At 41.5% G+C, this 55,419-nt stretch carries 61 protein-coding genes and 15 tRNA genes (2 of these 76 only partly in view); 59 read left to right on the top strand and 17 right to left on the bottom strand.

Annotated elements, in window-relative coordinates; all coding sequences use genetic code 11:
• Both NRF22_RS03010 and trmB read left to right on the top strand, forming a co-directional pair.
• Positions 1-270, top strand: partial view of an ABC transporter permease gene (locus NRF22_RS03010; protein ID WP_263779185.1) — the 3' portion only. It extends 789 nt beyond the left edge of the window; the window shows 270 of its 1,059 coding nt (coding positions 790-1,059); its start codon lies off the left edge, out of view; the stop codon is at positions 268-270.
• Positions 254-919, top strand: coding sequence for a tRNA (guanosine(46)-N7)-methyltransferase TrmB (trmB, locus tag NRF22_RS03005; protein ID WP_263779184.1), 666 nt, complete (start codon positions 254-256; stop codon positions 917-919). The genes NRF22_RS03010 and trmB overlap by 17 nt, the downstream gene beginning before the upstream one ends.
• Here trmB and NRF22_RS03000 read toward each other — a convergent pair whose 3' ends face one another.
• Positions 920-1,243, bottom strand: coding sequence for an LPXTG cell wall anchor domain-containing protein (locus NRF22_RS03000; protein ID WP_263779183.1), 324 nt, complete (start codon positions 1,241-1,243; stop codon positions 920-922).
• 39 nt (positions 1,244-1,282) lie between these two features.
• Here NRF22_RS03000 and ytpR point away from each other — a divergent pair, with 39 nt between their 5' ends.
• The 5 genes from ytpR (at position 1,283) to NRF22_RS02975 (ending at position 6,255) form a co-directional block, all read left to right on the top strand.
• A complete protein-coding gene (ytpR, locus tag NRF22_RS02995; RefSeq protein WP_263779182.1) occupies positions 1,283-1,891 on the top strand; it encodes a YtpR family tRNA-binding protein in 609 nt (202 codons plus the stop codon).
• A gap of 6 nt (positions 1,892-1,897) precedes the next feature.
• Positions 1,898-3,223, top strand: coding sequence for a UDP-N-acetylmuramate--L-alanine ligase (gene murC / locus NRF22_RS02990; protein ID WP_263779180.1), 1,326 nt, complete (start codon positions 1,898-1,900; stop codon positions 3,221-3,223).
• A gap of 68 nt (positions 3,224-3,291) precedes the next feature.
• Positions 3,292-4,014 carry a Bax inhibitor-1 family protein gene (locus NRF22_RS02985; protein WP_263779178.1) on the top strand — a complete coding sequence of 241 codons (723 nt, stop codon included), beginning with the start codon at positions 3,292-3,294 and terminating at the stop codon, positions 4,012-4,014.
• Positions 4,015-4,125: 111 nt separating this feature from the next.
• Complete coding sequence (locus tag NRF22_RS02980; protein WP_263779177.1) at positions 4,126-5,640, top strand: peptide chain release factor 3; 1,515 nt, start codon at positions 4,126-4,128, stop codon at positions 5,638-5,640.
• A gap of 57 nt (positions 5,641-5,697) precedes the next feature.
• Positions 5,698-6,255: a hypothetical protein gene (locus NRF22_RS02975; protein ID WP_263779175.1), complete on the top strand. Its 558-nt coding sequence runs from the start codon at positions 5,698-5,700 to the stop codon at positions 6,253-6,255.
• Between the two features lie 38 nt (positions 6,256-6,293).
• Here the strand turns inward: NRF22_RS02975 and NRF22_RS02970 are convergent, their stop codons facing one another.
• Positions 6,294-6,770 carry a ribonuclease H family protein gene (locus NRF22_RS02970; protein ID WP_263779174.1) on the bottom strand — a complete coding sequence of 159 codons (477 nt, stop codon included), beginning with the start codon at positions 6,768-6,770 and terminating at the stop codon, positions 6,294-6,296.
• Positions 6,771-6,823: 53 nt separating this feature from the next.
• Between NRF22_RS02970 and NRF22_RS02965 the strand changes: the two genes are divergently transcribed.
• From NRF22_RS02965 to NRF22_RS02895, 15 genes are all read left to right on the top strand, one after another.
• Positions 6,824-8,050, top strand: a complete 1,227-nt coding sequence (locus NRF22_RS02965) for an FtsW/RodA/SpoVE family cell cycle protein (protein WP_263779173.1) — start codon at positions 6,824-6,826, stop codon at positions 8,048-8,050.
• Entirely contained in the window at positions 8,047-8,619 is a 573-nt protein-coding gene (gene rsmD / locus NRF22_RS02960) for a 16S rRNA (guanine(966)-N(2))-methyltransferase RsmD (RefSeq protein WP_263779172.1), read from the top strand. Before NRF22_RS02965 ends, rsmD begins: the two co-directional genes overlap by 4 nt.
• Complete coding sequence (gene coaD, locus NRF22_RS02955; RefSeq protein WP_263779171.1) at positions 8,612-9,085, top strand: pantetheine-phosphate adenylyltransferase; 474 nt, start codon at positions 8,612-8,614, stop codon at positions 9,083-9,085. The genes rsmD and coaD overlap by 8 nt, the downstream gene beginning before the upstream one ends.
• Positions 9,082-10,176 carry a SepM family pheromone-processing serine protease gene (locus NRF22_RS02950; protein WP_263779170.1) on the top strand — a complete coding sequence of 365 codons (1,095 nt, stop codon included), beginning with the start codon at positions 9,082-9,084 and terminating at the stop codon, positions 10,174-10,176. The genes coaD and NRF22_RS02950 overlap by 4 nt, the downstream gene beginning before the upstream one ends.
• A gap of 76 nt (positions 10,177-10,252) precedes the next feature.
• Positions 10,253-11,227 (top strand): competence type IV pilus ATPase ComGA, encoded by a 975-nt coding sequence (gene comGA, locus NRF22_RS02945; protein ID WP_263779169.1) that lies wholly within the window; start codon positions 10,253-10,255, stop codon positions 11,225-11,227.
• Complete coding sequence (locus tag NRF22_RS02940; RefSeq protein WP_263779168.1) at positions 11,160-12,206, top strand: type II secretion system F family protein; 1,047 nt, start codon at positions 11,160-11,162, stop codon at positions 12,204-12,206. Before comGA ends, NRF22_RS02940 begins: the two co-directional genes overlap by 68 nt.
• The gene (gene comGC, locus NRF22_RS02935) at positions 12,203-12,532 is read left to right on the top strand and encodes a competence type IV pilus major pilin ComGC (RefSeq protein ID WP_263779166.1); all 330 of its coding nucleotides are present in this window, start codon (positions 12,203-12,205) and stop codon (positions 12,530-12,532) included. The genes NRF22_RS02940 and comGC overlap by 4 nt, the downstream gene beginning before the upstream one ends.
• Positions 12,519-12,935 carry a type II secretion protein gene (locus tag NRF22_RS02930; protein WP_263779165.1) on the top strand — a complete coding sequence of 139 codons (417 nt, stop codon included), beginning with the start codon at positions 12,519-12,521 and terminating at the stop codon, positions 12,933-12,935. The genes comGC and NRF22_RS02930 overlap by 14 nt, the downstream gene beginning before the upstream one ends.
• A complete protein-coding gene (locus tag NRF22_RS02925) occupies positions 12,928-13,110 on the top strand; it encodes a hypothetical protein (protein ID WP_263779164.1) in 183 nt (60 codons plus the stop codon). Before NRF22_RS02930 ends, NRF22_RS02925 begins: the two co-directional genes overlap by 8 nt.
• A complete protein-coding gene (locus NRF22_RS02920) occupies positions 13,100-13,534 on the top strand; it encodes a competence type IV pilus minor pilin ComGF (RefSeq protein ID WP_263779163.1) in 435 nt (144 codons plus the stop codon). Before NRF22_RS02925 ends, NRF22_RS02920 begins: the two co-directional genes overlap by 11 nt.
• A 169-nt stretch (positions 13,535-13,703) precedes the next feature.
• A complete protein-coding gene (locus tag NRF22_RS02915; RefSeq protein ID WP_263779161.1) occupies positions 13,704-14,501 on the top strand; it encodes a DNA methyltransferase in 798 nt (265 codons plus the stop codon).
• Positions 14,502-14,507: 6 nt separating this feature from the next.
• Positions 14,508-15,701, top strand: coding sequence for an acetate/propionate family kinase (locus NRF22_RS02910; RefSeq protein WP_263779160.1), 1,194 nt, complete (start codon positions 14,508-14,510; stop codon positions 15,699-15,701).
• Positions 15,702-15,831: 130 nt separating this feature from the next.
• Positions 15,832-18,528: a bifunctional acetaldehyde-CoA/alcohol dehydrogenase gene (gene adhE / locus NRF22_RS02905; RefSeq protein WP_263779159.1), complete on the top strand. Its 2,697-nt coding sequence runs from the start codon at positions 15,832-15,834 to the stop codon at positions 18,526-18,528.
• 139 nt (positions 18,529-18,667) lie between these two features.
• Entirely contained in the window at positions 18,668-19,462 is a 795-nt protein-coding gene (locus NRF22_RS02900; RefSeq protein ID WP_263779158.1) for a glycoside hydrolase family 73 protein, read from the top strand.
• A 12-nt stretch (positions 19,463-19,474) separates the two neighbouring features.
• Positions 19,475-19,855 (top strand): VOC family protein, encoded by a 381-nt coding sequence (locus NRF22_RS02895; RefSeq protein ID WP_263779157.1) that lies wholly within the window; start codon positions 19,475-19,477, stop codon positions 19,853-19,855.
• A gap of 42 nt (positions 19,856-19,897) precedes the next feature.
• Here the strand turns inward: NRF22_RS02895 and greA are convergent, their stop codons facing one another.
• Entirely contained in the window at positions 19,898-20,386 is a 489-nt protein-coding gene (gene greA / locus NRF22_RS02890) for a transcription elongation factor GreA (protein WP_263779156.1), read from the bottom strand.
• Between the two features lie 79 nt (positions 20,387-20,465).
• Positions 20,466-23,087, bottom strand: a complete 2,622-nt coding sequence (locus tag NRF22_RS02885) for a YfhO family protein (protein WP_263779155.1) — start codon at positions 23,085-23,087, stop codon at positions 20,466-20,468.
• A 59-nt stretch (positions 23,088-23,146) separates the two neighbouring features.
• On the opposite strand from NRF22_RS02885, the gene NRF22_RS02880 reads away from it, so the two are divergent.
• Together NRF22_RS02880 and NRF22_RS02875 are read left to right on the top strand one after the other, a co-directional pair.
• A complete protein-coding gene (locus tag NRF22_RS02880) occupies positions 23,147-25,204 on the top strand; it encodes a penicillin-binding protein 2 (RefSeq protein ID WP_263779154.1) in 2,058 nt (685 codons plus the stop codon).
• Entirely contained in the window at positions 25,204-26,166 is a 963-nt protein-coding gene (locus tag NRF22_RS02875) for an ADP-ribosylglycohydrolase family protein (protein ID WP_263779152.1), read from the top strand. Before NRF22_RS02880 ends, NRF22_RS02875 begins: the two co-directional genes overlap by 1 nt.
• 33 nt (positions 26,167-26,199) lie before the next feature.
• Here NRF22_RS02875 and rnjA read toward each other — a convergent pair whose 3' ends face one another.
• Positions 26,200-27,915: a ribonuclease J1 gene (gene rnjA / locus NRF22_RS02870; protein WP_263779151.1), complete on the bottom strand. Its 1,716-nt coding sequence runs from the start codon at positions 27,913-27,915 to the stop codon at positions 26,200-26,202.
• A gap of 114 nt (positions 27,916-28,029) precedes the next feature.
• On the opposite strand from rnjA, the gene NRF22_RS02865 reads away from it, so the two are divergent.
• The 9 genes from NRF22_RS02865 to recN are packed head-to-tail and all read left to right on the top strand — an operon-like array spanning position 28,030 to position 34,927.
• Positions 28,030-28,626, top strand: coding sequence for a TIGR00730 family Rossman fold protein (locus tag NRF22_RS02865; protein WP_007746134.1), 597 nt, complete (start codon positions 28,030-28,032; stop codon positions 28,624-28,626).
• A gap of 42 nt (positions 28,627-28,668) precedes the next feature.
• The gene (gene efp / locus NRF22_RS02860) at positions 28,669-29,232 is read left to right on the top strand and encodes an elongation factor P (protein WP_263779150.1); all 564 of its coding nucleotides are present in this window, start codon (positions 28,669-28,671) and stop codon (positions 29,230-29,232) included.
• A gap of 1 nt (position 29,233) precedes the next feature.
• Positions 29,234-29,770, top strand: coding sequence for an Asp23/Gls24 family envelope stress response protein (locus NRF22_RS02855; RefSeq protein ID WP_263779149.1), 537 nt, complete (start codon positions 29,234-29,236; stop codon positions 29,768-29,770).
• Positions 29,771-29,774: 4 nt separating this feature from the next.
• Complete coding sequence (gene nusB, locus NRF22_RS02850) at positions 29,775-30,167, top strand: transcription antitermination factor NusB (protein WP_007746138.1); 393 nt, start codon at positions 29,775-29,777, stop codon at positions 30,165-30,167.
• A 6-nt stretch (positions 30,168-30,173) separates the two neighbouring features.
• Positions 30,174-31,391 (top strand): exodeoxyribonuclease VII large subunit, encoded by a 1,218-nt coding sequence (gene xseA, locus NRF22_RS02845; RefSeq protein WP_263779147.1) that lies wholly within the window; start codon positions 30,174-30,176, stop codon positions 31,389-31,391.
• Positions 31,375-31,605 (top strand): exodeoxyribonuclease VII small subunit, encoded by a 231-nt coding sequence (xseB, locus tag NRF22_RS02840; protein ID WP_007746140.1) that lies wholly within the window; start codon positions 31,375-31,377, stop codon positions 31,603-31,605. The genes xseA and xseB overlap by 17 nt, the downstream gene beginning before the upstream one ends.
• On the top strand, positions 31,595-32,422 hold the full coding sequence (locus tag NRF22_RS02835) for a polyprenyl synthetase family protein (RefSeq protein WP_263779146.1): 828 nt from the start codon (positions 31,595-31,597) through the stop codon (positions 32,420-32,422). Before xseB ends, NRF22_RS02835 begins: the two co-directional genes overlap by 11 nt.
• Entirely contained in the window at positions 32,419-33,249 is an 831-nt protein-coding gene (locus NRF22_RS02830; RefSeq protein ID WP_263779144.1) for a TlyA family RNA methyltransferase, read from the top strand. Before NRF22_RS02835 ends, NRF22_RS02830 begins: the two co-directional genes overlap by 4 nt.
• Before the next feature lie 22 nt (positions 33,250-33,271).
• Positions 33,272-34,927, top strand: a complete 1,656-nt coding sequence (recN, locus tag NRF22_RS02825; RefSeq protein ID WP_263779143.1) for a DNA repair protein RecN — start codon at positions 33,272-33,274, stop codon at positions 34,925-34,927.
• 24 nt (positions 34,928-34,951) lie between these two features.
• On the opposite strand, the gene NRF22_RS02820 is transcribed toward recN, so the two are convergent.
• Positions 34,952-35,272 (bottom strand): hypothetical protein, encoded by a 321-nt coding sequence (locus NRF22_RS02820; protein WP_007746144.1) that lies wholly within the window; start codon positions 35,270-35,272, stop codon positions 34,952-34,954.
• A 178-nt stretch (positions 35,273-35,450) separates the two neighbouring features.
• On the opposite strand from NRF22_RS02820, the gene gmk reads away from it, so the two are divergent.
• Both gmk and rpoZ read left to right on the top strand, forming a co-directional pair.
• Positions 35,451-36,062 carry a guanylate kinase gene (gene gmk / locus NRF22_RS02815; protein WP_028291752.1) on the top strand — a complete coding sequence of 204 codons (612 nt, stop codon included), beginning with the start codon at positions 35,451-35,453 and terminating at the stop codon, positions 36,060-36,062.
• Between the two features lies 1 nt (position 36,063).
• Positions 36,064-36,387, top strand: coding sequence for a DNA-directed RNA polymerase subunit omega (rpoZ, locus tag NRF22_RS02810; protein ID WP_007746146.1), 324 nt, complete (start codon positions 36,064-36,066; stop codon positions 36,385-36,387).
• On the opposite strand, the gene NRF22_RS02805 is transcribed toward rpoZ, so the two are convergent.
• On the bottom strand, positions 36,384-37,037 hold the full coding sequence (locus NRF22_RS02805; RefSeq protein ID WP_263779142.1) for a VTT domain-containing protein: 654 nt from the start codon (positions 37,035-37,037) through the stop codon (positions 36,384-36,386). The genes rpoZ and NRF22_RS02805 overlap by 4 nt on opposite strands.
• A 61-nt stretch (positions 37,038-37,098) precedes the next feature.
• On the opposite strand from NRF22_RS02805, the gene NRF22_RS02800 reads away from it, so the two are divergent.
• From NRF22_RS02800 to NRF22_RS02715, 18 genes are all read left to right on the top strand, one after another.
• Positions 37,099-37,494 carry a CvfD/Ygs/GSP13 family RNA-binding post-transcriptional regulator gene (locus NRF22_RS02800; protein WP_263779141.1) on the top strand — a complete coding sequence of 132 codons (396 nt, stop codon included), beginning with the start codon at positions 37,099-37,101 and terminating at the stop codon, positions 37,492-37,494.
• 89 nt (positions 37,495-37,583) lie between these two features.
• A tRNA-Val gene (locus NRF22_RS02795) sits at positions 37,584-37,656 on the top strand.
• A gap of 34 nt (positions 37,657-37,690) precedes the next feature.
• Positions 37,691-37,763: transfer RNA gene (locus NRF22_RS02790), tRNA-Thr, on the top strand.
• A 22-nt stretch (positions 37,764-37,785) separates the two neighbouring features.
• Positions 37,786-37,857 (top strand) — tRNA-Gly (locus tag NRF22_RS02785).
• Between the two features lie 21 nt (positions 37,858-37,878).
• Positions 37,879-37,962: transfer RNA gene (locus NRF22_RS02780), tRNA-Leu, on the top strand.
• Positions 37,963-38,035: 73 nt separating this feature from the next.
• Positions 38,036-38,109 (top strand) — tRNA-Arg (locus tag NRF22_RS02775).
• A 64-nt stretch (positions 38,110-38,173) separates the two neighbouring features.
• Positions 38,174-38,247: transfer RNA gene (locus NRF22_RS02770), tRNA-Pro, on the top strand.
• Between the two features lie 21 nt (positions 38,248-38,268).
• Positions 38,269-38,342: transfer RNA gene (locus NRF22_RS02765), tRNA-Met, on the top strand.
• Between the two features lie 13 nt (positions 38,343-38,355).
• Positions 38,356-38,429 (top strand) — tRNA-Ile (locus tag NRF22_RS02760).
• A gap of 18 nt (positions 38,430-38,447) precedes the next feature.
• Positions 38,448-38,537: transfer RNA gene (locus NRF22_RS02755), tRNA-Ser, on the top strand.
• A 26-nt stretch (positions 38,538-38,563) separates the two neighbouring features.
• Positions 38,564-38,637: transfer RNA gene (locus NRF22_RS02750), tRNA-Met, on the top strand.
• A 56-nt stretch (positions 38,638-38,693) separates the two neighbouring features.
• Positions 38,694-38,768, top strand: a tRNA-Asp gene (locus NRF22_RS02745).
• A 29-nt stretch (positions 38,769-38,797) separates the two neighbouring features.
• A tRNA-Phe gene (locus tag NRF22_RS02740) sits at positions 38,798-38,870 on the top strand.
• A gap of 19 nt (positions 38,871-38,889) precedes the next feature.
• Positions 38,890-38,960, top strand: a tRNA-Gly gene (locus NRF22_RS02735).
• A gap of 2 nt (positions 38,961-38,962) precedes the next feature.
• Positions 38,963-39,036 (top strand) — tRNA-Ile (locus NRF22_RS02730).
• Positions 39,037-39,104: 68 nt separating this feature from the next.
• Positions 39,105-39,194, top strand: a tRNA-Ser gene (locus NRF22_RS02725).
• A gap of 708 nt (positions 39,195-39,902) precedes the next feature.
• The gene (locus NRF22_RS02720) at positions 39,903-41,159 is read left to right on the top strand and encodes an adenine-specific methyltransferase EcoRI family protein (protein WP_263779139.1); all 1,257 of its coding nucleotides are present in this window, start codon (positions 39,903-39,905) and stop codon (positions 41,157-41,159) included.
• A gap of 1 nt (position 41,160) precedes the next feature.
• Positions 41,161-42,330, top strand: coding sequence for an HNH endonuclease family protein (locus tag NRF22_RS02715; RefSeq protein ID WP_263779137.1), 1,170 nt, complete (start codon positions 41,161-41,163; stop codon positions 42,328-42,330).
• Between the two features lie 466 nt (positions 42,331-42,796).
• Here NRF22_RS02715 and NRF22_RS02710 read toward each other — a convergent pair whose 3' ends face one another.
• From NRF22_RS02710 to NRF22_RS02690, 5 genes are all read right to left on the bottom strand, one after another.
• Positions 42,797-44,020 carry an Abi family protein gene (locus NRF22_RS02710; protein ID WP_263779136.1) on the bottom strand — a complete coding sequence of 408 codons (1,224 nt, stop codon included), beginning with the start codon at positions 44,018-44,020 and terminating at the stop codon, positions 42,797-42,799.
• Positions 44,021-46,115: 2,095 nt separating this feature from the next.
• Positions 46,116-46,358, bottom strand: a complete 243-nt coding sequence (locus tag NRF22_RS02705; protein ID WP_263779135.1) for a hypothetical protein — start codon at positions 46,356-46,358, stop codon at positions 46,116-46,118.
• A 12-nt stretch (positions 46,359-46,370) separates the two neighbouring features.
• A complete protein-coding gene (locus tag NRF22_RS02700) occupies positions 46,371-46,622 on the bottom strand; it encodes a hypothetical protein (RefSeq protein ID WP_263779134.1) in 252 nt (83 codons plus the stop codon).
• A 4-nt stretch (positions 46,623-46,626) separates the two neighbouring features.
• Positions 46,627-47,271, bottom strand: coding sequence for a hypothetical protein (locus NRF22_RS02695; protein ID WP_263779132.1), 645 nt, complete (start codon positions 47,269-47,271; stop codon positions 46,627-46,629).
• A 42-nt stretch (positions 47,272-47,313) separates the two neighbouring features.
• The gene (locus NRF22_RS02690; RefSeq protein ID WP_263779131.1) at positions 47,314-47,637 is read right to left on the bottom strand and encodes a hypothetical protein; all 324 of its coding nucleotides are present in this window, start codon (positions 47,635-47,637) and stop codon (positions 47,314-47,316) included.
• Between the two features lie 172 nt (positions 47,638-47,809).
• Between NRF22_RS02690 and NRF22_RS02685 the strand changes: the two genes are divergently transcribed.
• The gene (locus NRF22_RS02685; RefSeq protein ID WP_263779130.1) at positions 47,810-47,953 is read left to right on the top strand and encodes a hypothetical protein; all 144 of its coding nucleotides are present in this window, start codon (positions 47,810-47,812) and stop codon (positions 47,951-47,953) included.
• 212 nt (positions 47,954-48,165) lie between these two features.
• Here NRF22_RS02685 and NRF22_RS02680 read toward each other — a convergent pair whose 3' ends face one another.
• The 5 genes from NRF22_RS02680 to NRF22_RS02660 all read right to left on the bottom strand — a co-directional run bounded on the left by NRF22_RS02680 (position 48,166) and on the right by NRF22_RS02660 (position 50,570).
• Positions 48,166-48,429, bottom strand: coding sequence for a hypothetical protein (locus NRF22_RS02680; RefSeq protein WP_263779128.1), 264 nt, complete (start codon positions 48,427-48,429; stop codon positions 48,166-48,168).
• A 95-nt stretch (positions 48,430-48,524) separates the two neighbouring features.
• Positions 48,525-49,070 (bottom strand): hypothetical protein, encoded by a 546-nt coding sequence (locus tag NRF22_RS02675; RefSeq protein WP_263779127.1) that lies wholly within the window; start codon positions 49,068-49,070, stop codon positions 48,525-48,527.
• Positions 49,063-49,962, bottom strand: coding sequence for a hypothetical protein (locus NRF22_RS02670; protein WP_263779126.1), 900 nt, complete (start codon positions 49,960-49,962; stop codon positions 49,063-49,065). The genes NRF22_RS02675 and NRF22_RS02670 overlap by 8 nt, the downstream gene beginning before the upstream one ends.
• Before the next feature lie 151 nt (positions 49,963-50,113).
• Positions 50,114-50,311, bottom strand: a complete 198-nt coding sequence (locus tag NRF22_RS02665; RefSeq protein ID WP_263779125.1) for a hypothetical protein — start codon at positions 50,309-50,311, stop codon at positions 50,114-50,116.
• 73 nt (positions 50,312-50,384) lie between these two features.
• Complete coding sequence (locus NRF22_RS02660) at positions 50,385-50,570, bottom strand: hypothetical protein (RefSeq protein WP_263779124.1); 186 nt, start codon at positions 50,568-50,570, stop codon at positions 50,385-50,387.
• Positions 50,571-50,686: 116 nt separating this feature from the next.
• Here NRF22_RS02660 and NRF22_RS02655 point away from each other — a divergent pair, with 116 nt between their 5' ends.
• The 5 genes from NRF22_RS02655 to NRF22_RS02635 form a co-directional block, all read left to right on the top strand.
• The gene (locus NRF22_RS02655) at positions 50,687-51,745 is read left to right on the top strand and encodes a helix-turn-helix domain-containing protein (protein ID WP_263779123.1); all 1,059 of its coding nucleotides are present in this window, start codon (positions 50,687-50,689) and stop codon (positions 51,743-51,745) included.
• A gap of 87 nt (positions 51,746-51,832) precedes the next feature.
• Complete coding sequence (locus NRF22_RS02650) at positions 51,833-52,996, top strand: tyrosine-type recombinase/integrase (RefSeq protein WP_412178714.1); 1,164 nt, start codon at positions 51,833-51,835, stop codon at positions 52,994-52,996.
• Positions 52,997-53,287: 291 nt separating this feature from the next.
• Positions 53,288-53,806, top strand: a complete 519-nt coding sequence (locus tag NRF22_RS02645; protein ID WP_263779120.1) for a hypothetical protein — start codon at positions 53,288-53,290, stop codon at positions 53,804-53,806.
• Positions 53,807-54,169: 363 nt separating this feature from the next.
• On the top strand, positions 54,170-55,102 hold the full coding sequence (locus NRF22_RS02640; protein WP_412178710.1) for an acyltransferase: 933 nt from the start codon (positions 54,170-54,172) through the stop codon (positions 55,100-55,102).
• Positions 55,103-55,294: 192 nt separating this feature from the next.
• Positions 55,295-55,419: the 5' end (the start) of an FAD-dependent oxidoreductase gene (locus NRF22_RS02635; RefSeq protein ID WP_263779118.1), read on the top strand. Its footprint extends 1,267 nt past the window's final position; 125 of the gene's 1,392 nt are visible here — the first part of the coding sequence; its start codon is at positions 55,295-55,297; its stop codon lies off the right edge, out of view.

The following is a 55,419-nucleotide window of genomic DNA, read 5'->3' as shown; positions in this document are numbered from 1 at the left end:
TACCAGCTGAAAAGTGTTTTTCATCATTTTGACCACCATTTGATGGTCCTAAGTTATCAAACAGATCTTGAGGCTAAACTGGCCGATTTTCAGCTTCTTGCAGTCAAAATCTATTCACCGGTGGTTCTTTGTTTATCCCTGTCCTTGCTGCTGACACATCGAACAACTGCATCTGCGTATGCCATCTTTGCTTTTATCTTATTTGCATGGTTGATTATCAAGGGTTATCTGCCGCGTCTGGTAGGATTTAAATATGCGACTAAGAAGTAAAAAATGGGCCAAGCCCTTTATCAGCAGCCATCCGGAATTGGTCATCGAAAATGATCAGGCTGGGCAGTTAAGAGGGCGGTGGCAGGCACGCTTTAAAAATGATCATCCAATTTATCTGGAAATTGGATCGGGAAAAGGGCAATTTATTTTGGAAAACTCCCTGGCATATCCGAAAATCAATTTTATTGGTTTGGAACTCCAACCGACCGCTGTGGCGATTGCTGGCAAAAATGCCCTGGAAAAAGATCCAGAAATCACGAATCTCAAATTAATTTACGGTGATGGTGCCGATGTCAGCCATTATTTCGCCGATGGCGAAATCGCGGGTATTTTCCTGAATCATAGCGATCCCTGGCCAAAGGCCAAACACGAAAAAAGGCGCTTGACTGCAGCAAATTTTCTGTCCTCATATGCGCGAATTTTGCAGTCCAAGGGTACTTTGGAATTTAAAACAGACAATTTCGGCTTGTTTCAATATTCTCTAAGCAGTTTCAAGGATGCCGGCCTGAATTGGTCAGCCGAGGACATCAGCTATGATCTGCACCATGAATTAGCCAAACATCCCCATAATATCGAGAGTGAGTACGAACAAAAATTTGCTGAAATGCATCAGCCGGAGTACTGGGTCAAAGCATCCTTTCCGTCTTAATTAATCATTTGCATTTTTGACGTAAAGAATCTCGCTTGTATCAGCATTAGCGATAAAGTCGATTTTTTTTGTTTCGCCAGCATTGCTTGTAATCCAGGCGCCGCCCATATAGACAGCTTTGACATCATAATCATCACTGCCGGTCCGTTGGCCGTTTATCCAAGCATGAGAGACTGTTCCTTGTGCCGATAGCGATTGTTTAACCTGATCTAGAACCTGATCAGCATTGTTATTTTTAATTTTCTTAGCTAGGAGCCAGGAAAGTCCACCAGCGAGGGCAAATCCAATTCCGGCCGCAATTAAGTTGTTGTGATTTTTACTCATGCCAATAATTATATGGTTTTTTTGTTTTAAGATATAAATATGCTCGTTGCGGACTATAATTCGGGGACTCTGATCGTTTTTCTGGCAGCAGAAAAACCCGATTCAGTTGTCGAAACAAAAGACAATATCATACGAATTTCAAAAGAAGGGAAGACACTGGCTTACCATTTCACTGATCTGTCATTTTCTAAGCCGGGGCCTGTTACGCTAGATTCCGACACAATTAAAAAACTTAATCAAAAGTTAACTGATGCTAGATTTGAGGCAGAATTATCTCCTGATTTGCAGCCGAAGTTTGTGATTGGATTGGTTCAGTCGATTGAAAAACATCCAAACTCCGATCATTTGGCGATTGCTCAAGTGGCTATTTCCAAGGATAAAAGCATTCAAATCGTCTCTGGCAGCCCGAATCTGCGCACAGATGTTAAGACGGTTGTCTGCCTACCGGGTGCCATTCTGCCATCCGGTAAAATTATCTGGCCAGGCCAGTTGCGTTCTGTTGATTCTCAAGCTATGATGGCTGCGCCAAGAGAATTAGGTCTGAAAAACGCACCCGATCACTCAGGTATGATTATTCTGCCGGATGACTTTGGCAATGTTGGCGATCCTTTGGATTTTAATAGAGCAAATGAATTGGAGTTTGATTAGGCGATTATGACAACATATTATTTTATCGGAATTAAAGGAACTGGTATGGCCAGCCTGGCATTGATTCTGCATGACCAGGGCAATACAGTACTAGGTTCGGATATCGACAAAGAAACTTTCACGCAGTTTCCGCTCCTCAAAGCTGGGATTCGGATTACTGCTTTTGACCCGGCTCTCATTCAGGCCGATTATACCGTCGTTAAAGGCAATGCTTTTCCCGATAACCATCCACAGGTTTTAGCTGCTAAAGCACTTGGGGCGCGTTTGCTAACCTATCCAGAGGCTGTTGAAGAAGTCATTTCCCGTCACTTTTCGATTGCTGTTGCTGGTGCTCACGGCAAGACAAGCACGACCAGCCTTTTAGCACACATTCTTTCCGGCCGGCCGGAAGGTGTCAGTTATTTGATTGGGGATGGTGTTGGCAAAGGTATTGCTGACTCTAAATATTTTGTCGTCGAAGCCGATGAGTATGAACGTCACTTTCAGCCCTATACGCCGAATGTTGCGATCATCACGAATATCGATTGGGATCACCCGGATTATTACGAGAACTTAGATGATGTTGAAAAAGCTTTTTCGGAGTTTTCTGATCGTGTCAGTCAGACTATTTTTGCTTATGGCGAAGATCCTGAAATTCACCGCCTCCAGCCCAAAAGAGCCAAAATGCTTTATTACGGCCTAGAAAAAAATGATGATATCTATGCTGGCGATATCTTAGAAAAACCCGAAGGAAGCTATTTTACCGTCTTTAATCAAGGCAATGAACTTGGCCGTTTCTTTACAAGGATTGAGGGGCAGCATGGTATCTTGGATACCTTGGCTGCAATTGCGGCAGCTGACAGTTTAGGATTGACCGTCGAAGAAATCCAATCTAAAGTCGCTTCTTATACGGGTGCCAAACGCCGCTTTGCTATTAGCCAAGTTGCTGATTTGACGATTGTGGATGATTACGCGCATCATCCTAATGAGATCAAGGCAACCATTGATGCAGCACGTCAGAAATTTCCAGACAAACGGCTCGTTGCAATCTTTCAGCCGCATACTTATACACGCGTCAAAGCGTTTAAATCCGAATATATTAATGTGCTTAGAGCCGCTGATAAAGTCTACATCACACCGATTTTTGGTTCTCTTCGGGAAAAAGCAGGACAAGCAAAAAGTGAAGATATTTTAGAAAAATTGCCTAATGCCGCAACCATTCTGACTGAAGAGAATGCTTTTCATGAGTTGAGTGCTGAGCATGGCGCCGTCCTGTTGTTTATGGGGGCTGGTGATATTGAAAAGTATGAGGATGCTTTAACTCAGGGTTATCAAAAGATTCAAGAAAAATAAAAAAGGTCAGTAATAGTCAGACAAAAATTTTAAGATCCTGTTATAATTAATTTCAAAAGGAGGTTAGAATGCAAAATTTTTCTAACAATCGAGTTTTGAAAGATGTGACAGATTCGACCAGACAAGCCGGGTTGGCTGCTTTCTTTCAAAGGACTTATGCATATATGGGCGGTGCCTTGCTGATTACCTTCGGTTTGGCCTACCTTTTGGCCTATCCGCTGGCTTCACAGATAGCTAATTTTTACCAAAATAGCGGCATGCTGACTTGGATTATTCTGGCAATCGCACAATTTGCGGTTGTGATCATGATTGGGCGCAATGCCTTGAAGAATCCTGCTTTAGCACTAGCCGGTTTATTAGTTTATGCAGTTATTGAGGGCCTCTTCTTCGGTGTTATTTTTGCTGTCACCAGCCTGTCATCAATCGTATCTGCTTTTCTAGTTGCAGCTGTTGATTTTGGTGCCATGTCTTTGTATGGCTTTATCACGAAAAAGAATCTAGCTTCTTGGGCACCGATTATGTTCGGTGCACTGATTGCTTTATTTGTTGGCTTGATCATCAGCATTTTTGTTCCCGGCTTTAGTTTGATTATTTCAGTCTTGGGTATTCTTGTTTTTAGTGCCTATGCTGCTTATGACAATAATCGTTTGAAGCAGATGTATTTTCAGCTTCAAGGCCAAGGAAACGAGACCACAAATGGGTTGGCTATTGCCGGTGCATTAAATCTTTACCTTGATTTCATTAATTTGTTCTTGTTCCTGCTCAGACTTTTTGGCAATCAGAGAAACTAGTGAAATTAGTTTATCTTGAAATTCCGCTCGCAAAAGCGGAATTTTTTTGCTGTTATCAAAGAAGAATAGTTAAAGTTAATTAAGAGAACTCATAGAAAACGGAACAAATAAATGGTTAAAACAACGAATGCATACAAAAATCGTGTAACTTTTGCGATTATTTCTCATCCCGATGCCGGGAAGACCACTTTGACTGAGGAGCTGCTGCTTCATGGCGGCGTGATCAGACAAGCTGGAACAGTCAAGGGCCGCGGGTCAAACAAGATGGCTTCTTCAGATTGGATGGCTATCGAGCAGCAGCGTGGCATTTCTGTCACTTCTTCAGTACTGCAGTTTGATTATGCCGGCAAGCGAATTAATATTTTGGATACACCTGGACATGAGGATTTTTCAGAAGACACCTATCGAACATTGATGGCTGTGGACTCAGCTGTCATGGTCATCGACTCTGCCAAGGGTATTGAACCTCAGACGAGGCGGTTATTTGAAATTGTGGCAAAAAGAAAAATCCCGGTTTTCACTTTTTTTAACAAATTAGACCGTGACGGCCGCCAAGCCTTTGATTTGGTTGATGAGCTTGAAAAGACCCTAGGAATTGAAGCCTGCCCGATGAATTGGCCGGTTGGATCTGGTCAATTGTTGCAGGGCATTTACGACTTGCAAGCGGACAAATTAATTAAATACAATCATACAAAAGAGCTTGATCAATCGGTATATGATGAAGCTCAGACTGAGATTCAGTTATTAAAAGAGGCTGGAAACAAGTTGGATAAGGATAAAGTCATGCACGGCCGGCAGACTCCTGTCTTTTTTGGTTCTGCTTTAGCCAATTTTGGTGTGGAACAATTTTTAAATGAATACCTGAAATATGCGCCAGCGCCGTCAGAAAAACCAACGATCGATGGACAGGAAGTTCAACCTGATGATCCGCAATTTACGGCTTTTGTTTTTAAAATCCAGGCCAATATGAATCCGAATCACCGAGACCGAATTGCTTTTGTCCGAATTGTGTCGGGAAATTTTGTCAAGGGCATGGAAGTAACGTTAGTCAGGAACGGAAAAAAACTGAAATTGAGTAATGTGACCGAATTCCTAGCTGATGAGCGGGAAAACATTCAAAACGCCGTTCCGGGGGACATTATTGGCTTGTATGATACCGGTAATTTTCAGATTGGCGATTCTATTTTTTCGGGTAAAAAGAGAGTCGAATTCGAACCATTGCCAACATTTACACCAGACCTCTTTAATCGTGTTCTTGCTAAAGATGTCATGAAGCAAAAAACTTACCACAAAGGGATAAATCAATTAGTACAGGAAGGTACGGTTCAGCTTTTTCAATCTTGGCGGGGACAAGAATATATTTTAGGTGCCGTTGGTCAATTGCAGTTTGAAGTTTTTCAGTTTAGGATGGCCAATGAATACAATTCACAGGTCATTTTTGAACCAATTGGCAAAAAAATTGCACGCTGGATTGATCCTGAGGATTTAGATGAAAAAATGAATAGCAGCCGGTCGTTATTAATGCGCGATCGGAAGGGTGACCCGGTTATTTTGTTTGAAAATCAATTTTCATTGAATTGGTTCGCTGATAAATATCCCAACGTCAAGCTGCAGGCAAAGCTGTAACTATTTGTCACATTTATCATTTTTTGCTAAAATTTGTCTCGTTAGCAAGGAGAGAAAATGCCAGAGAAGAAAACGACGACTGCTAAAAAAGCAGCTGTTAAAACTACAGAACCAGTTAAGAAAGCTGCTGTAAAGAAGACTGCTGCTAAAAAGACAGCCGTTAAAGCCTCGTCAACTGCCAAAACAACGGTCAAAAGGGCATCGGCAGCGGCTAAAAAAGGATCTGCAAAGACATCTACAACTCTTAAGAAAACAGCCACTAAGGCCGCAGCCGTTAAAAAGCCGGTCAGCAAAGCTGCCACGGCTGTTAAACAAACAGTTGTTAAATCTGTTGCAAGCAGTAAAAAAACAGTCGTAAAAACAACAGCTGCTGCAAAAAAGGCAGTTGCGCCCAAGGCTAAAAAAGTTGTCAAAAAAACAGCAGCTGTTAAGCCCGCTATTGAAAAATCAGCTGAAAGAATTTCTGAAAAAGCTGTGCAGGCTGTTAACGAAACGGTTAAACCGGTTGTTGATCAAGCCAAGGAAGCAGCTGAAAAGGCTGTTAAAAGCGCTGAACCAGCTGTTCATGAAACGAAGTCCTGGTTTGCTAGATTGCTAGATAAATTCAGAAAGTAAGTTCCAGAGAATTGGCCTGAGGCCTTTTTTTATTGCTCTTAATGATACTGGTCCATCTCATTATTTAGCATCTCATCCACTCGGATGTTGCCAGAGGTATTTTGATGTCCTTTCACCCATTTGAGGGTTAGACGAGGTTTTAGCTTGATATACAGCGGATAAAGAGCTCGCCAGAGATTGATATTAGGCCGATCCTGTCCTTTTCTGATCCAGTTGTTCAGCCAGCCTTTTGACATCGGATCCAAAACATAATGTGAGTCGCTAATGAGAAGAATCGGTTTATCATCAAATATATGGTTGCCAAGAATTCTTTTGAAGGCCTCTAAAATTGCTGTTAATTCCATGGCATTATTGGTTGCGCCGAGCTGAAGGCCGGAGGCAGTTAATTCGTGATCCTGGTATTTGATCAGATAGGCCCAAGCGGATAAATCATTATTTTTAACATGCTGGCCTAATTTATTGCCTGTGTTGCGGTTTCCGCCATCAGTGTAAACCGTAATCTGTAAATCATTCATGATTTTATCTTGCCACAGTTTTAAAAGATAAATTCGATTGTTAGAATAAATGGGTGAATAAAATATTAAAACAAATAGATTGGCTGCTCATCGGACCTTTTTTATTTTTGAGCGTGATTGGTATTCTAGTTGTTTTCTCGGCTTCTTCTGCGTTTCCAAGTGGGGCCTTCGGTTTTTTGTTCAGGCAGTCTTTGTTCGCGCTGCTGGGTATACTGACAGTTGCCATCTTTGATTTTTTCATAAAAATAAAATGGCTGGCATCACCAAAATTGGCTTCGATAGCCTTGGGTGTGACTTTTGTTTTACTAGCATTTGCACGGTTTATTTCTTCGCGGTCAGCTGGCACGGGCGCTCATGGCTGGATTGCGCTTCCTTTCTTTAATATTCAGCCGGCGGAGATTTTTAAGATTACGGTCATTTTGTATTTGTCTTCGTTGGCTGCCCGCCGCTTGGATAAATCTGAACGACAGTTAAATAGGAATGTTCAGTCAAAGGTAGTACTACCACCCGCCGGCAAACGATATTTTGGATTTTTACCCTCCCAGATAGCTTTTGTGTTAGCTAATTTGTTTTTAGTACTCATCATGCCTGATTTGGGTAATTCTTTGATTGCGTTTTTCTTGATTCTGCTGATTGTTTTTGCTTCCGGCGTTCATTTAAAATGGCTGGCACTCATGCTGCTAACGATTACAACACTTTATCTCTTCCTCCCGACTTTGCTAAATCTGCTTCCGGCCTCTTTTTTAAATGGCAATTTTCAAGCTCGCCGTTTTTTGATATTTTTAAATCCCTGGCCCTATTCGAGCAGTTACTCTATGCAGTTGATTAATTCCTTTTATGCAATTGCTCATGGCGGGCTTTTTGGGGTTGGATTGGGAAATTCAATTGAAAAAATGGGCTATCTGCCAGAAGCGAATACTGATTTTATCATGTCTATTTTTACCGAAGAATTGGGTGCACTGGCATTGTTTCTTGTGGTTGCTGTTCTGATGCTGATGATTGGCAGAATGTTTTATATTGCTTTTCACATCAAAAATAATTTTGGACGTCTGATGTTATATGGTATCGGCAGTTATTTCTTTATACAGGCATTGGTCAACCTAGGTGGTATTATTGGGGCACTGCCGATGACCGGTGTGACATTTCCGTTTATATCTTATGGTGGGTCATCTTTTCTGATTAGCTCAATCTCAGTCGGAATTGCCTGCACCGTCTCTAGGGAATATAGTCGTCAGCAGGCTAGGCAGAAACAAGCAAGCAGAGCAGGAGCTGTTATATGAGAGTCGTAGCTGGAAAAAACCGCGGTATGCGTCTAAAAATGGTTGCCTCTAAATTGACAAGGCCGACAACCGATAAAGTCAAAGAGGCGCTTTTTTCGATTATCACACCATATATTAAAGCTGGTTTGGTATTGGATTTGTATGCCGGTTCTGGTGCTTTGGGTATTGAAGCTGTGTCTCGAGGTTATGCCAAAGCCTATTTGGTTGACCATGCTCGTCCCGCAATTGAAGTGATTAGGGCCAATGCGGCAGCAACAAAAAATCCTCAGGCATTTGAAATAATGAAACTGCCAGCCAGCCAAGCTTTGACTAAAATGGCCGAAGAGGGACTGAAATTCGATTTGCTGATATTTGACCCTCCCTATGCCAAACAGCATATTGCAAACGATGTTGTGCAATTGCAGGATGACGGGCTGCTGGCTGAGGATGCTTTGCTCGTAGCTGAGACAGATGAGCATGGCTTTCACTCGTTCAATGACAATCTTCCGACTGGTTTTACAGTTTTAGCACAGAAGAATTACGGTATGACATATCTGACGATCTTTAAGAAGGACAAAATCAATGGTTAAGGCAGTATTTCCAGGATCTTTTGATCCGCTCACATTTGGACATTTGGATGTTATCCAACGGGCGGCTAAGTTGTTTGATGAACTGATCATTGCAGTTGGCATTAATACAAATAAGGCAGCTATGTTTGCCACTGACGAAAAGATTAAATTAATCCAAGATAACGTGATGGATTTAAGCAATGTCAGGGTAGTACCCATGCCCGGACTGACTTTTGAATTTGTCAAAGAAATGTCTGCACAGGTCATTGTCCGCGGCATTCGCAGTGTCCGAGATTATGAATATGAACGCGACATTGCAGAGCTGAATCACCGCTTGGGCAATATAGAGACGGTTCTGCTGCCTTCAAAAGCCGTTTATCAAGATATCTCTTCCTCTAATTTAAAAGAAGTTGCTAAGTTTGGTGCGGACATCAGTCACTTTGTTCCCGAAAATGTCGCAGAACTGATAAAGTTAAAGACTAAATGAAGAGAAAAACATTAGTTACAATTTTATGCAGTTTTGCCGCTACCATGCTGCTCGTCATTGCTGCCGCGGCCTTTCTTTTATTGCCGACCAGTGACTATGTTGAGACGCCTGGAGAAGCTGATAACATTCGTAATTTCATGACTGTTGACGGCCAACGGGATCAGACTAAGGGTTCCTTTCGTCTTGTGTCAGTCTATTTATCACCGGCCAATCGTTTAGACTGGCTGATCAGCCGTGTGAATGATACATACTCAATTACGCCTAGAGAAGAAATTCAAGGTGGTGTCTCGAATCGCGTTTATGCAATGATTAGCGAATATCAGATGAAGACGGCTATTTTATCAGCTGAGCAGGTCGCTTTTAAAGCTGCAGGTATGGCTGATCAGCTACACACCACTTATCGTGGTATTTACGTAGCATCAATTGCAAAAAATTCCCGATTTGCAAAAAAAATTAGAATTGGCGATACGATTACTAAAATAGATGGCCGCCACTTTAATAATGCCAGCGGTTATCAAAAATATTTAGCTAATATGCCTAAGGGCAGGATGATTGAACTGACAGTTTTGCGGCAAGGTAAAATTTTGACCTACACTGGGAAAACCGTACACCTGGCAAATACTAAGGACAAGGATTATCCTAAGGGCCGTAGCGGTATCGGTATTAGTCTCGTTGATAATGTTGATGTGATGACACAGCCGGCTGTTGCAGTCAATGTCGGTCAGATTTCCGGCCCTTCAGGCGGTTTGATGTTCAGCTTGCAGCTATATTCTCAACTGACTTCAGAAAATATTAAAAAAGGCCGTAATATTTCCGGTACTGGCACGATTGATGATCAGGGCAGAGTTGGTGAAATTGGCGGTATTGACAAAAAAATTGTTGCTGCACAACGGGCGGGCTCGACAGTCTTTTTTGCACCCTATGTCAAGCCCAGCAAAGCACTGGCAAAATTAACCGGCGAACCCACAAATTGGCAGGTAGCACAGAAAGCTCAGAAAAAACACGCACCGAAAATGGTTTTGGTACCGGTTCGAAATTTTCAGGATGCTCTGAACTATTTAAAAGACGGTACCATTATCAAAACGAAGTAATATAAAAAGTCTCAAAGCCTCTCGGGGCTTTTTTTATTTTGCTCAAGAAGTTCGTATAACTACTTCGGGAGCGGAAATGCAAACATATTTTGAACACATGATACAAGCTGCTTACGAGCAAAGAGCCTCTGACATTTATTTGCTGCCGGAACAGGGACGCTACCAGATTAAGTTTCACAATGGCAGCCAGCCGATTGGCTATCGTATTATCAGCTCCCAACTAGCAGATCAACTTTTCAGCTTTTTAAAATTCAAAGCCCAGATGAATATTGCTGAAAATCGCAGGCCTCAGGTGGGCTCGATGATAATGGCGTTCGGTCAAGAAAATTTGTCGCTTCGCGTTTCCACGGTGGGAAATTTTGCCAACAAGGAGACAATGGTGATTCGTATTCTTTATGATCAATCCTTTCACGAACTATCTTGGCTCATCGACCAACAATTCGATCAGTTGGAGAAGGCAATACCGCAGCAGGGGCTTGTTGTGGTGGCTGGTCCCACCGGGTCTGGCAAGACTAGTACCATTTACCAGCTTCTAAATAAGCAGAGTGATCGAAAAATGATTTTGACCATTGAAGATCCTGTTGAGATCAGAGATGAAAAAATCGTGCAGCTGCAAGTCAATAATGAGGCAAATATGTCTTATTTGGATTTGATCAAAGTGGCTTTAAGACATCATCCAGATATTTTGCTGATTGGTGAAATTCGAGATGCTCAAACCGCCCAAGCAGCCGTACAGGCATCTTTAAGCGGTCATTTGGTTTTTTCCACTCTGCATGCCAATTCGTCTTTGGGCGTTATCAGTCGTTTATTAGAAATGAATGTCGATCCAGTCTTGTTAAAAGACGTCATGCGTTTGGCAGTTTATCAGCGTCTGCTTCCGACGCAATCTGGTCACCAGGCAGCTTTAGCAGATTGGCAGCTCTTTGCAGATGGCTGGGATCAGCCGATGGCAGCCTTTACACCAAAATGGAAGGAGAATTTAGATGATGCATATCGTCATTCCTGGATTTCAAAAGAAATCTATGAAGCCTATCTCAAGATTGCCTCGTAAACGACAAGTCGCATTTTTTAGTCTATTCGGCCAACTCATTCAGTCTGGTTATTCGATCAATCACGCAGTTCAATTTATGCAGCAAACATCTCCTGACGAGATATGGATTCAGAAATTAGCCAGCAGCTTGGAACAAGGACAAAATTTTGCTAATGCAATCGCTCCCTATTTAAGTGCATCATTAAATTTTCAGATTAGTATGGCAAACAAATACGGTCATTTAGAAGATGTGCTTTTGCAACTGGCTGATTTTTCGTCAAAGCAGCTTGATCAGGAAAATAAAATTAAACAAGTTTTACGTTATCCGATTATCCTGGTCTGTTTGTTAGCTGTCATGGCGCTTGTAGTCAAGATCTTTCTGCTGCCAATTCTATCCAGTTGGCAAACTGATCAGAGCGATAGCACCTCCCAGAACGGCTTGCTCTATTTTGAGTTAGGGGGCATATTGATGGCCTGCTTGTTTTTAGCGTTCTACTACTGCCGACGTTTTAAAAACAAACCCCGTCTTAAACGCTTGGAAAGTTTGGTCAAAATTCCTATCTTTGGGAAAACACTTGCCTTTTTGATTAATTATGAGTTCAGTATCCAACTTTCAATGCTCTTGTCGTCAGGTTTGCAGCTGGCTCAGGTAGCCGAAGAGGTCGCATTATCGCAGGATGACTCGCTAGAGGCTGATTTTGCAAAGAAAATGGTTGAAACTTTCACGAGTGGTTCTAATCTTTCAGGCTATTTTCAAAAGCTGCCATTCTTGGATCGCACGATTGCTGTTTATTTCCAGCAGGGCTCTGATTCAGAGTTGTTAAACAAAAATTTAAAAACTTATTCACAAATTACTTACCGAAAATTTTTGGCGAGTGTCGACAAAATAATCGCACTAATTCAGCCGCTGAGTTTTGCAGTGGTGGGAATTGGCATTGTTTTCCTTTATTTGTCGATGCTGATGCCGATGTACCAAACTTTAGGAGGAATGAATCAATGAAGAAATTAATTATGAAAATGAAACAAAAAAGAGGTAAAGAAAGCGGTTTCACTTTAATAGAAATGGCTGTCGTCTTGTTTATTATCGGCCTATTAATGTTGCTGGTATTGCCGAATTTGAACTCGCAAAGGCAAAAAGCGGCCGATACACAATCTGATGCAATGGTTTCGATGATTCAAACGCAGGTCAATCTTTATGAAAACGATACGGATGACACGAGTGTTAGTTATTCTGATTTAGTTTCTGGGCGTTATTTGACTGATAAGCAAGCGGCCAAGGCACAATCTTTGGGTATTACGATTAACGGTGATAATGTCACAAAGTAAATCTTTTACTTTACTGGAATCGGTGATTGTCTTGTTTATCTTCGCTGCATTAGCTCTTTGTGCCTTATCAGTACCGAAGGAATCTGAAGCAAAAATGCAGACCCGATTTTTAAAAAGCTATGACTCTTTTTTTAATCAGGCGCAGCTTTTAGCCCAACGTGAAAATCATGATGTCGATTTCATTTTCAAGCATCGGACGATCACCTTTATTAGCCAAAAAGGGCAGAAACGAGAGCTGGACATTCCCAAGGGATTGCACGCCGAGTCACGCCGCCTTGCATTGAAAGCCAATGGTTATGTCGCACCCACGAGTATCGCCTTCTTAGATGACCGTGGAAAACCGCGGTTTTCTCTCGTTTATTCATTAGGTTTTGGTAATTGTCGGGTAGCTGATCGTGATTAAAAGAAAATCTTTTGTTTTGGCAGAGGCGATGCTTGCTTTAACGATAGCTACAATGGCCATTCTCTTTATTTCTGATTTGCAGCTGCGCCAACAGACCCAGATTTCCGAATTACAAACGAAAATTAAGCAGCATCGTGAACAATTAACGGAGATTTATTATCGACATGAGCCATAAACAAACAGCCTTTACACTGGCCGAAACTATGATTGCACTAACTGTTTTTGCATTGATCCTATTTATGATTCATTTTGCATCACAATTTGTTCAAAACGAAAAAAAGACGGCGAATTTGATCAATTATCAGCGTACTTTGATGCAGCTGGAAAATCCCGATCGGCAGTATGAGTGGGATCGGCAAGGAAATCAAATTTATTTTGTCTCAGCTCGTCGTGAAGACCAAAGAGTATATTTTCGTCTGAACAAAAATGTTCTCCAATTAACAACTGATCAAGGTGGTACCATGCCAATTGTCTCCGGTGTTAGTGATTTTAAACTGCTGGAGAATCAGGGCAGACTGCATTTTGTAATTATTTTTTCTCGAAAGGAGCGCTATGAGACTGATCTTCTGCTTAAAAGGCATCTCGCGAGCAAAGACTAGCTTTGTTTTGCTTTCTACTTTAATTTTAATTGCTTTGATTAGCTCGATCATGCTTGGTATTTTTTTGATTCATGCTAACGAAATTGCCTCACTGCAAAATATTGATCATTATTATGAAAAACGACTTGAAGAACTTGTCCAATCTGAGCAAGATCCTTAAGATTGAAGTATGCAGCCAGAAAAATTGCTCGAAATTGTTCGCACATTAGATAATCACATCCCTGTTTCTGAAACTAAATTTAGTCAGATCGTTAAAAAAATGCAACCACTGGACTTCTCTGGTTACGATCAAACTGATCTGGTCAATGCCTGCAATCTGTTTTTTGCCAAACACTTTTCTGATAATCTTGCCATTGCAAATAAAATGACGCCACCCGTGATTGGTGATTTAATGGCGCTTGTGGCATCCGAACTCGGACTTTCAGGTCAATTCATTATTGATCCGCAGGCCGATTTTCCAGATTTGATTTTCCAGTTTGCCAGTCATTTTCAGCGGCCTATTTTTGCTGAATCGGCCGACGAAGGGGTATTGAGTGCATTATTGAATTTGGCACAGATTTATCGTTTTGACTTTACACCTGCTGAGTCAAATGCTAGTAAATTAATTGTCAGCCGATTATTGGGAATTGATTTTGCAAAAGAGTTGGATAGCTTAATTTATCTGTCTCAATTCCAGCCTGGACAAGCAGCGATTATTTTGGCTGACAATGTAGATCTGCAGTCAGGCGTGCTGCCATTGATGCTTAAAAGTCATCCGGAGTTGGAATTGCTGTCGATTATTAAATTGCCAAACGGGCTTTTTAAACATGCTGAAATGGCTTCAAGCCTTCTCATTCTTCGCCGAAAAGTGGATAATGAAAAGGTAGTTGCCCGGATTTTGCTTGCTCAAATTCCGGAGCTTTCAAATAAAGAAGATTTTTCCAAATTTGTTTCGCAGCTAAAGACATGGAAAAAGGAGAATTTGTGAGGTTTTATGACAAAAATTTTATCTGTTAACGCTGGTTCATCGTCATTAAAGTTCAAATTAATGGACATGCCGGAAGAAAAAGTCATCGCCGAAGGCATGATCGAGCGTATCGGTGTTGATCTTAGCCAAGATGATAATGTATCAATTAAATTCCAAGGGGACAAACATAAGTCTCGTCATGCTTTTTCAAACCATGAAGAGGCGATTAACTTTACGCTTGCTCAATTTAAAGATTTGGGTATTGTGAAGGATTTTGATGAGATTAAAGGAATTGGCCACCGTATTGTGGCCGGTGGCGAATGGTTCAACAAGTCTGTCCTTATTGATGATGAAGTCCTGAAGAAAATTGAACGTTTGGCAGCCTACGCGCCGTTGCATAACCCAGCCAATGCATTGGGAATTAAAGCTTTTTCTAAAATTATTCCTAACGCTGTCGAAGTGGCCGTTTTTGATACGGCTTTCCATCAGACGATGCCTAAGGAAAACTATTTATACGCAGTTCCATATGAGTATTACACGAAGTATGGTGTTCGCAAATACGGGGCACATGGTACTTCACATAAATATGTGGCCGAGCAGGCCGCTCAAATGCTGCACAAACCGCTTGAAAGTTTGAAGCTGATTACGATGCATCTTGGCGCCGGCGCATCAGTTACAGCGATCAAAGACGGAAAATCCTTGGACACCTCGATGGGATTCTCTCCGTTAGCTGGATTAATTATGGCGACGCGGTCAGGGGATGTCGATGTATCGCTGGTTAATTATGTGAAAGGCAAAGAAGGGCTATCTGATCAGCAGATGCTGGATATTCTGAATCATAAGTCCGGCTTGCTTGGTATTTCTACTTTATCTAGCGATATGCGCGATTTGCTCGATGTTTATGATACTAATGAACATGCTCGATTAGCTGTTAATATGTTCGTTAATCGTGTTGTTAATTATATTGCACAATACTATTTCGAGCTTCAGGGTGTTGATGCTTTGGTCTTTACAGCCGGTATTGGTGAGAATTCTGTGCCGATTCGCAAGATGATTTTGGAAAAATTGGCTTTTCTTGGTGTCAAATTGGATGAAAAAGCTAATGATCAGCATGGGGTTCAGACAGCGATTACACAACCCGATTCCTCGATTACGGCTTTTCTGATTCCAACCAACGAGGAGCTGGAAATTGCGCGTGATGTTCAAAATTTGATGAAATAAAGAAAAACGTCTTCGGGCGTTTTTTTATTATCTTTTTGCTTGACATTATATTTGTGAAGTTTTACACTAATAATGTTAATAAGTTCACAAAGTTGTTTATGAGATCGGGCTTATTACAAAAGGAGAACTGATGGCAGTTGAAACTAAAAAAATCACTAAGAAACAGCTGACTCCAGAAGAAATTCAGGCTAAAAAGGATTTGGCTGCGCAGTACATTCAAGAGCTTGTTGATAAGTCCAAACAGGCTTTACTGGAATTTTCATCTTATACACAAAAACAAGTTGACCAGATTGTCGCGGCTATGGCCTTGGCCGGCTCAGAGCATTCTTTGGAACTGGCACATTTTGCCTATAACGAGACTGGCCGTGGCATTGTCGAGGATAAGGATACAAAGAATCGTTTCGCATCCGAATCAGTTTACAATGCGATTAAAAACGATAAAACAGTTGGCGTCATTGACGAGGACCCCGTTACCGGCAAGGTCAATTTGGCCGCACCTCTTGGCATTCTTGCCGGGATTGTGCCAACAACTAATCCAACTTCAACGACTATTTTTAAGTCCTTGCTGACAGCCAAAACACGCAACACGATTATTTTTGCTTTCCATCCTCAGGCACAAAAGTCCTCGGTGGCTGCTGCAGAAATTGTTTATCAGGCAGCTCGCAAAGCAGGTGCACCTAAGAACTTTATTCAGTGGATCGAAACGCCTTCACTAGAAAATACGACAGCCTTGATGCAGAATCCTGGTATTGCCTCTATTTTAGCGACAGGGGGTCCTGCCATGGTGCACGCGGCCCTCACTTCAGGTAATCCGTCAATGGGTGTCGGTGCTGGTAATGGTGCCATCTTTATCGACCACACCGCTCGTGTCCGCCGTGCGGTTGAGGACCTGCTTTTGTCTAAGCGCTTTGATAACGGTATGATTTGTGCCACTGAGAACTCAGCTGTGATTGAAGCATCTGTTTATGATGAATTTATGGAACTAATGCAGCAAAAAGGCGCTTATCTGGTGCCGAAAAATGACTATAAAAAAGTCGCTGATTTTGTTTTCAATGATAAGCATGGTGTCAACGGCCCGGTTGCTGGTATGAGCGGCCGCTGGATTGCTGAAAAATCCGGTATCAACCTGCCAGAAGGCAAAGATGTTCTTTTGTTTGAACTCGACCAAAACAACATTGGCGAGAAACTTTCTTCAGAAAAACTGAGTCCTCTGCTTTCAATCTACAAAGTTCAGGACCGTCAAGAAGGTATTAAAGTTGTTCAGCGTTTATTGGCTTACCAAGGTGCCGGCCATAATGCGGCGATCCAAATCGGCACACAAGACGATCCTTTCGTTAAAGAATATGCGGACGCTATCAATGTCTCTCGGATTCTTGTTAATCAGCCTGATTCAATTGGTGGTGTTGGCGATATTTATACAGATGCATTGCGTCCTAGTCTGACGTTAGGAACAGGATCTTGGGGGAAGAATTCGTTGTCGCATAACTTGTCTACTTATGATTTGCTGAACATTAAAACTGTTGCACGCCGTCGTAATCGGCCGCAATGGGTACGTCTGCCAAAGGACATTTACTACGAGAGAAACGCCATCACTTATCTACAGGAATTGCCAAAAGTTGATCGTGCCTTTATCGTGACAGGACATTCGATGGTCAAGTACGGTTTTGTCGATCGCGTCTTGGAACAGTTTGCCTTGAGAAACGATCAAGTCAAGACCAGCATTTACAGTTCTGTACAGGCTGATCCCTATTTGAGCCAGGCCGTTCAGATCGCCAAGCAGATGCAGGAATTCCAGCCTGATACTGTCATCGCGCTAGGCGGAGGATCACCTTTGGATGTTGCTAAAATTTCACGTTTTCTGTATGAATATGCACAGCAATCAGGTCAGGACGATTTTCTTGATGATAATGATGCAATTAAAGACTTATTCAAGGGCCTGCAGCAGAAATTCATGGATATTCGCAAGCGAATCGTTAAATTCGAACATCAGAATCTGACACAGTTGGTTGCGATTCCAACGACTTCCGGAACTGGTTCTGAAGTGACGCCATTCTCGGTTATTACGGATGATGAAACGCATGTGAAATATCCATTAGCCGATTATGAATTAACACCGCAAGTCGCCATCGTTGATCCAGAATTGGTTATGACCGTACCAAAGCGGACGGTTGCTTTGTCTGGCCTGGATACTTTATCTCACTCGCTTGAGTCCTATGTATCAGTGATGAGTTCTGAGTTCACACGTCCTTGGGCTCTGCAGGCGATCAAATTGATTTTTGAAAACCTGGTCGATTCTTACAACTATGATCCAAAACACCCGACGAATCGCGGGACACAGGCACGCGGCAAGATGCATTATGCTTCGACGCTTGCTGGTATGTCATTTGGAAATGCCTTCTTAGGGCTGAACCATTCTTTGGCACATAAAACTGGCGGTGAGTTTGGTCTGCCACATGGCTTGGCTATCAGTATCGCAATGCCGCATGTGATTCGTTTTAATGCTGTAACCGGCAACGTTAAGCGGACACCTTTCCCACGTTATGAAGTTTACACAGCTCAGAAAGATTATGCCGATATTGCACGTCACATCGGCCTAACAGGTAAAGATGATGCTGAATTGGTTGAAAAACTGATTGCTAAGATCAAGGAATTGACTGATGCTTTGGATGTGGATATCACTTTAAGCGGTAATGGTGTTGAAAAAAAGCGCTTTGAGCAGTCATTAGATAACTTGGTGGATCTTGTTTATGATGACCAGTGCACAGCCGGTAATCCACGCCAGCCAAGCTTGACAGAAATCAGAAAATTACTGATTGACCAATTTTAAAAATTAAGAAACAGATCTGAAATAGGTCTGTTTTTTTAATTTAATAAAAAACGGTTAGAATACTGTAGGTATGCAAAATAGAAGATACAGATCCCCTAGGCGTCGTCCACGACAAAAAAGGCGTTCGCCCCTTCAATATATGTTTTTTTTCTTAATCACACTCGTTTTAATCATTATTTTCGGCTCTTATGTCTATAACAGAATTCAGGCAAGTCAGTTGCGAGAGGCTTATTCGGCGATCAATCCTAGTGACCAGAGTTATCATCTGGTCAGAATTCGTCAAGGCTCCACGGTTCAAGACATTGCCAGAGGGCTTAAAAAAGCCGGATTGGTTCGTACGGAACTCGATTTTTCCCGTTATGCTTTGACTCGCGGTGGTAATGGCCTGCAGGCAGGTGACTATTATCTGCAGCGCTCTCAAACGATGTCGCAAATATACGCACGTTTGTTAGAAGGGCCCAACACGGAAGTTTATCGTAAGTTGTTTATTGAAAAAAGGGCGCCTTATGCGCGTCAATTGCAGGGACAATATCGGGTTTTGGCATCAATTAACCTGGCGCAGACGATTCTGGAATCACAATGGGGCACCAGCACACTGGCCTCGAAATATAACAACTATTACGGGATTAAAGCGCAGGGCAGCCAGAAAAGCGTCGAAATGTCAACACGCGAATATCTAAACGGTAAATGGGTGACAGAAAAGGATCGCTTTGCCGTTTATGCTAACTGGCAGGCAGGTATGCTGGCACATGCGCAATTCATTCGTAATGGTACCAATTTGAACGCCTCACAGTTTAAAGATGTCTTAGCATCGGGTAATTATCGCGATGCTGCAGCAGCTTTGGTTAAAGATGGCTATGCCACAGATCCGGATTATGCTCAAAAAATTGTGGCGATCATCGAAAATTACAAGTTGAATCAGTATGATTCATAAAGGATAGGAAATATGAATTTTATCGATGTTAATCATATTGCGATTATTGCGACCGATCTGGCTGAAAGCAAAGATTTTTATGTTGACAAGCTTGGTTTTGAAATTGCCAGTCGGCATGACCGGCCGGAAAAACAGGATATTATTTTAAATCTCGTGAAAAATGGCCTTCGTTTGGAAATTTTCATCAAACCAAATGCACCGAAACGACCTTCATATCCTGAAGCGACCGGTCTTCGCCATTTAGCTTTCACGGTGAATCATATAGAAGATATCGTTGCCGAGCTTAAATCTCGAGGCATTGCAGTACAGGAAATTCGTCATGACAGTTTCACTGGTGAAAAAATGGTCTTCTTCACTGATCCGGATGGACTGCCGATTGAGCTGCATGAATAAAAAAGGTATGAGAACCAATTTGCTCATACCTTTTTTTCAAAATTATTTAGCTTTGCCAACACGAGTGATTTTAACGGTCATTGAATTATTGCCAGGTAAAGGTATTTCGACTGTATCGCCAGTCTTGTGATTCAATAGCGCTTTGCCCATAGGAGAATCGTTTGAGATTTTGCCGGACATCGGGTCGGATTCTGCGGACCCGACAATTGTATAACTTTCTTCTTCACCATCAGGTACTTCTTTGAATGAGACCGTCTTGCCAAGAGTTAGGATACTCTTTGAGACCGAATTGGTATCAATGACTTCGGCAAACTGAATCATCTGCTGCAACTGTATAACTCGTCCTTCAACAAAAGCCTGTTCATCTTTAGCTGATTGATATTCCGAATTCTCGGACAGATCGCCAAAAGCACGAGCTTCCTGGATCCTGCTGGTAATTGCTGGACGCTTATTTTTAATTAAATCGTCAAGTTCTGCTTGAAGTTTTGCAAGACCTTCAGCAGTCATGGGATATGTTTTTTCTTCTGCCATATCTATATCCTTTCAAAATTTACAGCAAAACCAGCGTACCACACGTTAACTCACTGTCAATAGTAAATTCAAATTCTTTTTAGTCAATGACGAAGCGCTTTCTATGTGTGAAAAACAGTGGGAAAAATAGTATTGCAATCAACGTCACCAGACTGATTAAGGCTGCGATTTTGAAGTACGGCTCTTGAAAATAAATTTCAATCCGGTGACGGCCTGGCTGGATGGAAGCCCCGAGAAAATACTCATCTATCCGGTGCGTGCGAACTAATTGGCCGTCGACTCGAATTTTCCAACCAGCGGCACTGGGGATACTTGTCATTAAAATCGGATGCTGTTTATCAGCCTCAATCCAGCCGCTCAAATGAGTCTGATTGAATTTAAGGCCTTGCATCGCTCGCCCTTGAATTTGTTTGGCCGCATTTGCCACTTGCTGATTATTCAATGCATAGAGAATCAGACTACTGATAAACAGTCTTGACTGACGAAGATGGATGCCGATAGTGACGGAAAAATTTTTATCATGATTGGCAACATTTAGGGCAACGACATCACGGCGGTTACTATATTGCGGAATTGTTTCACCATTGACTGTGATCCAAACGTTGTCATTAGCAAAGGTGGTTGGCAGTGTCAGATAGTAAGCGTCATCGTCTTGAGGCGTGAAAGTTAAATACACAGCGCCATCTTTACTTTTGTCCGTCTTCTCGACAGTCTGTCCAACGAGGTCACTGACCTTTGTCAGATTTTCTGTCCGAAAATTGAAGGGAACGTTAGCCCGCATGAAATTGTTGCTGCCAGTCAGCCCCTGCCACAAGGAAGCTGCCGTTTGCATAGGGCTCTGATTGAAAATCTGACTTTTGAGAACTGATGCAGGACTGGTAAAGGCAATTGGTAAAGCATTTTGATTTTGTACAGTCATGACTTGATCCTGGCTGCGCAGCAGACGATAGCTGGTCAGATCCGGCCGATAAGAGTTAGCCATGCGTCTTGGTGACCCGTTTTCATCGGAGCCGCCGTATACAGGCGCAATAAAGTAGCGCATATTAAAGATCGCATCGGTAATAATGGTGCCGTAGGAATATGAGGCATAGTAATCGCCAGCCACTTGCCCAAAAGCACCAAATAAGGCGGGTGTTTGTTTGTCGACTGTCGAAGCAAAATGCATGCCGCCGTTATACCCGCCGGCAAAAGCATCGCCTCTTGTGCGTGAAAAAGTCTGCCCGACTCTATAGAAAGACTGCTTTGGCAGCAAACTAGTGCCTTGCCTAATTGCTGTAACTGTGCGGCGATATTCTATATCAGTCAAATAGCTGAAGTTGTTTGTTGACATGTAAGCGTTTAAGGCCAAGCTGGTCAGTGAAACTAGCAAAGCCAGGTAAGCCCAAAAATCCTTCTCGACAAATCGCTTGATCAAATAGACAAATAAACCTGATAAGGCAAGGAAGATGAAGAGATAAATTTGATTCAGCGTTAGGTAATCGGCTTGTTTGTAAATTCTAAAAGCGAAGCCGGCAATAAAAACAATCGCGGCCAGGCTGATTATAAAACTGCTTAGGTGAGCGCGCTGCTGTCTTTCGAAGGCGATTGATCCCAGCAGCAGCACAAAGAAAATCGCGATAAAACTGTATCTATAGGGATACCAAACAGGAAACTGCATCATGTGAAACAAAATATTCAGCGGCTGCCAGACAAAACTCGTTAAATACAAAGCTGTGATTAAAAATCCAGCTATTTTGGCGCTTCTTTTTTCTCTTTGAAGAGAAAAATAGGCTGCAAAAGCGATGACAGCCATAAAGGGAATGAAAATATTTGCCTGGCCTGTTTTCATTTCATCAAAATTAAAGGACCCGGGTATTAGTTTGAAAGGCAGCAGGTAAGGCTTGGCAATCAGGCCCCAATTGATTTGCGTCAGAATATCCTGTCCTTTGCCTTGAAGAAGCTGGAAGGCTGTTGGTATCAATACGATCGCAGCAGCCAAGACTGACATAAGCAGCGAGGACATAAGAAGCAGCCAGCGCCGGAATTTGAAACGTATGTCCGCTTGGCCGCGGCTTAATTGCCAGAGAGGGAACAGCAAAAGAAAAATACCGATCATATAAGCAATGTAAAAATTATCAATAATCGCAAAAGCGAAAATTAATGTAAAGGGCAGGTATCGGCCCTTATTGAGCAATTCAATGGCCCAATAGACAATCAGCGGGAGGAGGATCATTTGATCCTGCCAGAGCAGATTAACCTGGTTGGCAACCATCCACCCGGATAGCGCGTAAGCACATGAAAAAAGTAAGGCTACCCGTTTTTCGGCGAATTTTTGTCTGACCAGTAAAAACTGCATACTCAGCCCTGCGAGCCCGAAGCGCAGAACGGTTAAGAACAGAATACCGACCGGCAAGTTCGCCTGGTTAAAAAATAAAAGCAGCAGGTTCAATGGACTGAATAAGTAATAAGCCCACTCGGAAAACATCTCGCCGCCAAAATTTTTACCAAAACTATAGAAAATCTGTTGGGGCTGATGCAGGATGGTTTCTCGCATGCCGGAAAACATATCGATGTACTGCTGGCCCAGGTCGACTGTTAAAATAGAACTATTGCCAAAAGGCGCCATCTTTCGATATGCGAAATAAAAAAGCATGATCAAAAAGGGCAGCGCAAAACTTAGCAGATAGTGATTTGAAACAAATTTTCGGATTTTTTCAGGCATTAACTATAACTTATCTTACGATGATACAATAAAATTGCGACTTATTTGGACCTTAAAAAGTGATAAACAAACCCGAATTCCAAAATTTTAATAAAAAAAACAATCGTCAGGACAACCGCTCGATTATTCCAACCAGATTAAACATTCTTTTAGGATTGAGTGCCTTTTTGCTAGCCACGCTGGTTGTCAGGCTGGCTATGCTGACACTTGTTTCTGGCAATAGCTATCTGGCAATGATTAACCGTACCGATACAACGGTTGAAACCACCGAAGCGCCCAGAGGACTGATTTATGACTCTACGGGCCAGCTTTTGGTAGGCAACCGGTCGATTCCATCCGTCAGTTTTGAAAGGCTGCCGCAGATTTCGGCGAGCGAAATTTATAAAACTGCTGGCCGTCTTTCTCAATATTTGGCTCTTGGTGCGCGTAATGTGACACAGCGCCAGCAGATTGATTATTACTTGGCTAATGCCAGGAATAATAAGCGGACAATCAAAAACTTAAAACTTTCCACACGTCGTTTGAACAAGCTCAGTAATGCACAAGTTTATCAAAGGGAAGTTAAATATTTAGTGAAACAGAATTTTTCTTTGCCGGCTAACGAACAAAATAGCGTTGCGATCTACACGAGAATGATGCAAACGACCAATTTAACTACCGGGACGATTAAATCCGATAATGTCAGTGATAAAGAAATTTCTGAGATTGGGGAACGCCTAGCTGAATTTCCCGGCATTCGGATTAATCAAGGATGGGTCAGAGACTATCCTCATCAGCAGGCTTTGAGAACTGTTTTAGGCAATCTATCAGGCTCTAACGGACTTCCAGAAACACGTGTTAATACTTTTCTCTCTCAAGGCTATTCACGCGCGGATAATGTCGGTATTTCCGGTATTGAGATGCAATATGAGCAGACTTTACGCGGCATCAGCCGGCAGACGCGTTTGACCACGAACAACCAGAACCAGATTGTCGGCAGCCGAGTCATTCAGCAAGGGCAGGCAGGGCATAATCTACAGTTGACAATTAATGCAAAATTTCAAAATGATGTCGCCAATATTATTAAAAGCAATATTTTGGGTGATCTATCCACTGGTGGGTATGGTGTGGTAATGAATCCCTATACAGGCGGTATTTATGCGATGGCTGGTTGGGATCGCAACAATCAAACAGGTGCTTTGACTCAAAACGATATGGCCGTTATTCAGGATCCGATCGTTATGGGTTCGGCTGTCAAGCCGGCCATGGTTGCCACAGCACTTCAGGCTGGTATCATTACACCACAGAGCTCGACCCAGGATGATCAGGCGATTAGATTAGCCGGCAGTAATCCGATTTTTTCTTACTTTAACCCGAGTGGCCGTAAGATTGCGCTCGATGCTCGTCAGGCATTGGAAAACTCTTCAAACACCTATATGGTGCAGTTAGCGTTAAAAATGAATGGCACACCTTATTCGCAAGGGATGCGTTTGCCTGTGAGCTCAACGATTTGGCAACGCATGCGCAACGGCTTTGGTCAATTTGGTCTGGGTAGCCGCACGGGCATTGATCTGCCAGGAGAAACGCCGGGATATCGCGGACGAATTACAGGCGCTCAGGCGACATCGTTTATCGATGAAGCTTTTGGCCAGTATGACACTTATTCAGTGATTCAAATGGCTCGATTTGCCAGCGTGGTTGCTAATGGGGGATATTTAGTTCAGCCTCGAGTGGTTTCGGCCGTACTGAGATCCGGAAGAAACGGGACAAAACCATCAGTCGCCAGCAGCATCCGCCCTAATATTCAAGGCAGTGTTCATTTGACGCCGGCACAATGGGATGTGATCAAGGGCGGCATGTGGGATGTTGCAAACGGTTCAAGTCCTTATAATACCGGTGGAAGTTTGTTACATGCGTTAACGCCGAAAGTCGCCGCCAAGACAGGAACTGCCGAAACGTTTACGAATGGCCAGCAAACTCAAAACGATACCTTAATTATGTATTCGCCTTCTGCACCATTTGCGCTTGCTCTAGCTTTCCCTGGCGACAAATTGGATAGATTTGGAAATGTACAAAGGGCTGCTGCAGGTATTTATAATGCTTTCTGGCAGGATGTGATGCCTAAACCTAAACAATAATGGCAAAAAGATTATCAACAATTGGAAGATTACTTTATGGGATTGCCATTGGTGATGCTCTGGGTAATCTCAGCAAACGAAACACTCACAATGCCATGAAGGCTGATTTCGATCTGTCTCAGGCTGATTTTGATTTTGTCTGGACACCAACGACCGGCCTTACTTTGGCGATTGCCCGAGCGATTTCGTTGGGTTACACACGTGCCAACGTGATGCATAATTTTTCCGAGTGGTGGCGCAATGGCCAATTCTCGATGACAAATACACTGCAGACTGATCGTTTTGAGACTGAGATCCAATCGATTATCGATTTTGAGTTAACACGTGATTTGGATAGCATTGGTACAACTGATCCAGCTGTGGACGATGAGAATATCCTGATCCGCGTCATGCCGATTGCGTTTTACGAAACTGCACGAATTGGTTCCAGCTTTATTAATGATGAGAAGTCTATGGCTTCGATTCATAATATGGTTTCTTTGACCAATAATTATCCAGCGGCCATGATGTCGGCGGGGATGGTTTCTTTTTTGATCTCACAGATTTTAGGAAAAGAATCATTAAATCAGGCTCTTGAAAATTCGATTGCGATTACTTATGAGTATTATTCTCAACGAAGTATTTTTCAGCCGGACCTGATTAATTTTGCACGCATGAATATGCCGGATATGGCGAATTTGAAAGCCGATGATTTGATTCATAATGGCAACGCGATTCATACCTTGGAAAATGTTTATTGGGTTCTGTTTTCAACGGATAATCTAAAGGATGCGATTCGATTGGCTGTTAAGACTTTTTCAAAACAGCGTCAGACCATTTTGGCTTTTGTTTGCGGTGTTTACGCCATGATTGATCGTGGTAATTTGGACGAACGAATGATTGAACAAATTGATCGCAAACCCATTACCAATGCAATTCTTAGGGTCGCTAATCGATCAAATCGTTTTCATATGAGAACATAAAAAAAGACCTGATCAGGTCTTTTTTTCTTATCCTTATTTTACTTGAATCAAAACAGGGATAATAATCGGCTTGCGAGCCGTTTTCTTGTAAAGATAGTGACTGAGCTCATCAATGACCGCTTGTCTGATTGATCCTTCATCTGCGTTATTTGCTAGCATGGCTTTGCGAATTGTACCAAAAGCAACACGCCGGCCGTCATTGATCAAATCACCGGATTCACGCATGTAGACAAAGCCGCGGCTCAAAAGATCCGGGCCAGAAAGAATTTCTTTGGTCTGCATATTGATTGTGGCTGTCACAATGACCAGCCCATCCTGGGATAGCTTTTGCCGCTCATGCAAAACGGCACTGCCAACGTCACCGATGCCGCCACCATCAACATAGGTGTCCTCAGCAGAGAAGTGGCCGGCTGGATGAGCATGTTCGCCATCCAATGCTAAGACATCACCGTTATCCATCACGAAAATGTGATCTTCAGGGACACCAGTGGATTGAGCCAAACCGCTATGAATTTTTAACATCCGGTATTCGCCATGGATCGGCATGAAGAATTTAGGCTTCATTAATTCGAGCATCAGCTTTTGTTCTTCTTGACCACCATGACCGGAAGTGTGGATGTTATTCAGAGCACCATAGATGACATGGGCACCGCCTTCTTCTAGTTCATTGATAACTTTATTGACGGAAGCCGTGTTGCCTGGAATTGGATTGGAAGAGAAGACAACCGTATCATTAGGCTGAAGTTTGATCTGTTTATGTGTGCCGTTTGCTATTCGTGCAAGGGCAGCCATGGGTTCACCTTGCGACCCAGTTGATAAGATCAGTGTCTCGTCAGCTGGCGTATTTTTCAAATCGCTCGGTTCTAGCAAATATTCGTCCGGAATGTTCAAATAGCCAAGCTCGCGACCATTGGTCACAGCTGTTTCCATGGAACGACCAAAAACAGCAATTTTACGACCATGTTCGACAGCGGCTTCCATCGCCATTTTCACACGGCTAACATTAGACGCGAAGGTAGCAAAAATAATGCGGCCCTTAGTGACACGGCCAAAAATGCGCTCGACTGATTTTTGGACCCAAGCCTCAGATTTGGTAAATTGAGGCTTTTCAGCGTTCGTCGAATCTGACATCAGCAGCAGAACACCATCGCGGCCGATCTTAGCCATTTTTTGAATGTCGGGGAATTGCTTAGTGACAGGTGTCAAATCGAATTTAAAATCTCCGGTCTCGACAATTGTGCCGACTGGCGTATGCACTGCTACACCAACAGTATCAGGGATTGAATGGGTCGTCTGGAAAAATTCTACTTGCATTTTCCCAAAATCGAAATGATCATCGGGATGGAACTCATGCAGCTCTGTCTTCTTCAACAGGTTATGTTCTTCTAGCTTGCCCTTAATCAGTGCCATGGCAAATGGTGGTGCATAGACAGGAACGTTTACAGCCCGCAAGAAGTAAGAAATAGCACCGATATGATCTTCATGTCCATGAGTAATCACAAGTGCTTTGACCTTTTCTATATTATCAACCAGATAGGTATAATCCGGAATCACGTAATCGACCCCTAAAAGATCGTCTTCAGGGAACATGATACCGGCATCAATCACGACGATTTCGTCTTGATATTGGATGGCGTAGGTATTTTTTCCAATTTCGCCAAGTCCGCCAAGAGCCATCACTCCGACTTCATTATTTTCAAGTTTAACTTTATGCGCAAAGCTCTCTACGCTTTGATCATTTTCTGACATATATTGCAAATTCCTTTTTATCAAAAATATTTTGTCCACGAATAGTTCATTAAAATGAACCAGTAGCTAAGATCCAGTATAGCAAAAAAATCAGGCACGGGTTAACATTAAATTATGTCGAAAATCAATCAAATTAGTTCGGTTGGCGTTTTTATGGGATCGGCCAGCGGGAACGACCCTATTTTTAAGGAAAGATCTGAAGAATTAGGACGTTATTTGGCTGAAAATGGTTATCGGCTTGTATATGGCGGCGGGCAGGAAGGGCTGATGGGTCTCGTTGCAAAAACAGTCATGGCAAATGGCGGCCAGGTCTTAGGCGTGACGCCCAAGAATCTAGCAGAGTTCTCAATACCGGCCGGTCAGATTACAGAATTGGTAGAAGTTTCCGATATGAACACGCGTAAACAACTAATGCTGCAAGAATCGGACGCTTTTATCGCTTTACCCGGCGGTTTTGGTACTATGGAAGAGATTGCGCAGACAATTAGCTGGGCAAAAATCGACTTGCATGAAAAACCTTTGGCTCTATTTGATATTGACGGCTTTTACGATACTTTTTGGGATTGGATCGAAGAGTCAGTACAGCGCGGTTTTGTTCCGCCGGTTGATATGAGATATGTTTTTCACGGAGAGTCTCTGACTGATATTTTTGACTACTTCGAAAGGTTTGAATTTCCTTCAGAATTCCAAAATCCCGAAAATTTTGTCTGAGCAATGATAAAATATTACAGTTAAGTAGAAAGTGAGAATAATATGGCTATTGATACATCAGATTTTAAGAACGGTTTAACCATTGAATATAACAAAGCAATTTGGCGCATATTGTCATTTCAGCATGTCAAGCCAGGTAAAGGTGGTGCTTTTGTTCGTTCGAAGCTGAAAAATTTACGGACTGGTGCTGTTAACGAAGTTACTTTCCGTGCCGGCGAGCGAATGGAATTGGCCGATATCACAACTCGTCCGATGCAGTATTTATATGCAAACGGCGATAGCTATGTTTTCATGGATACAGAGACCTACGATCAGCTGGAAATTCCTGGTGAGAAAATCAAAGACTCTTTGAAGTTCCTATTGGAAAATATGGAAGTTCGCGTTACCTCTTATCATGATGAAATCTTGGATGTTGAATTGCCTGTAACGGTTGAACTCACCGTGACTGATACTCAGCCTTCAATTAAGGGTGCAACTGTGAATGGCGGCGGCAAACCAGCTACAATGGAGACAGGTCTGGTTATTACCGTACCGGACTTCATTAATGCCGGCGATAAATTGGTTGTTAATACAGCTGATGGCGGTTCATACAAGGAGCGTGCTTAAAATGGCAAAAGCCCAAGAAGCAAAATATTTCGTTCTTGGCGGTAGTAAGCTCGATGGTGAGACAAAGATTTCCTCATCGACTCTAGAGACAATTGCGTCAATTGCAGCCAAAGAGGTTGATGGCGTCATTAGTTTGCAAGCACAAACTAAAGAGCGTTTTTCCGGGTTTTTCTTCACAAAAAAATATCAGCAGACAAAAGGTGTTGTCGTCAAACAAAATGAGGGCGGCGATCTTTTGTTTACTGTCTATGCTGTGTTCACATATGGCGTTAATATTCCGAAAACAGCTTTGGCAATCCAGAATGCAGTCAAATCAGCTGTTTCTGCAGCCACTGATTTGAAGATTTCGGATGTTGATGTCGTTGTTTCCAGTCTGTTACATGATAAGGATGCGAAGCCGGAAATCGATCCTAACAATCTTTTTGAAGAGGCAAAGCCTGAGCCTGTTAAGGCTGTTAAAAAGCCAGCAACACGCAAACGCGCAGTTAAAAAGACTGCAGCGGTTACTGACAAAAAAAACGAGAAAAAAGAAAACTAATATTTTGAATTTATCACGTCAACAAATTAGAGAACTTAGCTTTCAAGCAATTTTTGCTTTGGAAGTGAATTCGGAGCAGGATCGAACATTATTAAAATCGACCTTGTTTCAGCAGAACACCCGAGATGATTATTTTGATGAATTGGTTGATGGTGTTGTTGCGGTACATAAAGAACTCGAGGCCCAATATGAGCCTTTTTTAAAGGACGATTGGTCATACGACCGGATTTCAAAGACGGCCAACGTTGCACTGCAGATCGGCCTTTTTGAATTAACTCAGAGAATCGATATTCCAAATAAAGTTTCTCTGGATCAGGCAACTGAATTGGCTAAAAATTTTGGCGATGACAGCGATGGCAAATTCGTTAATGGGGTCTTGGCGCATTTTGTCTCTTAACCGCTTATGGATGATGATCAAGCACAAGAATTTTTAACCGTTGGTGCACTCAATCGATATCTAGGTGCCAAGTTCAGCCATGATCCTTATCTGAAACAGGTTTCGGTCACTGGCGAGATTTTTGGTTACAAAATTTCCGGTTTTTCGGCCTATTTCGATCTCAGAGATGAGGATGAGTCATCAATCCGTGCTTACGTCTCGCCAACTGTTTTGCGTCGTCTTTCTTTTGATTTCAAATCCGGGGATAAGGTTAATTTGACCGGCAGTGTCCGTCTCTATGAAAAACGTGCATATGCCTCGCTACTTGTGTTATCTATGCAGCCAGCTGGTCTTGGCGAGCTTTATCTGAAATTGGCTGAGATTAAAAATCGCCTGACTAAGGAAGGGCTGTTTAATAAACCGGTCAAACCGCTCTCTTTTTTTCCAAAAAAAGTTGCCGTTGTGACCTCGAAGACTGGTGCAGTTATCCATGACATACAATCCACGATCGGTCATCGAAATCCGAATCTGGCCATTCAGCTATATGAATCAGTCGTGCAGGGAGATAAGGCGGTCGCTGAGTTAATAGCTGCTGTCAAACAAGCCGACCAATCTGATGCCGATGCCATTATTATTGCTAGAGGCGGCGGCTCGATGCTGGATTTGTGGCCCTTTAATGATGAGCAATTGGCTCGGTTGGTTGCTAATCTTTCAAAGCCGGTTATTTCCTCCATTGGTCATCAGACTGATGTCACTTTGGTGGATTTAGCGGCAGACTATCGTGTGGAAACACCGACTGCCGCAGGTGTCAAAGTAACACCTGCGATTTCGGATTATCAAGCCATTCTCAATCAAATGACTGTGTCGATGTCGAACAATATCCGTCGTTCCTTTAAAAATGCCATTACACAATTCGATTATTTAGCGAATTCGGCCGCTTTAAAATCCTTTGACCAGGTTTTTATCAACCACGAACAAAAATTGCAAAATCTGAATCTGCAGATGCTTTCAGCTTTTAATAATCATTTTCAGCGGGCCAATCAGGGATTTTTGAACTTAGTTGGCAAATTAGACGCCCTCAGCCCTCTAAAGGTCTTGGATCGTGGCTTTTCTGTCACTTTCAAAGATGGCCTGGCAGTCAAAGATAGTCAGCAGCTTCAAGTTGCTGATCAGCTGAAAATCATTTTTGCCAAGGGTTCGGCGTTAGCAGAAGTAAAGGAGATCAACCATGACAGAAGCATTTGACTTTGAGAAAAATATGAAGGATCTGAAGCAGCTTGTCTCCAGCTTGGAGAATGGTGATTTGCCGATTGACCAAGCTTTAAAAAATTTTCAGCAAGGAGTCAAGATTTCGACGGATTTAAAAAAATATCTCGACGACTCGCAGAAAACAATTGATGAAAATCTCAGTCAATTGAATCTCGATTCTGAACGCAAAGGAGACCAAAATGAAGTTTGAGGTTTTTTCAGATCGCTATCTGCCAAAAATTAATCAGGAACTGAAGGCTTATTTTTCAGATCGCGATGATGACATTTTCGATATGATTTCCTATGCGCTGAACTCAGCGGGAAAACGTTTGCGGCCATTGATTACTTTGGCCGTTTATGCTGCTGCCGGCAAAGTGATTGATGATACTGCGATCAAGGCAGCTACGGCAGTCGAATTTGTGCACGCTTACTCTTTGGTACATGACGACTTGCCCGAAATGGATAATGATAGCAAGCGGCGCGGCCAGGACAGTGTTTGGAAAACTTATGGTGTCGGCAATGCCGTTTTGGTTGGTGATGGCCTTTTGACAGAAGCTTTCAAAAAGCTGGCTGATTTGCCAATACCAGACAGTTTGCGTTTGCGTTTAATCTATAGTCTGGCTTTGGCCGCTGGCCCGGATAATATGGTACGTGGCCAGCAGTATGATCTTTTTTCCAAAGAGAAAGTGCAGTCTGTCGAAGATTTAGAATTTGTGCATTTAATGAAGACGGGATCTTTGATGACTTATGCAGCAACAGCTGGCGGTATTCTTGCTGGGTTGCCGGAAAATGCACTCCGCTATCTGAATGTGTATGGTGCTAATCTGGGAATAGCCTTTCAAATTAAAGATGATTTGAAAGATATCGAACAGGATAAAGCAGAACATAAAAACAGTTTCCCTAAATTGGCTGGTGTTGATGGCAGCCAGGCAGAACTCGCCGAACATGTCAAAGCTGCACGGGAAGCGATTGAAAAGATACCAAATTTCCAGCATTCAGTTCTGACTGATTTATTGGATCAGCTATGACCGAATTTCCTATCCGCCTAGACCATTATTTAATGACGACTGGTTTATTTTCTAGCCGCACACAGGCGCAAAAAGCCATCAAAGCCGGTATTGTTGCCGATCAGCAGGGTCGTATATTTAATAAAAGCAGCTATCTTGTTGAAAACGAGACTCCTTTTCATCTAACGGCTGAATTGTCAGATTTTGCTTCCAGGGCAGCTTTAAAACTTGAAAAGGCCGTTCGCGTCTTCCATTTTCAATTAGAGGGTCAGACGGTTATTGATGTTGGTGCATCAACTGGCGGATTTACGGACGTATCGCTAAGGCAGGGTGTGACGCTTGTCTATGCAGTGGATGTTGGTCATGATCAGTTGATTGACCGTTTAAAAGAGGACCCGCGTGTTAAAAATATGCCGGGTTATAATTTCCGTTACGCCAAAAAATCGGATTTTGAGAAACAGTTTCCGACGCGTGCGGTGATTGATGTTTCCTTTATTTCCTTGAATCTGATTCTGCCGGCCTTGTTTCCGATTCTCACTGCTGAAGGGGAACTAATTGCCTTATTCAAACCGCAATTTGAAGTGGGCAAAGAGAATATCGGCAAAAAAGGGATTGTCAAACACGCACGGCCAGTCTGGGAAGCATTTGAAAATCTGGTTAAGCATGCACAGCAGCTCGGTTTTTTTTCAGCGGCCTTTACCAGTTCGCCAATCAAAGGTGGGGATGGCAACCGAGAATTTCTGCTTTATTTGAAAAAGAGTGATAAAAAAGTTGATTTTGCTTCTTTTTTGGCCAACAGCCGGAAAACTATTTTCAATAGTTATCAGAAGTCTTCATTAAAGGGCTGAAAATTTCGTACAATTCTTACAGATGCTAAATAATTTATCAATTAAAAATTTCGCCATCATTGATGATGCTCAAATTGACTTTGATAATGGATTTACGGTCATGACTGGGGAGACCGGCGCTGGCAAGTCGATCATTATTGATGCACTCAGTCTGCTGGTTGGCGAGCGTTCAGCGAGCTCGATGATTCGAAAGGGCGAAAAGAAGGCGACGATTCAAGGTGTCTTTGATTTTCCTGAGCAGGATTTAACGGCTTTTGGTATCGAAAAAGATGATCAGCTGATCATTCGGCGAGAAATTAATCGTAAAGGGCATAATCTCATTTCCGCTAACGGCGTCCTATTGACATTAAAACAGCTGACTGAGATCGGCCAAAACCTGATTAAAATTTCGGCGCAGTTTGACAATCGGCAATTGCTGGACAGCGATTTGCAGGCGGAATTGGTTGACCGTTTCGGATCGGCTGATTTTTCCGAACAACTCAAGCATTATAGAGAAAAGTATTCGGATTATGCTCAGTTAAGAAGAGAACTAAACCAACAAGACCAGAATGAACGCGACCGTCAGAGCCGTTTGGACTTTTTGACTTTTGAAGCGCAAGAACTTGGCAACTTGAAGATACAGCCCAACGAATTAGAACAGCTGCAGCAAAGAGATAAACAAATCAAGAATTTCGAAAAGATTTACGAACTGCTATCGACGGCGGTTCGTGATTTGGATGATTCCCAAGATAATTCAGCTCTAACCATGCTAGACGATGCTTTGACGAATTTGCGGTCTTTAAGCAGTATTGATAACAGCTATGCGTCATCATCGGCCGCCTTGGAATCTAATTACCTGGACTTGCAGGAACTGGCCCGTGATTTGAAAGTCCGTTTTTCAGATCTTGCTTTTGATGATCAAGAGGCCCAGCAAGTGGCTGACAGAATCAGTGAATTAAGAACGGCCGAGCGTAAATATCACCGCAGCAGCGACGATTTGGTTGACTATTTGGCCAAGATTAAAAAAGAAATCACGACCTTATCGAATTATGATCAGGACAGACAAGAAAAGCAGGCACGTTTTCAGGCCTTGCGCAAAGAAACCATTCAGCTAGCTAACCAACTACACGACATGCGCCTGCAAACAGCTGCCCGCCTAGAAAAAAAAATCCAGGAAAACTTGTCTGATTTGCTTTTAGGCGAGGCTGTTTTTCAAATTCATGTCCAAGAAACCAAGAAACTGACGGCTAACGGCTTGGATGAAGTCGATTTTTGGATCCAGACCAATCCCGGTGAAGCAAATCTGCCAGTTAATCAGATCGCTTCTGGTGGTGAAATTTCACGTATTCTGCTTGCTCTGACTAATGTCTTTTCTAATGCAATGTCTGTTGCGACGATGATTTTTGATGAAGTTGACACGGGTGTCTCCGGACGAGCTGCTGTGGCGATCGCTAAAAAGATGAAGGCGATCAGCGAACATCGCCAGGTTATTTCGATTTCGCATCTGCCGCAAGTGGCCGCCGCCGCCGATCAGCAGCTGCAGATTGAAAAATCAGTTCATCAGGGCCGGACATTAACAAACATCCAGGCTTTGGATTACCAGGGGCGTATACTCTCAATTGCTAATATGCTTTCCGGTGAAAAAATTACCGACCAGTCCAAGGCCAACGCACAACAGCTTTTAGGGCAAAAAAAATAAACCCGAAGGTTTATTTCTAAAGATCTATTCGCGAATCAATTTAAGGTGCCGGATTTGTGCAGCGTGAATTTTGGTCAGATCGTTTTTAGATTGAATCAGCAGATTGCCATTATTGGTCTGGATGAGTTTTCCGGAAAAATTCATTACACGGTCTGAATAAGCTTCACAATTAATCTGCATCTTCACCGGGCGGTCAAAACTCAGAGCCAAGTTTAAACGTTCGATGATCGTATCGGCGTCCAGTTGTTCTTTTTTTTCGATCGGCATGATTTTCTTGAGATTTTTTAACAATTTCTTGAATGATTTACCGTTAATGATCTGATTGTTTACGATTGCGTTCTGCATTTTCTGTTCCCTCAACACTATTAATATACGAACGCCTGTTCTAAATAGCAACCATGTTTGCGAACAAAAGCTGCCTCTCCGGTGTTTGTAACATGCAATATCTGATAAAAATCCTTTAAAACAGATATTTAAGAATTGGTAAATCTTCCCAAGGTTTGACAGTGTTAAACTAGTTTTCATGAACGAACGAGGAATGTTATTTTTACTTTCGGGGCCATCCGGTGTTGGCAAAGGGACAGTCCGAAAGGCTTTATTTAAAAAAAACCCGCACGAGCTGCTTTATTCGATATCTGCGACGACTCGCAAGCCGCGGCGAGGCGAAGTGGACGGCCGGGATTACTTCTTTTTGAACAAAGAACAGTTCGAAAAGATGATTAATGACGGTCAGATGCTAGAATACGCGCAATACGTCAACAGTTATTACGGCACGCCCAAGACTTGGATTGACGAGCAGCGTGATCAGGGTAATGATGTCTTTATGGAAATCGAAGTGAACGGTGCCATGCAGGTACGTGCCAAGGTTCCTGATGCGATTTTGATTTTTCTGCTGCCGCCGGATCTGATGCAGCTAAGAAATCGTCTCGAATTGCGTGGTACCGAGTCTGATGAGGTGATTAATCAGCGCCTAAAAACGGCCCGTGAAGAGATTTTAATGATGACCAACTATGATTATGCGGTCGTAAATGATAAAGTGGATAAGGCGGTAAAAAAGGTCCAGACGATCATTGACGCAGAGCGCCTGAAAGCAAACCGTCTGGCCAACAGCTATATCAAAATATTGGAGGGTTAACATGAGCTTAATGTATCCGTCGGTCGACGAATTACTCGAAAAAGTCGATTCTCGTTATAAATTAATTGCGCTTGCATCAAAGCGTGCAAAAGAGTTGGAAGAACTGCCCCGCTTAAAAGAAGAATTATTGAAATTAAAGCGTGAAGAAAAGCCAACAGATCGTGATAAAAAAATGATGCAGGATATTTCTGCAAAACTAGATACAATGGTCGGACCTACATTAGATTCCTATAAGTCGGTCAAGCCGATTGGACGTGCCTTAGAGGAAATCAATCAGGGAAACGTTCGCATTGATCCGGTTAATAAAGACGAAAGCGGAGATTAAATCTCCGCTTTTTTGCTGCTTATTTTCGTGTGCAAAAAGGCGATCACGGCTGGCAGGAGCGTGACGATGACGATGGCCAGAATAATCAGCGTAAAATGCTGATGAACAAAAGGAATATTGCCAAAGAAGAATCCCGCCCAGACAGCAATCGTTGCCCAGGAAAAGGTACCCAAGACCGAATATTTCAAGAATTTCAAATAAGAATAATCCGAGGTAGCGGCCACGAACGGCGCCAGCGTTCGGATAATCGGCATGTAACGCGCTAGGATAATCGCCAGTGCACCATGTTTCTCATAGAATTTTTCGGTATCTTTGACTTGCTGAGGCTTGATAAAACGGCTGCCGATCTTTGTTGCTAGAAAACGCTGGCCAATTGTGTGCCCGATCATGTAATTTAGGGAATCTCCGATCAGCGAAACGGCGAAAAAACCAGCCCATAGGGCCCAAACATTTAAAATGTTGTTACCAGCGGCTGAGAGGGCACCGGCGGCAAATAAGAGTGAATCACCGGGTAAAAAAGGCAGGATGACTGCGCCGGTCTCTATGAGTACGATAAAGAACATCAGCGCATAGCTCCAAATGCCGAAACTGTTGACGATGTTGGCCAAGTGAACATCAATGTGGAGGATAAAATCAATTAAAGATTGCATACCGGTTAAGTATAACAATCGTTTCCACCAGTTTTTTTGAAAACTCACTATAATGTTATGTATGGATTACAAAATTGGTCAAAAGATTCAAGGAACCATTTCCGGTATTCAGGATTATGGCGTGTTTGTCCAATTGGACAGCAAGCACCAGGGGCTGGTGCATATTTCCGAATGCAAAAGCGGTCGGATTACTGATTTGAAAGATGATTTTCACGTCGGCCAGCCTGTCGAAGCGATTATTCTCGATATTGATGATTACAGCCATAAAATCAGCCTGAGTTTTCGCCAATTAGCCATTCCAGTTACGCATGCTAATCCGAAACCTGGCGAGAACCGTAATATTTATAAACATTTCTGGACATCGACACGTGTGAAGACCGCTTTTAAGCCAATCGCAGCCACCATTGATGCCAGCAAGAGTGAAGCATTAAGCAGAATTAGGCGGGTTAAGGAATAATTTTGAGAATTTTTTTGGAATAATGTTGACGTTCGTCGAAATATTATGTATTATATTTTAGTCGCGTGCATTACGGCGATGAAATAATTGGACGCTTAGCTCAGCTGGGAGAGCACCTGCCTTACAAGCAGGGGGTCACAGGTTCGATCCCTGTAGCGTCCATTGGGGATGAGAAATCATTTCCCGAAAGTTGATCGCCGACTTAGCTCAGTTGGCAGAGCACCGCTCTTGTAAAGCGGGGGTCGGAGGTTCGAACCCTCTAGTCGGCAGAGGGTTATCCTCAATATATATGCGAACGTAGTTCAGCGGTAGAACATCACCTTGCCATGGTGGGGGTCACGGGTTCGAGTCCCGCCGTTCGCTTTGCCACCTGCCGTGGCAGTTGCCGGCGTGGCGGAATAGGCAGACGCACAGGACTTAAAATCCTGCGGTAGTGATACCGTCCCGGTTCGATCCCGGGCGCCGGCATGTTTGCTTGATAAGCAAACAGTTGATTTACCCACGTGGCAATTCTGTTGGGTAGGTTGGCAGTTTAGAACATGCACCATTAGCGCAATTGGATAGAGCGTCTGACTACGAATCAGGAGGTTGTAGGTTCGACTCCTACATGGTGCATAGGTCAAGAAATTAACCGTCTGAGCACAAGCAAGCGATTGTTTGTGTACTGGGTGGAATTACTCGGGACATAGCTCAGTTTGGTAGAGCACCTGGTTTGGGACCAGGGGGTCGCTGGTTCGAATCCAGTTGTCCCGATTGGGCGCTTGCTCAATCGATCGCGGTGTAGCTCAGCTGGCTAGAGCGTCCGGTTCATACCCGGGAGGTCGAGGGTTCGATTCCCCCCGCCGCGATTGGCCCGAATGCGGACCTTTAGCTCAGTTGGTTAGAGCAAGCGGCTCATAACCGCTCGGTCGCTGGTTCGAGTCCAGCAAGGTCCATTTGGCCAATTGTTGTTTGGAGAATTACCCAAGTCTGGCTGAAGGGAACGGTCTTGAAAACCGTCAGGTCGGGAAACCGGCGCAGAGGTTCAAATCCTCTATTCTCCATTGCCGATGGGCAAATTTAATATTATCGCGGGGTAGAGCAGTCTGGTAGCTCGTCAGGCCCATAACCTGAAGGTCGTTGGTTCAAATCCAGCCCCCGCAATAGGCCACGTTAGTGGCCACCTGATTGTTTGGCTATTACATAGTGAACTTTCAAGAGGTTCCATGGTCTAGTTGGTCTAGGACGCCTCCCTGTCACGGAGGAGATCGCGGGTTCGAACCCCGCTGGGACCGGTCGGTAGCGATATCGATGCGGTGCGATTGGCTCGGTAGCTCAGTTGGTAGAGCAAAGGATTGAAGCTCCTTGTGTCGGCGGTTCGATTCCGTCCCGCGCCATTGGAGATATATCTCCCTTGCGAATGTAGCTCAGTGGTAGAGCTCCAGCCTTCCAAGCTGGCTATGCGGGTCCGATTCCCGTCATTCGCTTTGGACTATTAGCTCAGTTGGTTAGAGCGCTGTGTTGATAACGCAGAGGTCCCAGGTCCGAGTCCTGGATGGTCCATTAGCAAACAGGCATTTTGAATGAATGTTTGTTTGCTCATTTTTATATTCATAGACTTTTAATCAGTTGGAGATTTACTCAAGAGGCTGAAGAGGCGCCCTTGCTAAGGGTGTAGGTCGGTTTATCCCGGCGCGAGGGTTCGAATCCCTCAATCTCCATGTTGCTATGTTCTGAGGGCGTATCAAGCCCGTGGCTAAGGCATTTATCAGTTTTATAGGGTTGTGGATAAGTCCCTTGGTTACTTAAAAAAGTACCCAAAAAAGTACCCACGTTTTCAAGAAAGTGAGGCAAGTAAATGACTCACAATACAATCAATCTCTTAACTAATTAGAAAGGATATAAGAATTTGACTGAAGCAATTTAGAATCCTGGTGAGTGTGGTGGATAATTTGAACACAATTCTGAATCTACACCCTGGTCATGTTGAAATTTTTTTCGTTTATGATGGCGTTATAAAAAGTCATACAGGCTTTGGGAAGATTATCAGGTAACTGAGTTCTATACCAATTAGTTGGTTTCATTTCTTCATGGAACGGCACCATGTAATGAGTTAAGAAAACTGGTAATATAAGCAATCAAGTTAGGCTAACTTGATTATTGGCAGAGGTATTTAAAAAACCAAGGTAGGTTACTCTGGCAGCGGGTAAAAAATAGTTGAAGGTTGAAAGGAATTGTTGATCTGTAAAGTGATAAATGATTAAAAATAGTGGTCGGACACTTGATTGGTGTTCAATATTATTTACCCTTAGGTAAAATTGACAATTTGTTCTGGACATTCTCGATTTGTTTCGAGGATGCCTTTTATTATATAAAATCAATCAAACTGCGGAATTTAAATAGATAGCATGTTTTATAATATTATGAGTATGGCAAATAGAAATTTAGCGGCAGCTAAACAAGCTAAGAACGATGAATTCTATACACAATGGATTGATATCGAAAAAGAGATGAATGCCTATCTTGAATATGATCAGAATGTCTTTTTAGGTAAAACTATTTTGTTGCCAGCTGATGATCCATTTGAAAGTAATTTCTTTAAGTTTTTCGCAACCCACTTTAATGACTATGGTTTAAAAAAGCTCATCGCAACAAGCTATGATCCGAGTCCAATTGTCAATACTCAACTAGCACTTTCTTTGTTTGAGGATCAAGACTCACCGTTAGAAGTACAACAAGATAAATCTAAAATAATTAGCAGCGCTTATAAAATAGAATTGACCGATGTTTCAGACTTTGATTCTAATGGCCGCGTCAATATTGAAGATGTCGAAGCCAAGTTGCTTAGTGAAAAAAAGAGAATTTCCTCTGGTCAAACTTCAAATATTTTGTCGTATCTACGTGGGGACAGCGATCCAGATGGTCAGACCCGATTCTCAGCCGGTGATTTTAGAAGTCAAGAGGTTACAGAACTTAAAGAACAGGCAGACATTGTGATTACAAATCCACCATTCTCACTGTTCAGAGTATTTTTGTCTTGGATTGATCCTTCAAAAAGGAAATTTTCAATTATTGGAAACGTAAACGCAATTACGTACAAAACTGTTTTTCCACTTATTAAAAATAATGAGGTATGGTTGGGCGAATCAATTCATTCTGGAGATAGAGAGTTTAAAGTACCCGCTTCTTATCCTTTGAATGCTGCAGGATCAAGGACAGACAGTTACGGGAACAAGTATATTCGAGTTAAAGGGGTACGTTGGTTTACAAATATCAATCATGGGCGTAGACACCAGCCTCTCTCTTTGATGACAAAAGACGATAATTTCAAATTTAGTAAGCATGATGAAGTTCACGGGAACTCATATAAGCATTACGACAATTACGATGCGATCGATGTGCCTTATACTGACGCTATTCCTAGTGACTTTAGTGGAATGATGGGCGTACCGATTACTTTCCTCGATAAGTACAATCCAGATCAATTCGAAATATTAGGCATGGCTGAAAATAAAAACCTTTATGGGCTAAAAACAAAGATATATTCACCGTTAGAAAAGAAAAACGCCTATTTTGCAAAGTTCCATCGAAATGGCCAATATGATCTCAATGCTAGTGGCGTTGTAGTTAAGAACGGCCAGTATTCAAAAGTTTATCAACGCATTTTTATTAGGAGAATAAGTTAAGATGCAAACAACACTAAAAAGTTATAAGGTTAATGAGATTGTGAATGGTTTTCAATACAACGAGTATGAAGGCAGAGGCCTCTTTGGTTTGTCGGGAACTTTAACTATTCAGCCCGAGTATCAGCGTAACTATATTTATGCTGATGGCAAAAAAGATGTTGCTTGTATTGATTCAATACTTAAAGGTTACCCACTAGGATTAATTTACTTCAATAAATTACCAGATGGCAAACTCGAGGTTTTGGACGGACAGCAACGTATTACTTCGATTGGCCGTTTTACAACAGGCAAGTTTGCTATCGAAGATGGAAACGGAAATAAAAATTATTTTTCAGGTCTTAGTCAAGACCAACAAGACAAAATCCTTAATACTGAATTATTAGTGTATGAGTGTTCGGGAACTGAGAGCGAAATCAAAGAATGGTTTCAAACGATTAATATTGTTGGAGTGGCACTCAATTCACAAGAAATGTTGAATGCGATCTATTCGGGGCCTTTCGTCACTAAGGCTAAAGAAGAGTTTTCAAACCACGGAAACGCAAATGTTCAAAAATGGAGTCATTATATCAAGGGGTCAGCTGACCGACAAGATTATTTAAGAGCTGCATTGAGTTGGGTGAGCCAAGATCATATTGATACTTATATGTCTCAACATAGATTTGATGATAATATCAGTGACTTGAAAAATTACTTTGAGAGCGTAATTGACTGGATTTCGACAGTTTTTAAAGATATTGAAAAAGAAATGCAAGGTGTCGAGTGGGGGAGGCTTTACCGGAATTACCATCTAAAACCGGATCAGTATGACTCGGATTTGGTGGCATCAAAAGTTAGCGAATTATTAGTTGATCCAGATGTCACAAAAAAATCTGGTATTTTTGAATATATTTTGAGTGGTGAAAAAAATCCTAGTTTACTCAATATTCGGGCATTTTCTGAAACTGATAAAAAGTCTAAGTATGTAGAACAAACCAATGTAGCTAAAACTAAGGGAGTATCCAATTGTCCACTCTGCAACACAGATACTGAATATGAGCACACAACCAAAATTTGGGAGCTAAAGGATATGGCTGGAGATCACATTGTTCCTTGGAGCAAAGGTGGCAAAACTGAACGAGATAATTTACAAATGCTGTGTAAGCACCACAATAGTATGAAATCCAACTATTAATTCGTTGTTTTGACTGAAGGCACGTTCCCTATACAATTTTCGTGGCCAACGGGTAAGCTACTATTCAAGTTGCATGTGATCATCGGACACTTATTAACAAAGCCAGAATGATGCTTTTAAATGATTTACAAATCTTTTCAAATTTAGATGAAGTTAATAATTTCGCTGATAATCTCGTAGAAGAGCTTGCGAATGCAAGGGTTGGTGATTAGTCATGATTGAACCTGAAGCGTGGGACTTACTCAATAGAGTCAGCCAGTACAGCACTCGACTAGAGAAAATGATAGGCAGCTTAAAACTAGATGAGTTAAGCAGAAAGCAAGCCATTATCAGATTAAGCCTGATCTTATCCCTCTCGCAAGCCGTTAGAGATGATATTGACCTTCAAAGATGTGACTGCCATAGCCAGACAACCAAAGAATTAATAGCACACTAAAAAAGCGTCCGTGATGGGCGTTTTTGTTTGCTAATTATTTGGAATATAAAGCAAATCATACCAATTTTTTGGGAAACCCATTTCTCCCTTAATCAAAATAAAGCCTTCTTCTCTATTGTTAATCGAAGAATAATTACCGTCTTGAATCCGTTGATTTAGTTTTTTGACGAAAGTATCCCAATGCTTTACCTCGTTATGTGGCATAAGTGAGTAAAAAATTTTCATCGTATAAAGACCTGAAAAAAGTGAGTGTGTTAGTGTATCTATCTTAGACTCGTCTATATTACTACCCCAATAATTAAAATCTTGCCAAAATTTTTCGGTCATCTTGGGACTATAAGCAAATTTTTTGCCATAAATTAGAGATAAATGAGAGGCACTATTTCTCAATATTTGAACAGTATTTAAATTGCTAACTATTCTATGCCCATGTTGTGAAAGCAAACCCCCTAATAGATATTCTTCATACTGTTTTTGAATACCAACCTTTAATTGAGTAATTAAAGTGTTAAATTCGCCGAATGTAATCTCTTCGAAGAGAATCCAAGACGGTATTGATCCACCACTTTCGCAAATTAATGTTTGTACAATTTTTTCAGATTTTTTCTGTCTAATGATCTCTTCAGCGAATTGAGATAACATTCGCTCTAGGCCGCCATTGTTGACGAATTTTGGTGTATAGATATTTGGATCCAAATAAAAAGTTGCTATTTCCGGTATTGGATTTTCTGATAAGGATTTGTAAGTATTTAACATGTAATTAGAAAAATTATTCTTAACAAATATCTCTATCGATGGGAAAAGTCTAATTATTGAAGACCTGAGGAAGATATCAAAATCACACAAACTCAGCAGATCTTGGATATGAGATTCAGTTTTATACGCCTTAAGGATACCTGCTAATCTACAAATACGACTAAAAGAATTAATTTTTAGCAAACGAGAAAGATCGTCTTTTTCTTTTTTTAAAATAGTTGCATTACCTGAAAAAATTATTTGGTAATTGCTTTTCAGATAGTTATATTTTCCCTCATCATCTAATAAAAATTTATCAAAGAATATCTTGTCTTTAGTATCTTTTTTGTCATGGCCAATAGGGAAACTATAACCCTGAATTTCCAAAACTCCCTTATCAGACTCTTTTGTCTCAATCAGATCATTAACGATAATGCTAATTTTTTTACTCGCTCTAACCGTATTTTTCGTTAGATCCAAGTCTATGTGGTATCTCATATCAGAACTATCTTTATCCATATACCAAATTATGCAACTTCCCACTTTAAAAATGCACAAAATAAAAGGATCACCCCTTTTAGGATAAATCATCGAAATGATTCATAGCCTTGGATGACCACTGTTAAGTACATGATAACATAAAAAACATTTTTGGGGATGCTACAAGTTTTAAATGTGTTGAATAAGAAAGAGTCGGATAGGCACTAATGTCTCTCCACATTATACTCGTAGTCTGCCATTCAATTTCTCTGAAAAACGAATTTATTACGTGGGATGCAACAACCCGTTCAGCACCTAAGCAGTACTCAGCAGAAAAACGATAGGGGGCGTATTGGTGTCTGATAGAGCGTTCGCATAACCGTTTGCCTGTGTCAAAGATGCCAAAATTAAAACTTTTTTATAGACTGATTTAGCCCTATAAATACCCATATAACAGCGTTTGATTGTCTCTAGGGGTTATACACTGAAACGCACCAGCCGTTAGCCGTTGCTGGTCTATCTGGTCTCACTAGAGACGCTATCAGATCAATCAGAGAAAAAAATAAATAAAAGGGAAACGAATGCCTTAACAGCAGCCTTAGTAGCCATTAAACACACAAAAACAGCCAAAAATAAGCGATTATTTGCCATTATTTCCTGTTTTTTAGCGTTTTTAACCCTGATTTCTGCTATACCCCCATGGCCTATCCTTGCAAAGGGTAACGGCGTCTAGGTGGACAAGCGTTAAAAATTCCCAAAAAAACAGATTTTATCAGAGCAACCTGTGTCCTCTGATAAGACGTTGGTTGATTAAGTGTTTATCAGGTGTGATCAAAGTACACCTGTTCAAAGTGCTGTCAGAGAACCTTAGACGTAATCAGTTAAAACAACGGGTTAGAACTAGAACAAGGCAAAGCGCCGAATTCTTGGGCTGTCCTGTTGTAGGACGATTGTTCATTGTTCACAATCTTAGCGTTTTGCGAATTTTGTGATATGTTCACAAGCCTTACGATAGGCGACTGGTCATACTGCAAAATACTGCATAGCAACTTGTTAAAGCCTGTCATCAAATCAGGGCTAAGACTTGCTCATATAGATAAGCTGACTCGGTCATTTACCGACTCAGAGAACCAGCACCTTGTCAGCGGGTAGTGGTTTAAATAGTAGTTATTATTTATCTATGGTACTGCTTTGGTACTTCAACCATCCAAAAGGGCTATCCCGTTTCGTTATGCCCTTAGAGGGAGTGTTCATAGTCGCACTGATGACCTCGATATCTGCTGTTCTGCCACTTGTGGCGGATTGCACTTTGTAATTATAGAGAAAGCCGTTTAAACACTCGTAGGACAAGGTTTTGGCGCACTTTTGGCATTGATAAAAGGCACCGTTTTGCGCAATTTTGCCCAATTATTTTATTTTCGGTTCTGTTATTTTAAGTGCAGGTTTATGCAGGTTTTATGCTCTAAAACGGGTAGAATATTACGGCATGTTTGAAACAAGAATGCCGTTAGCTAGGCGTTTGTAGGCCTGATGCCCCCTACCTAAAAAATTTTGCAAAATCAATCTTTTTTGCAAGTCAGGCATGCTGTGTACGGTTCTCTCGTGGATAAGCATGGGCGGGGCTTGATATTTCTAGGCTATAACTCTAGCGGAAGATAGTGGACTAAATGCATTTTTTATGTCAACTTTTGACAAGTTTTAGGCTAGCAAAAGCAAGCATTTAGACTAGCATTTACTAGCATTGATGTCCTGAAATGCCATGATTTCATGTTGTGTTTTGTTAGGCTGCTTAATAACGATATCTAACCTTGAGGCCATCTTTTGCAGTCATTAACCTTAGGGTTTACCAGGGTGCTAGACCATCATTTACCATCATTTAACCTTATGAATTCCTAACATGTAACCTTAGCAATTCTGAGCATGTAAGCCTGATCTAAGGGCTTTAGAGTACTGATATAAGGACTTGCAACCTGTGCAACCTTTTGTTTTTAGGGTGCAACGTTTGTGTGCAACGGCGTTGCGTTACGTTGCAGCAGATTGACCCCCTGAATTTCATTTTTTGGCAATTTTTTACAAAACGCCATCTATACGCCGTTCTCTTTTCAGCAGCATAATAGCCCCCATTAGCCAGTTATCAAAACCAAGTTTTTATTTTATTCTTTTTAATAAAGCCTGCTTTTTTTAGATCGTGATAGATCCCCCAAACAAGTGACGTGATTAAAATAATCAAGATAATAATGATTAGCTGAGTTTTCGCTAGATTTGAAAATGGGCTTTGCAAGGCATAAAGCACAATGAGTGTCGTAAAAGTCATATCCATGATTGGCAGCACAATGGCTAGAAAGATAAAATGCCAAGTTCTTTTACAGTGTTGCATCGTTGCTGTTCCTTAGTTCTTTATTTTGGATTTCTTTCGACCAACAAAACCATCCTTTTTGAGAAGATGATAAGTGACGATAATTGTTTCAACTAACAAAATAAGGATAATCGTAACAGAAATAGTCAGTTTTTCTGAAGCCGTAAAGGGTAAGAGCTGAGCAGTCATAATTAAGAAGACAGCCGCCACGATAATCAATAGTGGATATAAAAGAGCATCATATAAAAAACGCCAAGTTCTTTTACTCGTATTTTTCATCTTCATCACCTCAATTCAAATCTGCATAAACTGGACCCTCAACGAGACTCAGTTGCAGGTTGGTATAATTTGAGTTCCTGTAAAAATTATAGTGGATTTCGTATTCAACTTCGCCACTGCCGATTATCTTATAGCTGTAATAATAAGATACATACTTGCCCTTGGGTGTTTTGTGGTTAGGATAGACCGTTGCATAATAGGTTCTAAAGTAACCATAAATATCGAGTGCTATGCCGCCGCCAGCGCCGATAGGACCCGTTAAAGCAGCAGTGATAGTTGTAGCTATGCCATTCCCTAATGTTTTGGCAGCTTGCTGTTTAGTGTAAGTCTTGAGTGTAGTATGAAAAGTCTTTCCTTTCGTCCAAGTACTGGCAGCTTTGGCAGTCACAGATAAAGCTGAGGCACTGCCAGTGATGACGCTAGTCGCTGGCACCTCACCAATATAAACCCCATCCACGAATAAATGAGTCCCTTCAGTATAAAAACCACTTTTAACGACAGATGGCATAATGACAGCGTTGTCGCTTGGTTGCGATGATGTTGATCCTATGACCTCACTACTAGTATCCGCAAAGGCTGCCAGTGGTGTGATACTTGTTGACAGCGTGACTGCGACCAAGGCTGAAGCTAACAATGAATGCTTCTTCATTTTCATTTTTCTTTTCTTCCTTTCTTAGAATTGCCCTTATTCTAGTTCCTAAATCCTGATGTGGCACATAAAAAGCGCAACAATTTGTTGCGTTTGTGTTGCGCGATGGATTAGTGAAGTACATGAGGTCATCAGGAATTTTCTAACGATTCTTTTCATGAAAAAAGAGCATTGTTTACATGCTCTTATCGTTTGAATAATCGGCTGAATAAGCCTTTTTTTCTTTGCCTGCTTATCTTCTTCTTCTATGAGTGCTGGCTTCTTATCGCTTAACTGTAGTTTCTGGGCTTGATCTAGCAAAGTGTGCAGCTCTTCTATTTGTTTATCTTTGCTTGATAGTTGGCTATCCTCAACTTTTAGCTGTTCGTGCATCACGTCTAACTGATCTATTAGTGCGCTAATAGTGTGCTGGTTTTCGCTTTTTGGTGTGCTATTAGCTTGTTTGCTCTGATTGCTGTTAAACTTCTAGAGCATCCCCGTTATTGGTTTCTATGCCGTATTTTTGGCTTAAATACAATACGTTAGCGCACTATCATCATATTCAGTGTGCTATTTAGTGGCTACGGTCAGCAGAGAACTCAGAAAGGAACGGGCTTATTTTGCTGCCCATTTTGATCTGTTTGATCTGAATCAGTTAGGCAAACAGATACAAGATAGGAACTATAAGGGCATTGTGCTGCATATTTAATTGCCATCCCGATTGAGTTCTTTGAATACTTTTGATCTCACTGAAACATTTAAGGCAATTCTCTATGCTCCTTTACTATGAGTTAATAACTAACTTAACTTAACTTAACTTAACGTCCCTTTTTACCGGCAACCTGCCGGCGGTTTGTCGGCGCATTTATATATACACGAATTAAGATAAATAAAAAAAGCCCGATTTAACAGGCTTTTAGGTTATACATGTAACTGTTTCATTCTTGCATGTAAAGCGAAGCGCTGCTCGCTGTTGAGAATCTGTTTCTTCCTAGCTGAAAAGCTCATATTGAACTGATCTGTATCAAAGTAGCCCCGTAAATAATTGTCTTCCTCTTGTTCAATCGCTTTGAGAAAAGGGCGGTATTTTTTGATGTGTTTCTGTACTGTGGTGTCAATGTGCCAAGATTTCTCTTGATAGTCATAAATAATGACCGTTTCTCTTTCTTCTTTTAATACTTTCATCTTCCTACCTCTAATCTGCGATATTTGTCTGTTTTATCCAAGCCCAGCTCATGTTTTTAAACCTGACTAGTGAATCAGGTATCTTGATACCCTCATCAGAGTTGAGCTGTTTCTTGCGGGTTGTGGTTGAGCAGAATCTGCATTCTTTGAACCATTGAGTCACTCAAGATGTGGCTGTTTTCAGTGAGCCATTTTTTGAGTGGGCTAAAGTTGGCGGAAGTTTGATAGATATTTTCGATCAGTAACTGGTGGCCAGCAATAAAAGCCTCGTTCTCTGTCTGCTGATTATTCTTGTAGACCGTGAAGCCATTATCATCCACGAACAAGTCAGGAATCAGCAGCTGATTGAAGATACCACTGATCTGAAAATGCCTAAGGTGCTGTATGCCTGACCACTCTTTGAATAAATAAGCGGGTGCGTGGCCGTTATCAATTCTCAGCAAGTAGCCAGCATTGGTTAATTCTTGTAAAGCATTGGTATCTATGCCTTGACCTCTCAAAGCACTTTTCGGGTTGACGATCAGCCCTAAGTCGTCTGTCTTATCAAACAGTGGCAATAAAGCACTTTTGCCGTCTAGGCTGAGGTCGGTATAACGATCATCGACTAGCCAGCCCTTTTTATAATTCCGACTATTAGCCATGAGCCCGCTGCTTTCTGTCGGCGCTTTTACTCACAGAGCGAATCACTCTTTGTAATTCATCATCAGCCAGCGGGTTATCCGAGTGGGCGTTTGACCAGCCTAGCAGTGTGTTAATCACGGGCTGATCTACTTTCATAAACAAGAGTGAGCCGACTAGGGAACTGAAATAAAGATGGCGGTTGATACTGGGCGGGTGGATGAGACTGGTCAGAGTTCGGTTAGCCATTTCCTGCCAAGGCTGACGACCAAGCCGAACGGTCTGCCGATACGGGGATGGTCTCTGTGGCTTGATTGAAAGAATCTTTGTCTGGGATAGTGCCCGATGAAGGTTTAAAAAGGGTGCTGTATGGCTAATTGGTTGCTCATCATGCGCCAATGAATAGGCGTTTAAGATAGGCAAGCCAGCAAGTTGTGACCAATTAGAGCGATAACTGGTCAAGTCTGTCTGCCAGTCTGTCGGCAATAAGCCAGCCAGATATGTGCCAAGCTGTGCCCGTTGTGTTGAATTAAAGGGTTGATCTGTTGGAATGGCAACTCTGAGCCGTGTGCCTTTATAGCCGTTTGAAATAGTCGGGTAGATCAGATAAGCCATTATCTTAAAAGCAGTTTGAATCTTGACTACAGCAGTCGGGTAGTCGTCCCCGTTGGTGTTATCAAGATCAAAGAAGAGAATCGACCGGCTGACTAAGTTGGTATTTTGCCGAATGGCTTTTGTCATTGTCCCAGCGATCACAAATTGACCTTGATTGTGTTTGTATTGGTCAGCTTCTCGGCTTGAGTCTACATCAGCTGCTTTTATAGCTTTTTGTTTGACTAGCCATGACCAGTCAGACGAGACTGGCTTGATTGGTTTTAGTTGGCTGTGCCTGAGGCCTTTTCCCAGATAGATCATAGGATGGCCTTCCTAAACAGAGTTAACCTGCTAAAATACAGATAGGCATTTATTTGAATGCCAGTAATAGTGATAATTAATTTGTTCCATCCGTTAACTGCTCTGCTGCCCAAAGTTTTGTAGCTAATGGATTTTTTTGTCTCTTGCATCATTATTTAACCTGCTTTCTTTCGAGATACGCCAGCATATCGCTAGTCTTATAGAGCTTTAAGCTGCCGAAGACAATCGGGTGCAGTTTGCCTTGATTAACCAACGTGTCGAACGCTCGAACGTTAAAACCGAATAATTTCGGTATATCCTTGCGCCTGAATGTCACAGGCCAGAATTTGTTATCATTTTCCACATTCATAAATAAGCCTCCGTGTTTGAAACAAAATGACTGATGATGTTTTTCATAGTGGCCGCCATTGTTTCCTTTCTAATTAATTACTTGATCCAATGTTTAATTTTTGCAGAGCGTTCTCAAGGCGCTCTTTTTGACTCTCATTTAAATCTTCAGGATATCTTAGCCATACAGATAAGTTTGAAGCGTTGGTGTGTGCTTCGTGGGCTACCTCGTACATTTTGATCCCTGAATCTTTAATCATCTTGCGGTAATTCTTTGCCATCATTTCCTCATTTCTTGTAAGAACTAATTGCTTTATCTTGTTCCCACGATTATTATTATATGTGAGGTTAATTATTGTGTGCAATAGGAAAAGCACACAATAAAAATACGCACAAAATGATTAAACCAGACAAAAAAATTTTAGCTGCTCATCTGAAACAACTTAGAGAAAATAAGCATCTATCTCAAGAAGCACTCGGAAAAATCGCTACCGATAATGAGGGTTTTAATGTCCCTAATGTCAGAAGGACTGTTAGTGATTGGGAAAATCCAGATAAGGGTTTTCCTAGCGCTGATAAAATTGCTCGTATTTGTGCTTTTTTTCAGATAACTCCGACCCAATTGCTATTTGAAAAAGACTCCGATATGTGGGAACTAGTTTTATCTAATCGCAATTTAAGTATCAAAAAATTGTCAGAAACTGTAAACAAATTTTTTGAAAAGTTTGGATTTTATGACGCATTACACAAGGTTGATGATGTGGAATTATCACACAAAATATTCCCTAAATTATCAAAGCACAATCTAGAAGAAATTCTCTATGTCTTAATATTTGATGGGGAATTGTCATCTTTGAGAAAAGAAAAGACTAATTACCCAAAGATAAGCAACCAAGAATTTTTACTACCGATGATGACCGCTGAATCAGGATTGTTTAAAAACAATATTTTTATAAGGATGTTGGTTCTATCTGGTGATTACTTTTCTCATCATCCAAAGGAATTACAACCGTTAAAGGAAAAATTTTCTAATGGTATTGATCTAGAAATTGCAGAGATGGAATACTATTTTGACTTAACTAAAAATGAGTTTTTAGAAAGAGGAATAGATATTGACGAACAAATTCTTGTTCATTTATACAGCGAAAACTTTTTTTTAACTACCGCAGCTCAAGAATTAATTCTTGAGGATATACGTAACCTACTAAACTTTAAAACTAATTATTCTAATTTTTCTAGTGAGGCTTTAAAAACACAGCAGAGTTTTTCTAACGATTTTGAGAAAACAATCAAATTATTTCTGAAAAATAAAGTTGAAAAATCAAATATGAATCAATTTGAAAAAGAAAGAATTAGTAATGAACTAAATAACTTACTAGAACGTTTTTATAAAGATACGGGTGCCTCTTATATCGAAGGTTCAGAAGAAAGTGGTCACTGGTCATATCATTCATAAAATGAAGCAATTTCAGAGAAAGACAACTCTCAAAAACTCTCGTTTGACTGATGATTGATTGTATTGTGCTGTCATTGAAAAATGACAATGAAAATTGAAGTTAGAACGCTTAAAAATGGCGTTAAATCGTATTATTTTAGAATCGTGTTAAACGGTAAGGCTACGCATAAGCGAGGTTTTAGTAGCCGAAAAGAAGCAGTAAACGCCTATCGGGCTTACAAAGTCGCTGAAGCTAACGGTCAGCTAGAAAGCCAGCAAGTTAAGCGAATCAAGTTCAATGAGCTTGCTGCAGAGTGGTTGGCTATGAAAGCAAAAGACGTCAAGCCATCGACTTACAAAAAGATTGAAGAGCGCTATAAGCTGCATATTCAACCGTATTTTAAGGGGGTATACTTGGACGAACTCACGCCGATCAAAGCTCAAAAGTTTGTTAATCAGCAAGCGGCGGCCTTTGTTCGCTACGATTGGACGGTTGGGATTGTTGCCCAGATATTTAAAAAGGCTGTGCAGTATGCCTACGTCAAAAACAATCCTTTTGCCAATATCGATAAACCGAGAGCTAAAAAAGCACCGTCCAGAGATACCGTGCAATTCTACGATGTCGAAGAATTGAAACGATTTCTAAACAGTGCTTATCAGCTCTATAACAAAGACCATTATAGCCGATACTTGTTTTTCAGGTTATTAGCCTTTACGGGGATGCGAAAAGGCGAAGCGTTGGCCCTGAATTGGTCTGATGTTGATTTCAGCAATAAAACTCTGTCGATCTCTAAGACCGTGGTCACGGTTGAGAGTGGCGAAGTTATTTCTGAAGAGCCTAAAACCAAAGCCAGCAACCGCTTAATGACGCTTGATGATGAAACTATTTCAGCTTTAGCCGAATGGAAGCTCAGGCAGCATGAGCTATATCAAGCTCTCGGCTACTCGGCATCCCCATGCAACTACGTTTTTAACAGCTCGGTTAATTCCTTTGTGACCTTAGGCAAACCACGTCAATGGTGCAGAGAAATAGCAAAGGCTGCTGACCTGCCTGCGATTATCATTCATGGTTTTCGGCATACTTATGCAACGCTGGCTGTCCAGTCAGGCATGGATATTAAACAGCTTCAATACCAGCTAGGCCATAATGATGTGCATACCACTTTACAGATATACGCTGAAGTAACCAAGAAACAGAAAACAGAAACAGCTAGTATTTTTGCTAATTTCGTTAATCAAAGTACCCAAATAAGTACCCAAGAAAATAATTAATTTTATAAAGCCTTGCAGGACACGGGATAGAGCGTTTAGAGTTCGAATCCCTCAATCTCCATAGAGTCTAAAAGCGCTTTGCCATGAGGTGAGGCGTTTTTTGTTTGCTTGGGTGCTGCCTTGGTCCACTTAGTGATTACGATAATTTTTAAAAACAATGACTAGGCATAATTTTTTTAACGAGACAAATATTTTTCTCTAGTCATATTCAAAAAAGATAAAATATATTTGTTTAATAAAATACTTGTCTTGGATTAATTGAGGGAGATTTAGAAGATGAGACTGTCATCTATGATTAACACAGCAAAAAGAGCGGGTAAGGCAATTGATGCGATGGCCGGGGTAAGTGATGCACTTGCTCCAGCAGCACAAGCTGTTAAGGGAGCTATTGATGACCATCATGCAAAGCATGCGAATGATGCCAAGATACCTAAACTTACAGAATTGTCATTAGATGATGCTCACGAAATTCTCACTAATTATCCTGTTAAATCAATCAATATTTTAGTTGCCCCAAATAAACGTTTTGCTCATAAAAGACCAAATACGGTTTTGAGGACTGAACCGAGAACAGGTTCTGTAGTATCGCCGGACACTTTTTTTAAGCTCTTCTATGTCGATGAGGCTACTATTTTAGAAAGCAAAGAATTACTCAAACTGGCTGATGAGCAGAAATCTAAGAAAAAAGAGGCTCGCAAAGAACTCACTCATAAACTGGTTAATAGTTCCAAAGCTGAAGCCGGCACGTTATCCCACAAACTAAGTTCGACTTTGCATCACGTGACTCATTATACTAAAAAGGGTATTTAACATACGAAACGCAAGTTAAAAAACATCTGGAAATCCTTGGCCTGTTGCAATGATTAACCAAATACTTTTATTCACCTTTTAATGCTGGTTTCTTACTAACTAATCTAACGTCTTTGAGTTAATTATTTATCGTTGAAAAGAAACTCTGTTCTTTCCGCTAAAAAAGTTTTGAATATGTGAGATTCCAAATCAAAGAAGTATCCCTAGAACCGATGTTGATATTCAAGACATTGTGATAGAACTATTATTATGGTCAAAAATAAAAGATATTCGTTTATAGACGTTTTGAATATATTAGCCATATTTATGGTTTTAATGTTGCACACTTCCTAAGCCATCTTCCATACGAACGCTGCTGATCCTTTGTTCAAACAAGTTAGAATGTTCCAAGCTCTCGCTATCCCGGCTGTCTTTATTTTCTTCATGATTTCTGGTGCCATGCTGATTGATTATCGATCACGCATGACGACAAGGGAATTTTTCACAAAACGTGCGCTCAGAGTGGTTGTTCCGTTAATTTTATGGAGTGTTCTCTGGTATGGATATGATATCCGTTTTACTGCCTACCCAGGTCCTATTCCTCATCCTGATCCAAGTGTTTCGGATTTTTTGTTGAGCTTCGCTAGCACGAATATTAATACCTTATTCTGGTTTTTCTATGTTATTTTGACTCTTTATTTAGTGACACCTTTGTTATCTGCACTAGTGAGTCTGAAGGAAAGAGGCTATCTGTTCGTGCTAGTGTGCATCTATGTCGTAACTAATTGTTTTATCTTCTACCCATTAGAAATTTTAAAAATCTCAATTAACAATAATATGGTTAATTTTCCATTGGTCACTTTTTCCTATTTAGGGTATTTTATTGCTGGCTATTTGATCCATACAGATTATTTTTCTCGAAAACAAGAAAATTTAATTATTGGTATCGGTGTTATTATGTTTGTCATTCAAGTCTCTTTTGTTAGTTTGGGAATCGGGACCAATCTAGACATGAACAATTCCACTGGCCCGATCGTGTTCTTTTACTCAGCCGGTCTGTTTACTCTGGTTAAACGGCTTATGATATCTGTTAAAGCAACAGCTAGTGCCGCCAAGATATTAAAGACTCTTGCTAGTACTAGCTTGGGTATTTATATTATTCATCCTTTTTTCATTAAATTGTTTGATAAACTTTTGTCAATTACAGATCTCAGCCTAATTCACGTCTATCTTTTTCCTTTTATGGTCTATCTAGCTTGTGTGTTAGTTGTTTTGATCGTTAAGAAGCTGCCGGGAGGGAAATACATTTTTCCTTAATGGCACTGACAGCAAAGTTTTATTGTTCATAATTTCTGTGTGATTAGTTAATGCAGAATTCGAAATATTTAAAAACGAGTGGGATGGTGTATTCAAAGCTTTCATGGTTTTGGCAAATTTTTTCTAAGAACGTCTCCACCTCTACAACACATGTAAAATAGTGACTGAGTCTACATCAGGAGAATTCATTTTATGGCAACTGAAACAAAAGTATTGCTTGTGATTGGCGGCAGTGATGCCGGTATTTCAGCCGCGCTGCGCGTCAAAGAGCTTAATCCGGAAATTGAGGTCAATGTTTTTCTGGAAGATGAATTTCC

Source organism: Oenococcus kitaharae (assembly GCF_025758695.1).
Classification (GTDB): Bacteria; Bacillota; Bacilli; order Lactobacillales; family Lactobacillaceae; genus Oenococcus; species Oenococcus kitaharae_A.
Note: the sequence above shows the minus strand (reverse complement) of the source record. Positions and strands in the feature narration are given on the sequence as shown.

Bases quoted from the DNA above. Each gene is read 5' to 3' on its own strand.
- trmB (WP_263779184.1), top strand. From the start codon at position 254: ATGCGACTAAGAAGTAAAAAATGGGCCAAGCCCTTTATCAGCAGCCAT.
- NRF22_RS03000 (WP_263779183.1), bottom strand. From the start codon at position 1,243: ATGAGTAAAAATCACAACAACTTAATTGCGGCCGGAATTGGATTTGCC.
- ytpR (WP_263779182.1), top strand. From the start codon at position 1,283: ATGCTCGTTGCGGACTATAATTCGGGGACTCTGATCGTTTTTCTGGCA.
- murC (WP_263779180.1), top strand. From the start codon at position 1,898: ATGACAACATATTATTTTATCGGAATTAAAGGAACTGGTATGGCCAGC.
- NRF22_RS02985 (WP_263779178.1), top strand. From the start codon at position 3,292: ATGCAAAATTTTTCTAACAATCGAGTTTTGAAAGATGTGACAGATTCG.
- NRF22_RS02980 (WP_263779177.1), top strand. From the start codon at position 4,126: ATGGTTAAAACAACGAATGCATACAAAAATCGTGTAACTTTTGCGATT.
- NRF22_RS02975 (WP_263779175.1), top strand. From the start codon at position 5,698: ATGCCAGAGAAGAAAACGACGACTGCTAAAAAAGCAGCTGTTAAAACT.
- NRF22_RS02970 (WP_263779174.1), bottom strand. From the start codon at position 6,770: ATGAATGATTTACAGATTACGGTTTACACTGATGGCGGAAACCGCAAC.
- rsmD (WP_263779172.1), top strand. From the start codon at position 8,047: ATGAGAGTCGTAGCTGGAAAAAACCGCGGTATGCGTCTAAAAATGGTT.
- coaD (WP_263779171.1), top strand. From the start codon at position 8,612: ATGGTTAAGGCAGTATTTCCAGGATCTTTTGATCCGCTCACATTTGGA.
- NRF22_RS02950 (WP_263779170.1), top strand. From the start codon at position 9,082: ATGAAGAGAAAAACATTAGTTACAATTTTATGCAGTTTTGCCGCTACC.
- comGA (WP_263779169.1), top strand. From the start codon at position 10,253: ATGCAAACATATTTTGAACACATGATACAAGCTGCTTACGAGCAAAGA.
- NRF22_RS02940 (WP_263779168.1), top strand. From the start codon at position 11,160: ATGATGCATATCGTCATTCCTGGATTTCAAAAGAAATCTATGAAGCCT.
- comGC (WP_263779166.1), top strand. From the start codon at position 12,203: ATGAAGAAATTAATTATGAAAATGAAACAAAAAAGAGGTAAAGAAAGC.
- NRF22_RS02930 (WP_263779165.1), top strand. From the start codon at position 12,519: ATGTCACAAAGTAAATCTTTTACTTTACTGGAATCGGTGATTGTCTTG.
- NRF22_RS02920 (WP_263779163.1), top strand. From the start codon at position 13,100: ATGAGCCATAAACAAACAGCCTTTACACTGGCCGAAACTATGATTGCA.
- NRF22_RS02915 (WP_263779161.1), top strand. From the start codon at position 13,704: ATGCAGCCAGAAAAATTGCTCGAAATTGTTCGCACATTAGATAATCAC.
- NRF22_RS02910 (WP_263779160.1), top strand. From the start codon at position 14,508: ATGACAAAAATTTTATCTGTTAACGCTGGTTCATCGTCATTAAAGTTC.
- adhE (WP_263779159.1), top strand. From the start codon at position 15,832: ATGGCAGTTGAAACTAAAAAAATCACTAAGAAACAGCTGACTCCAGAA.
- NRF22_RS02900 (WP_263779158.1), top strand. From the start codon at position 18,668: ATGTTTTTTTTCTTAATCACACTCGTTTTAATCATTATTTTCGGCTCT.
- NRF22_RS02895 (WP_263779157.1), top strand. From the start codon at position 19,475: ATGAATTTTATCGATGTTAATCATATTGCGATTATTGCGACCGATCTG.
- greA (WP_263779156.1), bottom strand. From the start codon at position 20,386: ATGGCAGAAGAAAAAACATATCCCATGACTGCTGAAGGTCTTGCAAAA.
- NRF22_RS02885 (WP_263779155.1), bottom strand. From the start codon at position 23,087: ATGCCTGAAAAAATCCGAAAATTTGTTTCAAATCACTATCTGCTAAGT.
- NRF22_RS02875 (WP_263779152.1), top strand. From the start codon at position 25,204: ATGGCAAAAAGATTATCAACAATTGGAAGATTACTTTATGGGATTGCC.
- rnjA (WP_263779151.1), bottom strand. From the start codon at position 27,915: ATGTCAGAAAATGATCAAAGCGTAGAGAGCTTTGCGCATAAAGTTAAA.
- NRF22_RS02865 (WP_007746134.1), top strand. From the start codon at position 28,030: ATGTCGAAAATCAATCAAATTAGTTCGGTTGGCGTTTTTATGGGATCG.
- efp (WP_263779150.1), top strand. From the start codon at position 28,669: ATGGCTATTGATACATCAGATTTTAAGAACGGTTTAACCATTGAATAT.
- NRF22_RS02855 (WP_263779149.1), top strand. From the start codon at position 29,234: ATGGCAAAAGCCCAAGAAGCAAAATATTTCGTTCTTGGCGGTAGTAAG.
- xseA (WP_263779147.1), top strand. From the start codon at position 30,174: ATGGATGATGATCAAGCACAAGAATTTTTAACCGTTGGTGCACTCAAT.
- xseB (WP_007746140.1), top strand. From the start codon at position 31,375: ATGACAGAAGCATTTGACTTTGAGAAAAATATGAAGGATCTGAAGCAG.
- NRF22_RS02835 (WP_263779146.1), top strand. From the start codon at position 31,595: ATGAAGTTTGAGGTTTTTTCAGATCGCTATCTGCCAAAAATTAATCAG.
- NRF22_RS02830 (WP_263779144.1), top strand. From the start codon at position 32,419: ATGACCGAATTTCCTATCCGCCTAGACCATTATTTAATGACGACTGGT.
- recN (WP_263779143.1), top strand. From the start codon at position 33,272: ATGCTAAATAATTTATCAATTAAAAATTTCGCCATCATTGATGATGCT.
- NRF22_RS02820 (WP_007746144.1), bottom strand. From the start codon at position 35,272: ATGCAGAACGCAATCGTAAACAATCAGATCATTAACGGTAAATCATTC.
- gmk (WP_028291752.1), top strand. From the start codon at position 35,451: ATGAACGAACGAGGAATGTTATTTTTACTTTCGGGGCCATCCGGTGTT.
- rpoZ (WP_007746146.1), top strand. From the start codon at position 36,064: ATGAGCTTAATGTATCCGTCGGTCGACGAATTACTCGAAAAAGTCGAT.
- NRF22_RS02805 (WP_263779142.1), bottom strand. From the start codon at position 37,037: ATGCAATCTTTAATTGATTTTATCCTCCACATTGATGTTCACTTGGCC.
- NRF22_RS02800 (WP_263779141.1), top strand. From the start codon at position 37,099: ATGGATTACAAAATTGGTCAAAAGATTCAAGGAACCATTTCCGGTATT.
- NRF22_RS02720 (WP_263779139.1), top strand. From the start codon at position 39,903: ATGGCAAATAGAAATTTAGCGGCAGCTAAACAAGCTAAGAACGATGAA.
- NRF22_RS02715 (WP_263779137.1), top strand. From the start codon at position 41,161: ATGCAAACAACACTAAAAAGTTATAAGGTTAATGAGATTGTGAATGGT.
- NRF22_RS02710 (WP_263779136.1), bottom strand. From the start codon at position 44,020: ATGGATAAAGATAGTTCTGATATGAGATACCACATAGACTTGGATCTA.
- NRF22_RS02705 (WP_263779135.1), bottom strand. From the start codon at position 46,358: ATGCAACACTGTAAAAGAACTTGGCATTTTATCTTTCTAGCCATTGTG.
- NRF22_RS02700 (WP_263779134.1), bottom strand. From the start codon at position 46,622: ATGAAGATGAAAAATACGAGTAAAAGAACTTGGCGTTTTTTATATGAT.
- NRF22_RS02695 (WP_263779132.1), bottom strand. From the start codon at position 47,271: ATGAAAATGAAGAAGCATTCATTGTTAGCTTCAGCCTTGGTCGCAGTC.
- NRF22_RS02690 (WP_263779131.1), bottom strand. From the start codon at position 47,637: ATGCACGAACAGCTAAAAGTTGAGGATAGCCAACTATCAAGCAAAGAT.
- NRF22_RS02680 (WP_263779128.1), bottom strand. From the start codon at position 48,429: ATGAAAGTATTAAAAGAAGAAAGAGAAACGGTCATTATTTATGACTAT.
- NRF22_RS02675 (WP_263779127.1), bottom strand. From the start codon at position 49,070: ATGGCTAATAGTCGGAATTATAAAAAGGGCTGGCTAGTCGATGATCGT.
- NRF22_RS02670 (WP_263779126.1), bottom strand. From the start codon at position 49,962: ATGATCTATCTGGGAAAAGGCCTCAGGCACAGCCAACTAAAACCAATC.
- NRF22_RS02665 (WP_263779125.1), bottom strand. From the start codon at position 50,311: ATGAATGTGGAAAATGATAACAAATTCTGGCCTGTGACATTCAGGCGC.
- NRF22_RS02660 (WP_263779124.1), bottom strand. From the start codon at position 50,570: ATGGCAAAGAATTACCGCAAGATGATTAAAGATTCAGGGATCAAAATG.
- NRF22_RS02655 (WP_263779123.1), top strand. From the start codon at position 50,687: ATGATTAAACCAGACAAAAAAATTTTAGCTGCTCATCTGAAACAACTT.
- NRF22_RS02650 (WP_412178714.1), top strand. From the start codon at position 51,833: ATGAAAATTGAAGTTAGAACGCTTAAAAATGGCGTTAAATCGTATTAT.
- NRF22_RS02645 (WP_263779120.1), top strand. From the start codon at position 53,288: ATGATTAACACAGCAAAAAGAGCGGGTAAGGCAATTGATGCGATGGCC.